Origin of the sequence: Enterococcus lactis, from assembly GCF_015751045.1 — a bacterium.
In the GTDB taxonomy this organism is placed as follows: domain Bacteria; phylum Bacillota; class Bacilli; order Lactobacillales; family Enterococcaceae; genus Enterococcus_B; species Enterococcus_B lactis.
On record NZ_BNJW01000013.1, the window covers coordinates 1 to 57671 of the forward strand.

Below are 57671 nucleotides of genomic sequence, written 5' to 3' on the forward strand. Positions count from 1 at the left end.
AATATGATTCTATCATTGTCAGTTCGTCTATGGTAAGATGTTTGTAGGTCATTTATGGTTACACTCCTTTGTTTTCTTTCGTCGGAAATACAATTTGAGTGTACCATAAATGCCTTTTTATTTTTCTAACTTAATTTTACAATTCGCGAAAATATAAAAAATAAAGAGGTTGTGACAAAAAGCGTGTCACAACCTCTTCTTCCAAATAAACGGTGTGTAAAAGCTTGCATCTGCGGTAATAAGTCCAGCCAAATCAAAAACATGGGAAACTATTTTTGCTTGGCTGTTTTTTATTACTTGATGCAGGACAGCTTTTTCACAATCTCTTCTTTAAACGGTGTTTAAAATTTAGTACTTTTTATTATCTTGTCTTATTCCGCCTGTCATTCCTCGATAATCCGACAATATAACTGACTCGTAATGACATAAAGCAAAAGATAGATAAGGATCAATAAGCCACTGACAAGATAAGCCAACCAATAATCGGCAGTTTTGATATACTGAGTGAAAACATTGATTGCAAATACTGCATGAGTGATTCCTAATATCATGGGTGGAAAAAAGGTAAGTGCGTTTTGCTCGAAAATCATCCTTCTAATTCTTCTTTGTGGTATCCCCAGTTTAGTCAATAGGTGATAATTTTCTTTTTCTTCCTCTGCTTCTGCTAATTGTCGAACGGTCAGAATACTGCCAGTAGCAATAATGACGATCATTCCGACAAACAGTGTGACAAAAATATTGATACCAATCCGCCGGTTGACTGCACGCAATTTTGAATAGCTGGAGGAGAAGTTCAACCGAGAACCTTCTTGACTAAATTGAGCTTCCTTCATTTTGTCATCTGGCAGTTTCTTTGTACTAATTTCTCCTTGCAGACGCCCATTTACGATATCATAAGAATAATAAATAGCATTGAGCCACTTTATCGACATTTCACTGCTCAGTCGTTCATCTATCTTTTCATTATTCCCACCTGACACATCCACATTGACTACTTGATAATCTACACCTTTTGCTTTTTCAAAAACGTTATCATCCACGACTAGCACAGGACTTAGATATACCATCGTTTCGTCACCTAATACACTTGGAAGCATTTGTTGAATCTTCAACTCTTGATTATCTGGCAATCCAATACTAGAACCATATAATGAAATATTCCGGAAAAGAGTTTGCATTTGATCAAGCAAAACAGTATAGTTAGGAGATTTCAAAGAAACGTTTGGCAAATCCGGATTAACTTTTCTGAAGGCTTGATATTCTGTTTCTGTGATCAGATTAGCAGTTTGAAACATAGGTTCTTCGAGATCTGGTCTGTAGATACTACCTATGACTTTATAATGCAAGGTGATTTCTTTAGTTATCTTCTGTCCTTCCTCTGCCAGAATAGGCTTGATTTTTTTTTCTGTCTCGACATCAAACTGATAGTCCATCGGGGAGGATACTTTCTCCTGATACGATAAAATAGTAGAAATACTAGCCGTACCGCCAATCGTCATTAAAGAAATTCCAAGAATGACTGTAATTAGAGAATTCGTCCGCCAGCTTTTGAGCAGGTGCACTTGTGTATTACCTATTATTAAAAAATTGATCCCATAGTAATAGAGCTTCCATTTACTCAATATGATCAAAAAGAGCCGAAATGTATAGCAGAAAAACAAATAAGTACCAATCACACAAATGAAAAAGATCAGAAAAGGCAAAAAGAGAATGAATGTCTCAAGGTAATGATGACTGATCATCCATGAAGTGATTTCTCTAAAATGACTAGCCCCAAAATATCCGCTCGTTAAAAGCAATAACCCAATGACAGCGAGTAATCGATGCCTTGTTCTGAAACGCATCGTTGAACTATCTGCTTGTTCTTTTTCTCCAAAACTTCGAATCATCGGGTAGCGCCAGATTTTCCATATCGAATACACAGATACTGCTAAAAGGATGATGAAAAAAGCAAATAAAGTATCTGCGACTGATGGAATGGAGATAAAAAACGGACTATTAAGATCCATATCCATCATTCGAACCAAAATCATGGAAAAGAGTTTGGAGAAAATAATGCCGAGCAATATCCCAAAGATACAGGCAAATAACCCAATTATCATGATTTCCAACACATATATACCTGAAATTTGTAGTTTGTTCATACCAAAAAGTTGATAGATACCTATTTCTTTTTGTCTTCTATTCAAAAAAAATCGGTTGGCACTGAATACGAAAAAAAGTAAAACGACAGTAATGATCAGTCCGCCAAAACTCAATCCACCATCTATCGAAGTATCTGGACTTGCTCTTCTAACTAAAGATTGATCATAAGTCATTGCGCTGAATGAATAATAAATCATCACGGATAAAGTCAAACTGAAAAAATAAACAAGATACCCTCGGGATTGCCGAAAAAAGCTTTTGACGGCTAGTTTATACAGCATTCATTTTTCCTCCTCCACCAATCGTCGCCTGCATGTCGATTACTTTTTCAAAGAATTCTCTTCTTGTCCCTCTTCTCACAACTTCTGAAAAAATCACGCCGTCTTTAATAAATAAAATTCTGTCACAGTAGCTCGCTGTATATGGGTCATGGGTGACTAACAAGATTGTCGCTTTTTCTTTTTGATTCATAGTCTGTAAATAATTCAACAATTCTGTGGCCGACTTCGAATCTAGAGATCCAGTTGGTTCATCTGCAAAGATTACTTGTGGCTGAACAACAAGGGCTCTAGCGGCTGCAATTCGTTGTCGCTGACCGACAGAAAGCTCATCTGGATATCGTTTTAGCAGTTCTTCTATATTCAACAATTGAGCTACGTGTCTTACTCTCTTTTCCATCTCTTCCTTAGTCATCCGTTCAACTGCTAGGGGCAATAGGATATTGTCTTTTGCATTTAAAGTATCGATCAAATTGAATTCTTGAAAAATGAATCCTAGTTTTTTTCGGCGAAAGTCACTGAGCTCACTATTTTTCATTTTTGTGATTTCTTTTCCTTGAATCAAGACACTACCCATCGTAGGCAAATTGATCGTGGATAAAATATTCATCAACGTCGTCTTGCCTGCACCACTTGGACCCATGATCCCAACAAATTCGCCTTCTTCTACTGTGAATGAGATATTATCTAAAGCTTTGACGGGAGAAAGTTTGCTACCGTAGCTTTTACTGAGATGTTTCACTTCGATCATCTTTTCCAATTCTTCTTCTCCTCTTTCATTTCTGTTTATTTGCATAGTAGCATATCTACGAACAATTTGCTCTTATGTTTTTGTCACTTTTTCTTAGCCTAAATAAAAAAATTTTATTCAATTATTTTATTCAGCTAAATTAAATATGCAAAAAACAAATCCATCAACTACAAGTTTTCACTTTTTTTCACAATAAAATATACACTACATATAGTATAGAAATCCAATTATACAGCGGATTGAATACTATATATAGCCGATAATTAGTTGCTCCTTCCTAAATTTTGTTTTATGATAGACAAGAACAATTTAGCAGGAGTTGAAGATAATGAAAGTAAATTATGAAGAGAAAACAGTCGTTACTCAGCAACCAGAGGCACACCAGATGAAAGTTATCAAACGAGATGGCCGCCATGTTGATTTCGATGAACAAAAGATCAACGAAGCACTAATCAAAGCTGAAAAGAAAATTCACGGCTCATTATCCCCACTTACTTACGAAAAAATCCAAATGATTGCAGACTTGGTTGTCCAAGAAATCAAAAGCCGGTTTGCTGAAAATGTCAAGATCTATGAGATTCAAAACATCGTGGAACATATCTTATTAGAAAAAAACGAATATGAATTAGCAGAAGAGTATATCAATTACCGTACAAAACGGGATTTTGCTCGCAGTAAAGCGACAGATATCAACTTTTCGATTGAAAAACTAATCAACAAAGACCAGACTGTCGTGAATGAAAATGCAAATAAAGACAGTAATGTTTTCAATACACAGCGTGATCTAACAGCCGGCATTGTCGGAAAATCGATCGGACTGAAAATGTTGCCGCCACATATAGCAAATGCCCATCAAAAAGGTGATATCCATTACCATGATTTGGATTATCATCCTTACACACCGATGACAAATTGCTGCTTGATTGATTTCAAAGGTATGCTGAACAACGGTTTCAAAATTGGAAATGCGGAAGTGGAATCACCTAAATCTATCCAGACAGCGACAGCACAAATCTCACAGATCATTGCTAATGTTGCGTCAAGTCAATATGGCGGCTGTTCTGCCGACCGAACAGATGAATTGCTGGCTCCTTTTGCAGAATTGAACTATAAAAAACATCTAAAAGACGCGGAAGAATGGATCGATTCGCCAGAACGCCAAAAAGAATATGCAAAAGCAAAAACCAAAAAAGATATCTTCGATGCTATGCAAAGTTTGGAATATGAAATCAATACCTTATTTACTTCAAATGGGCAAACCCCTTTCACTTCATTAGGGTTTGGTTTGGGGGAAAACTGGTTTGAAAGAGAAATCCAAAAAGCGATTTTACAGATCCGAATCAATGGATTAGGGAGTGAAAAGCGAACAGCTATCTTCCCTAAACTGATCTTCACTTTAAAAAAAGGTGTAAACTTAAACCCTGAAGATCCTAATTACGACATCAAACAACTAGCATTGGAATGTGCAACGAAACGAATGTATCCTGATATTCTGAATTACGACAAAATCGTCGAATTAACTGGAAGTTTCAAAGTACCTATGGGCTGTCGTTCATTCTTGCAAGGATGGAAAGACGAAAATGGTCAAGAAGTAAATGTCGGACGAATGAATTTAGGTGTGGTTACATTGAATTTACCAAGAATCGCGATCGAATCAAAAGGAGATCAGAACAAATTCTGGCAGCTATTGTCTGACCGTTTAGAAATCATGAAAGATGCGCTTCTCTATCGTGTAGAACGTTGTAAAGAAGCCATTCCAGCAAATGCGCCAATCTTATACATGTATGGTGCTTTCGGAAAACGTCTTTCACGTACCGATTCTGTCAATGAATTATTCAAAAACCGTCGAGCTACTGTATCATTAGGCTACATTGGATTATATGAAGTTGCTTCAGCTTTCTTTGGTGGCGAATGGGAAACAAACCCAGAGGCAAAAGCTTTCACACTTGACATCGTCAAAGAATTAAAAGCCAATGCGGATGCATGGGGTGATGAATACGGTTATCATTTCAGCGTCTATTCAACACCAAGTGAAAGTCTGACTGATCGTTTCTGTCGTTTAGATACAGAAAAATTTGGTATCATCGAAAATATCACAGATAAAGAATATTATACAAACAGTTTCCACTATGATGTGCGTAAAAACCCAACGCCATTTGAAAAATTGGAATTTGAGAAGGATTATCCAAAATATTGTTCAGGTGGATTCATCCACTACTGTGAATACCCTATGCTCCAACAAAACCCGAAAGCCTTAGAAGCTGTGTGGGATTTTGCATATGATAAAATCGGGTATCTTGGTACGAATACGCCAATTGACCATTGCTATCAATGTGGTTTTGAAGGTGATTTCAAACCAACAGAACGAGGCTTCGAATGTCCAGAATGTGGAAATCATGACCCAAAAACATGTGATGTAGTCAAACGTACTTGTGGTTATTTAGGAAATCCACAAGCTCGTCCGATGGTACATGGTCGCCACAAAGAAATTTCCTCACGTGTGAAACACATGAAATGAGGTTGTGAAAAAGCTGTCCTGCATCAAGTAATAAGAACAACTAAACAAAAATAGCTCCTCATATTTTTCGTTTAGTTGGGCTTATTACCGCAGATGCAAGCTTTTGAACACCGTTTAAGAAAGAGGTTGTGAAATCAGCGCCCTGACCTGAGTATTAGAGAAACAAAATGGAAAAATGGCTCCTCCTATTTTACCGTTTTTTGAGCTAATACCGAAGGTCAGCTGATTGAACACCGTTTATTCAGAATAAGAGGCTGCGACAAGTCTTTTTTCACCACCCTCTTTCGATGGCTTTGTATCTTTGAACATCCTCTATCAAAATAAGAACAAGCTTTCTTGTACAATGGATTTAGGTCAGGTTGTTCTTATTTATGTGGTCGAGTAGATTTTATCTTCAATAGCTATATCTTTGAACCTTAAATGAAAGAAGTTTTTTTATGAGAAATCCAAAACCAAAAGAATGGTTAGCAAAAGACTACAGTCAAAACTATATTGCTGACTACAAACCGTTTAATTTTGTCGATGGTGAAGGTGTCCGTAACAGTCTTTACGTTAGCGGGTGCTTATTCGCCTGCGAAGGTTGCTTCAACAAAGCGGCGCAAAATTTTCGATATGGCAAACCATTCACACCTGAATTAGAAGAACAAATCATCGCTGACTTGCGCAACGATTACGTACAAGGACTGACTTTATTGGGCGGCGAGCCTTTTTTGAATACAGATGTTTGTTTGCAAGTCGTACGACGTATCCGAAAAGAGTTCGGTACGACAAAAGATATCTGGTCATGGACAGGCTATACCTTTGATGAATTGCTACAAGATTCAGAAGATAAATTAGAACTCCTTTCGCAAATCGATATCCTTGTTGACGGACGCTTTGAATTGAGCAAACGTGACCTAAAACTACAATTTCGCGGAAGCAGCAACCAGCGAATCATTGATGTCCAAAAATCTTTAGAATCCAACCAAGTTATGATTTGGGAAAAATGTACGGATGCAACAGAAACCTATGAACAAATCAAAAAACAAGACTTGATATAAAAACAGCTTTGAGAGAGAAAACGGATTTCCATTTTCAACTCTCAAAGCTGTTTTTATATTTCTTGATTTCCCCATAACGGAAGGACGATATTTTCATAGGTCATCGGGTCAAGATTCGTCAAGGTGATTCCTAACAATCGGATCCCTTTTTCTACTCCCAAGATTTCCTCCCATATAAGACTTGCTTGATAAAAGAGCGCTTCTTTTTTATAGATGTATTCTGGCAATGTCACTCTTTTGGTCACAGTAGAATAATCCGTGTACCTGACCTTCAAAACCACTGTTTTCCCATGTTTTTGGACTCTTCTCAGTGCTTCTTCTACTTTTTCAGCTAGTTGGCGCAACTGAGCCAGCACGGCTTCCTCCGTTTGCAATGGCTGTCCATACGTATGCTCTTTTCCCACAGATTTTCGCTCTCTTGTAACATTTACTGGAGAATCATGGATTCCTCTCACTTTACGATAAAGAGAATAGCCCATTTTTCCAAAATTTCGAATCAACATCATTTCTGTGCATTCATATAGGTCTTTTCCTGTATAAATCCCTAACTCATGCATTCTAGGTACAGTTTTCTTCCCTACTCCATGAAATTTTTCAATTGGCAAAGCTTTTAAAAATGGCACAGCATCTTGAGGTGCAACTACTGTGATCCCTCTAGGTTTTTGATAGTCTGATGCTAATTTGGCCAAAAACTTATTGTAACTTACTCCCGCAGAACATGTTAGCTGGACTCTTTCCCAAATATCTGCCTGGATCATTCGGGCGATTTTGATGGCTGACTTGCAATTGATTTTGTTTTCGGTCACATCAAGATACGCTTCATCGATACTAACTGGTTCTACAATGTCTGTATAATGATAGAATACTTCCCGTACTTGTTTGGAAATCTCGCTGTATTTATGATGGTCGCCAGGCTTAAAGATGGCTTGCGGGCAAAGTTCATACGCTTTTTGTGCACTCATTGCTGAATGAATTCCGAATTTTCTTGCTTCATAATTTGCCGTAGTCACTACTCCACGCCCACCAGTGTCACTGGGATGTCTAGCAATTACTAATGGGTGCCCACGAAACTCAGGATGATCTCGTTCTTCAACAGAAGCGAAAAAAGCATCCATATCGATATGAATGATTTTTCTTGATGTATCATTATGTAAAGGAAATTGCAGCTCCATCATCCTCACCTCTTAGCCATTATACAGGAACGTTCGTTCGCATTCAAGAGATTTGAGAAGTTAGTAGCTGTTTTCCACATTGCCGCTTGATTGTATACTACTTATACTATTTCAGTCTAATTCGTGATATTGACGGTAAACTTCTTGTTTTTTCAGTCCATTTTTAAGCGCTACTGCTTTGATAGCAGCATTTGGCTTTTCGCCTGATGCAATCTTTGCTTCTACTTGTTCTTTTAAGGATCCCTGCTCTTCATCCACTTCTGTCCCTGTCGTTTCAAACAAATTTCCTTCTACAAGCAGACAACATTCCCCCTTTACTGGATGTTCTTCGATATATGCAAGTAGTTCTTCTGTACTTCCTCTAAGGTATTCTTCATGGATCTTTGTCAATTCTCGACACAAAACGACTTGGCGATTACCAAAAATGTCTAAGAAATTCGTCAACGTAGCTGTGATCCGATAAGGTGACTCATAGAAAATCAGCGTAGCTGTTTGTTCTTTTAGCTTTTCCAATGTTTCTTTCTGTTCTTTTTTCTTGCGTGGAAGGAAGCCATAAAATAAAAATGGTTGAGGCACTAGCCCTGAAGCAATCAAAGCCGTCATCCCAGCTGTAGGTCCTGGGATAGATATCACAGAAATCCCTTCTTTTATGCAGGCTAAAACTAGCTCATGTCCAGGATCGCTGATGGAAGGCATTCCTGCGTCACTGACTTGAGCAATCGTTTTTCCTTCTTTTAACAAAGCAATCAATTGAGGGACACGTTCTTTATAATTATGTTCATGTAAACTTTTTTGGGGTGTATGAATCTCGAAGTGATTCAATAATTTTTGTGTATTACGCGTATCTTCGCTTGCGATAAGGTCTGCTTCTTGTAGCATACGAACACTTCTGTAGCTCATATCTTCTAGATTTCCGATTGGCGTCGGTACAAGATATAAATTCCCGTATACTGGATTTCCTTTGAAACTTTTTTGATTATACATCTGTCACAATCTCCTTAATAAAAAAACTGGAGCAGTCTTTCTCCGCTCCAGTCTCCTCTTGTTATTGATCATCGACCGCTTTCGCGATAGATCACTTCTAGACAAAACGCACAAGGCTCGTCATTGTCCCGTCTTGATCCATATAAATCGTAGCAGACATGGAAGCCTTCTTCATAAATTTTTTCAAGATTCATACGAGACTTGGAAAGTTCTTGCTTCACATTTTCAGCTGGAGCTTGTGCAACTTGGTTCAATTCCCGAAGATGTTCTCGCAAACGTTGATTTTCCATCTCCAAAGTCGTATTTTTTTCTACGATTTCATGCAAAGCATGCTTCATTTCAACAAGTTCTGTTAATGTATTTCTCAACTCTGATTCTAACTGATTCAATCCGTCGTATAATGATCTCTTATCCATTTATCTCACCTACTTGGATAAATTCTTTCAATTCATCCCATTCATATTCGACAGGATTTTCCCGTCCAGTCAGCCGAATACTAACGATACGGCTAAGCAGATTCAACCCTACGACTTTCCCTTTACCATCAGGTGTAACAATTACTTTTCCAAAGTCAGGGAGTTCTTTTTTTGCTGTCTCGTATTCTTCGCTCTCATATTGTAGACAGCACATCAAGCGTCCGCATAAACCGGAAATTTTTGTTGGGTTCAAAGATAAGCTTTGATCTTTTGCCATTTTGATCGATACGGGCACGAAATCGCCTAAAAAAGAAGAACAGCATAATGGACGCCCACATGGACCAATTCCGCCTATTATCTTCGCTTCATCGCGTACACCAATTTGTCGAAGCTCAATACGAGTACGAAATACAGCGGCTAGATCCTTTACCAATTCTCTAAAGTCGATTCGCCCGTCCGCCGTAAAAGAAAAAATCAGTTTGTTTCGATCAAATGTATATTCAGCTTTGATTATTTTCATTTCCAGCTCACGCAACTGCACTTTTTCTTTTGCGATTTGCAATGCATCACGCGCATCTTCTTTATTTTTTTTGTCTTTTTCTAGTTCAGCTTTTGATGCTTTATGCAAGATTGGACGAATAGCTTCAGGAAGGTCATTGGGATCAATCTCTTTTTTAGGAAGGACAACAGTAGCAATATGTAAGGATTGCTGAGATTCGACTAATACCTTGTCATTATAAATATATTCAGAGTCTCCTGGTGCAAAATAATAGATATGACCTGCATCTCTATATCGGACACCTACTACTTCTACCATTTCCATCCTCCTTGATTCTCGTCCTCTGCGGCAAGCTAAAAAATCGTCTGCAAAACGAACTGTTCCGCAACAGCTTGAAAACCGACATTGCTACGTAGTTTCTGCTCTGCGATCAATATTCGTTCAATTATCTGGTTTATCTGTTTCACTTTGCCATATTCGCCTTTCGCTACTGCTTGACGCTGTGCTTCCTGATAATAAAACATCAGGACAGATAATCCTGTAAACTGCTGTGTTTTTTCTTTAAATGATTTCACTAATTTTTTTTGGACATAGATAAAGGCTTGAGTGTCTTGCTTTTGCAAGTAAACGAACCATTGATAAATCAAGTCCTTAGCATCATTAAACCATTCATCTTGAGAGATTTCAACTGCTTTTCCTAAACTGTTTGTTAAGAAAGCCAAAAGTTTTGATTTTTCTAATGGAATCTGCTCTTCTTGCAATCGATGGATCAATGCTTCTTTTGAAAGTTCTTGAAAATGCAGCACTTGACAACGGGATTGAATAGTAGGGAGAATCCTTCCTACTGCGTCTGTCTCTAATACCGCTAAAAAATCTCCCGGTGGTTCTTCCAAAAATTTCAACAGACTGTTTGCCGCACTGCTATTCATTTTTTCAGCTTCTTTAATCAAAAAAACCTTTTTTCTTGATTCATATCCGCTGCGACTGAATTCCGTCTGCAAACGTCTGATCTGGTCAACTTTGATTGTTTGTCCGTCCGGTTCGATAACCAGAACATCTGGATGTTCTTTCTTTTCGATCCGCTGACAATTGTTGCATTTTCCGCAAGGCTGATTGTCTTCCATTTGGGTACAGAACAGGTGCTGTGCGAGCCACACACCTACTTCATGTTTTCCTGTTCCTTTTTCTCCTTCAAAAAGATAAGCATGAGCGAGACGCCCATGCTCAAAACTCCGTTGAAGCTGCTGATACACGATCGGTTGCATTTGAGCCAAGTTTATTTCTTGATTCATAGCTCAGCTCCTCCTAAAATTGATGGAATCCTTCAACAGGTAAGACGAAGACTGTTGCACCGCCTACTTCTACTTCTACTGGATAAGGGACGCCCCCATCCATCGAGATATCCAATGTAACAGGTGTAGATACAAATTGTTTTCTTGATTCACACGTTTTTTTGATGATTTCCAATGCTTCTTCTACTCGATCATCTTCAATACCCACGATAAACGTGCTGTTTCCAGCCTTAAGGAAGCCGCCTGTCGATGATAATTTTGTGGCACGGATATTTGCATCAATCAATTCATTTGATAAACGGTTGCTGTCTTTGTCTTGGATAATCGCTAAAATAATTTTCATAAACGTTCACCTTCCTAGTTTTCAAAAAATTGCGGATATTGTTCAATAATTGTATGATAACTTGTTTGCAGCACTTCTTCAAAGCTTTTTCTTGCATCAACTTTGTGGATTCTTTTCGGATTCTCTTCTGCCAGCTTTAAGTAAGCATGTCGTACACGCTGGTGGAATTCCAAACCTTCCGAATCTAAACGGTCGATTTGGTTTTGTCTGTTTTTCTTGATTCTTCTTAATCCGGTGTCTGAATCTACGTCAAGATAAAGGGTAAAATCTGGCGTAGTACCTTCTGTAGCAAACTCATTCAACCGAGCAATCTCGGTAACGCCGATGCGTCGGCCTGCACCTTGATAAGCAAGAGAACTGTCGACAAATCTGTCGCATAAAACGATTTTCCCTTTTGCCAGAGCAGGCAAGACCTTTTCGACTAGATGCTGTCTTCTTGCCGCCGCATAAAGTAGTGCTTCCGTGCGTTCATCCATCCGATCATTTTTTGGATCCAGGATCACCGCTCGAATCTCTTCAGCAATCGGGATGCCTCCCGGTTCTCTTGTTTGAATGATTTCTGTTTTTGCTACTTCTTTCAAAAGAGGGAAAAGTTCATTCAAGATGCTGGTTTTTCCTGCACCATCAGGCCCCTCGATTGTAATAAATAGTCCGTTCACATTGTTGCCCCCATCTCTTATGCTGCTTCTATATTGTATCTGAAAAAACATTTAATTAGAAATTTATAACTCGCGTCTTCCTTCGACAGCTTTCAATAACGTGACTTCATCTGCGTACTCGATATCAGAGCCTACAGACAACCCATGTGCTAAACGTGTTACTTTGATACCGGCTGGTTTAATTAGACGTGAGAGATACATTGCTGTTGCTTCTCCTTCTGTTGTCGCATTTGTTGCGATGATCACTTCTTTTACATCTGCATCATGCAGCCGCTGCAGCAGCGAAGAAATATTGATATCTTCTGGACCTGTCCCTTCCATCGGTGATAACACACCATGGAGTACATGATAAAGTCCGTGATATTCCCGCATTTTTTCCATCGCCATTACATCTTTCGGCTCTTCGACCACTAGGATAATGCTGCGATCACGTGAAGGGTTTCTACATATTTCGCAAGGATCTTCTTCTGTGATGTTTCCGCAGATACTGCAAAAGTGTAAATCTCGTTTTACACTTAACAAAGATTTAGCAAATTCATTCACTACTTCATCTTTCATATCGATTGTATAAAACGCGAGTCTTGTCGCTGTTTTCTGGCCGATTCCTGGAAGTTTCATATAGCTGTCGATCAGTTTCGCAATTGGTTCTGGATATTGCATATTCATTACTCCTTCAGTTTAAAACTAAAATCCTGGTAACCCTTTTGCGTATTTCCCTAATTTTTTCTCAGTTTCCACATCAATTTGTGTGATTGCGTCATTGACTGCCATTACGACAAGATCTTGAAGCATCTCAATATCATCAGGATCAACGACTTCTTCATTGATTTGGATATCCTTCATGCGGCGATCACCTGTAAATACGGCTTTGACCAATTCATTAGTGGCTTTACCTGTAAATTCTGTTTTATTTAGCAGGTCTTGTGCTTCCGCCATTTCTTTTTGCATTTTTTGTACTTGTTTCATCATGCCTTGCATATTGCCCATTCCACGCATCATAATTATCTACTCCTTTTTTCTTAATCATCTACTACTGTAACAGCTTCGGAACCAAAAAGTTCCTCTGCTTTTACTACAAGTGTTTCTTCTGGTACTTCCTGTTCTTGAGGGAGTAATTCGATTTCTCCTTCTGATTCTTCAGAAGCAAAAGAATTTTCTGTTCCCTCTTCTTGTGCTTGCGTCAAATAATTTTTTCGAAGTTCTGGCCAACTTTCTCTTGTGATATAAACCGGATCAGGCGCATAGTCTTTGATCATTCGGCTTAAATTATTGTGTACCGAAAGCTGCAGTTCTTCGTCGTTTGCTGCTCTTTGACAAACAATCTCATAATCAAATGCAATCACTAATCCTGTAGGGCCAGCTGCAACTGGTTTACTTGCTTTAAGCATTGCCCGCTGAGTGACAGAGAGGCTCATCAGCAAATCTTCCCATACTTCTTTTACTTGGTTCAGATGCTGTCTTGTCGCTTCCCGCAGAACTTTATATACCCGTTCCGTCGGTACCCGATACGTACTTGTTTGTTTTTTATGATTCGTCTGCTGTACTGGCTGTACTTTTGTATTCGCAGTTCCTGTGTTACTGCGAAGTTCTTTGATTTCGTTTCTCAGTTCCTTGATCTCTTGTTGCAGCTGTTTTACGATCTGATCATCTGCTGATGCCATTTTTGCTGAAGGAACAGAAGCAGACGGTAGCTGTGCGAGTTTGACTGTAGCGACTTCCAAATAAATAGCGGCACTATTAGTAAATCGGATTTCATTTTGTGTATCGCTCAAAATCTTTATCATTGAAAATAGCTGATCCGCTGAAACAGTTTGTGCCAATTCTGTAAATGTACTTCTGATCGTACTTGATTGTTCCTCAACTAGATTGGGCGCTTGCTGATACATCAGCAGATCACGGCAGTATTGTAACATGTCCTCTAGAAAGCGACGTGATTCTTTGCCAGCTGCGAGAATTTGATTCAACGCTTCCAATGCTTCTGGTACTTCTTTTTTCACGCAAGCACTCAAGTAGCTGTCCATCATTTCGTCTGTCAAGCTGCCTGTTACTTGCATGGCATCATCTAAAGTAATCGTTCCTTCACTAAATGAGATTGCCTGATCGAGAATACTCAATGCATCCCGCATCCCGCCTTCTGCGGAACGGGCAATCACATTCAATGCAGCTGGTTCATAGCTGATAGTCGATTCTTTTAAGATAAATTCAAGATGTTCGACAATATCTGCCGTATTGATCCGTTTAAAATCAAATCGTTGGGTTCGTGAAATGATCGTAGCTGGTATTTTGTGAGGTTCGGTCGTTGCTAAGATGAATATGACACTTTCTTTTGGCTCTTCCAATGTTTTCAACAAGGCATTGAAAGCTCCTGTTGAAAGCATATGTACCTCATCAATAATGTACACTTTGTACGCTGCCTTTGTAGGCGCATAATTTGCCCGATCACGGATAAATCGGATTTCTTCGACTCCATTATTGCTGGCAGCATCGATTTCGATCACATCTTCTTGCGTACCAGCAGTGATTGATCGACACATTTTGCATTCGTTGCATGGTTCACCGTCTTTACTGTTCGGACAGTTGATTGCTTTTGCGAAAATCTTTGCTGCACTTGTCTTTCCGGTTCCTCTGGGTCCTGTAAACAAATAGGCATGTGAGGTTTTGTGGGAAACAATAGCATTTTTTAGTGTCTGTGTCACAGCTTTTTGTCCAACGATGTCTTCGAAACGCTGCGAACGCCAGACTCGATAAAGTGCTTGATATGCCATAAGGATCCCCCTTTTTTAAAAAATTCACTATCTCTTATTATACGTGATATTGGGGAAAAAAACTACTATCCTTCTCGGCTTTTTCAGGTATTTAATCAATACGCAAGTTTCCATTTCAATTCCGTCTCTAGTCCGAGAAGTTTCACTTCTTCCTATGGTATAATAAATAAACAATAATTGTTTGGCATTAGCTGAATCAGAGGAGGAATTTTTTATGGGTCTTATCAAAGCAGCAACAAGTATGGTCGGCGGCGGTCTGGCAGATCAATGGCTAGAAGTCATCGAACCAGACAATATGAGTGATACAACGGTTATGACGAAAGGTGTCAAAGTTCGCAAAGATGACAAACGTGGCTCCAATCGTAAAGGAACAGAAGATGTTTTAACAGACGGAACAGTCGTCCATGTCTATCCAAACATGATGATGCTTTTGGTCGATGGTGGAAAAATCATCGATTATACCGCTGAGGAAGGGTATTACACCATTAAAAATGACGCAGCTCCTTCCATGTTCAACGGAACACTGAAAGAAGCAATTGCTGAAACATTTGACCGATTTAAATTTGGTGGCGTTACACCGCAGAAACAACAAGTTTTTTATATCAACCTCCAAGAAATAAAGGGAATCAAATTCGGTACGAGTGCGCCATTGAACTACTTTGATAATTTCTATAACGCAGAATTATTCTTACGGGCACATGGTACTTATTCTATTCATGTCGTTGACCCGATTTTATTTTATACAAACGCAATTCCTAAAAACAAAACACAAGTAGAAATCAATGATATCAACGAGCAATACTTAGCAGAATTCCTAACAGCATTGCAATCAGCAATCAATCAGATGTCTGCGGATGGACAACGGATTTCTTATGTACCATCTAAGAGTCTGGAGTTAAGCAAATACATGGATACTGCACTGGATGATTCTTGGCGCGAGTTGCGAGGGATGGAGATCGTCTCTGTCGCTGTGGCCAGCATTTCTTACACAGATGATTCTGTGAAACTAATCAATATGCGTAACGAAGGGGCGATGCTAGGTGATCCTAGTGTGCGTGAAGGATACGTGCAAGGTTCCATTGCCCGTGGAATGGAAGCAGCCGGAAAAAATGAAGCCGGAGCAATGACTGGCTTTATGGGCGTAGGTATGGGAATGAATGCAAATGGCTCTTACCTTTCCCAAGCGGCTCAAAACAACCAAGAACAAATCAAGCAACAAGCTGAAAAACAAAATCAACAAGCCGCACAAGGGAATGCAGATACTTGGACGTGTCCAGTCTGTGGGACAGAAAATTCCGGAAAATTCTGTTCCAACTGTGGCGCTGCCAAACCAGTAGAAAACGCTCAGCCTAAGCTACAGATGCGTTGCAGCGAATGTAACGAAATTGTGGATCTTTCCAACGGTATCCCTAAATTCTGTCCAAACTGCGGCAAACCGTTTAAAGGAATCCCCGTTGATTAATTTATTGAGAAAGGTGTGCAGCTGATGGATGTTCTGACACATAAATGTCCTAATTGCGGCGGTCCGTTGACTTTTGATCCTAAAGACCAAAAATTTCATTGCGAATACTGCCTGAATATCTATACCGAAGAAGAAGTCAGCCAATATGAGCAGAAGCAAAAAGAAGCGCGTATGGCTGGCGAAGAGAACAAAGAAGAACCTTCGCCTACAGAAGATTTTACTTTTACAGCCCAAGAACAGCTTACCGACATGAGTGAAGCCGAGCGCAAAGCGTTTGACGAGGCAGGCGGTTTTTCAGATACAGCGGACGAAGCTGCAGGTAATACTGTAGCGATGGATCTTTTCCTTTGTCCCAACTGTGGTGCAGAGATTGTGACCGATGCGACCACTGCTGCGACTTATTGTTACTACTGCCATAATCCCGTCGTACTATCGGGACGTTTAAGCGGAGAATTCTTGCCAAACAAAGTACTTCCTTTTGCTGTCGAGAAAGAAGAAGCAATCAATAGATTTCTCGCTTGGACCAAGAAAAAATGGTTTGTTCCAAAAGCTTTTTTCAATAAAGACCAAATCGATAAGCTGACGGGTGTATATTTCCCTTATTGGGCTACAGATGCTGAAGTAGATGGCACAATGCAGGCAAACGGCACCGTTATCCGCATTTGGCGAATAGGTGACATCGAATACACAGAAACGAAGCAATTTGCTGTTTCAAGAGCAGGCAAGCTTTCTTTTAAAGAACTAGTAAAAAATGCCTTATCAAAAAATACGCAACAAAAGATGGTCGAAGGTGTGCAACCTTTCCCGTTAGATAAAGCAATTGATTTTAAAAGCCAGTATTTAGCCGGGTTCCAAGCAGAAAAAAGAGATATCGAATACGAGGCAATCAAATCGCAAATCCAATCTGAATTAAAAGACTATTCAGAGAAGCTGTTAAAAGATACTGCCAATGGGTATACAACATTGACAGGAGTCCGAACCTCTGCTTCAATCACAAATGAAGTAAATAATTACGTATTGTTGCCGGTATGGCTCGTTACTTATCGAAGCAATGACTCAAGTAAAAAAGTCTACTACTATGCAATGAATGGACAAACAGGAAAAGTCAGCGGTGTCCTGCCGATTAGCCAGAAAAAATTAGGACTGACTGCTCTTGGGATTTTCGTTGGATTAGCGATCCTCTTTCTGATCGGAGGTTACTTGATATGATGAAAAAATTCTTTTTGTTCTTTCTTTTGCTAGTAAGTGTTAGTTGGCCAGTGGCTACTCATGCGGATACAGCGACGGTAAATGACGAGGCTGGGTTGTTCACTACAGATCAAATCCAATCTTTGGAACAACAGGCAGAAAAGCTGAATGAAAAAATCAAAGGACGAGTCTTGATCGTCACAACTACTTCTAATTCAGAAGAACCAAGAGACTTTGCCGATAATTACTTAAGAAAGGCAGTCGGAAATGATCAAAATGGCTCAGTTTTGCTATTGGATATGGGACAGCGTGAAATCTACATTTCGACTTCTGGTAATATGATCGATTATTTGACTGACAGTAGAATCGATTCGATCTTAGATGATGTTTATGATCAGATGACGAATGCTGCCTACTACGATGCTGCAAAAGCGTACTTGTCTAAATCAGCCACATATGTGGAAGACGGAGTTCCAGGAGGACATTATCGTGTAGATGAAGAAACTGGCAAAATCACACGCTATAAAGTTTTGACGACAGTGGAAATCATCATTGCTGTTGTTTTGGCTCTTATCCTTAGTCTTGTCTTTTATTTTGTGACTGTTTCGCGTTATCAATTGAAATCAGGCATCTACAAATATCCGTTCCGAGAAAAATCCAGTATCAAATTAACTGAAAAAACCGATCGTCTGACAAATTCTTTTGTCACGACAAGAAGAATCCCCAAAAGCCCACCTCCTGGAAGCGGCGGTGGCGGAAGTACTACCCACTCTAGCGGTGGCGGAACTTTTGGCGGTGGCGGAAGAAGTTTCTAAAAATAGCTAAATGAATGTTCGCAAAAAGGGCTGTGACACGATTTTTGTCACAGCCCTTTTGTTGCGAATAAACGGTGTTCAAAAGCTTGCATCCGCGGTAATAAGTCCAGCCAAGTTAAAAACATTAGGAGCTGTTTTTACTTGGCTGTTCTTATTACTTGATGCAGAACAGCTTTTTTACAATCTCTTGGTAAACGGTGTTCAATCAGCTGACCCTCGGTATTAGCTCAAAACGCTGATTTCACAACCTCTTATTCACGGTGTTCCAGAAGTAGCTTCTTCGGAAATAAGCCGAAATTTGTCAAAAAATTTGAGTAACAATTTTCGGAAATTCCTTCTTATTTCTTGAAGCTGACCACTTCTGTCACAACCTCTTTGTTCATCAAAAGATAATATTGTCTTCTAACAAGTCCATATTCAAAATAACGATATGATGATCTTTCACTGTGATAATACCATCTTTTTTCAACTGCTTTAAAATTCTGTTCACACTGCTAGCAGTTGAAATACCACAAAATTTGGCGATTTCTTCATTTGTGATCGAAAAATCGATCAGCATCCCCTCTTCTGTTCGCACACCGAATAAATCATATAATTCGTAAAGTTGCGTACAAACAGCTCCCAGTTTTCCATTTAACAGCATTTGTTGCATTTTTTTCATCGAATAAAGCAAGCGATAGCGGTAATACTCTTTTACATAGTGTTGCAGCTTTGGATCTTGGTTGATATTTTGCCAAAATCGCACACGATTGATTCGATAAAACTCTGCATATTCTGATTCAACTCGAATATTATACGGCGAATCGATGAATTGTGAATATTCGTCTTTTAAAAGAGAGACGATTTCAAGATCTTTGATATAGCGAAGGTTAAATTCTCTCCCATCATTTGAAATAACACTTGCTTTTACCGTTCCCTCTTTCAAGATATACGTATGGGAATCTTCCATCCCTTCGAATGTCAAATATTTATGATATCCTTTGCGTATTATCGGAAAATCATTTTTATCCAAATATTCCTTTAAGACTCTACTATCCAATGATGCTCCCCCATCCAAACTTTCATCTAAAAAGATCATACAGTACTTTAAAACTTTTTAAAGTCCAAAGGTATTTTACTAATGATATTAACATTTGTTAAGTACCTTTTTCTATCACTTATGCGATTTTTTTCCTTTTTTTTATTCGTTATACTGCAGAAGTAAAATTTTTTAAGAATAGAGGGAAAAAACATGAATTACTGGATGAACACAATCATTAATCGATTAGAAACAGCGTATCAAACAAGATTTGACATGAAAGCTTCTTTAGTCTTTTTAAATGATGCGTATCAAAACTCGATCGAATTGATCAAAGCAGTGGATGAGAATCCAACAAACGAATGCGAAGAATTTTTAAACCTGTTTATGTCTACACGGGATTTATTTATTCGCCAACTTGTTGATCGCTATCCATCCAATTATCACGATGTAGAAGTCCAAATACAAAAATTAAAAGCATATTCAGCTTAAGGGGAATGTATAACATACATGGAAAAGAAATTATTTAATAAATATTTTATCGGAATCACATTGATCAATTTTATTGTCTACCTAATTTATTATCTGTTGATGGTCATCATGGCAGTCATTGCGCAAGACACATTACACGCCAGCTTGAGCCAAGCAGGTTTTGCTTCTGGAATATATATCATCGGAACATTGCTGGCACGCTTATTCATGGGGAAACAGTTAGAACTATTTGGTCGGAAGTTTACCTTAAGAGGCGGCGCGATTTTCTATCTTCTGACAACATTAGCTTATCTTTATACACCAACTATCGGGGCATTGTATTTAGTTCGATTCTTGAATGGATTTGGTTACGGTACAGTTTCTACAGCTACAAATGCTATCGTTACTGCATATATCCCTGCATCTAAAAAAGGGGAAGGCATCAATTATTACGGATTAAGTACTAGTTTAGCTGCCGCTGTTGGACCATTTTTAGGAATGATTTTGCTGAACATGACTGACTTTCGTTTCATTATTTGGTTTTCAATTGTACTGGTCTTCTTTGTTACGATTGCCTGCCTTGTCTTTCCTGTAAAAAATATTCCATTATCTGAAGAACAAAAAACATCTCTTCGTTCATGGAATATCAATAGTTTTATTGAAAAGAAAGCACTTTTCATTACAGGAATCGCCTTTTTGATGGGTCTTTCTTATTCAAGTGTTTTATCATTTTTATCTTCTTATACAAAAGTAATCCACTTAGTTGCTGCTGGGTCATTTTTCTTCGTCGTATATGCTTTGGTCATCACATTTACACGTCCATTGACTGGAAGGATTTTCGATGTCAAAGGAGAACAATACGTGATGTATCCTAGCTATTTATTCTTAACAGCAGGATTATTTTTACTGAGTGTAACGACGAATAGTGTGACATTGCTTATTTCTGGAGCATTAGTCGGCTTAGGTTATGGTACGTTCATGTCAAATGGACAAGCTGTCTGTTTGAAGATCGTAAAAGAACACCGCATCAGTATTGCTTTGTCTACCTACTTTATTGGTTTAGACCTAGGCTTAGGGGTTGGTCCTTATTTGATGGGGATGCTAAAATCTCTTACTTCATTTAGAGGATTGTATGTGATTGCCGGAGTCATTCCATTGATATGTACAGCGCTCTATCTTGCTAATGGACGAAAACATAGTCATGAAGCAGAAGGCGAATTGATTGAATCATTGAAAGATGAAATTTGATCTTGATGAATAGATAAAAAAACCGTTCAGATCTGAAAATGATCTGAGCGGTTTTTTGATAAAAACAACTGATGCTTTATTCCATTTTTCGTTCGTCTGGTACGATTCCTTGACTTAACAACCACTTGTGGAAGAACCATTCTGCCACACCGATCAATAGAGCAGGAATCAAGACTTTCATCCAAATATCGACTGTATCATTCATAAAGTATAGATAGAGCCACAAGATAACTGCAGCTGAACCAGCATCTGCGATCGTCGCTGCGATGTTCCCTACTTTACGTAAGATCAACAGATCCCCTAGCACATAGATCATCACTACGATAATTACTCCAACAATCGTTGAATCCATAAAGCTAACACCGTATAAACCGGTCAGCACGACCCACAGAATTGCCCAGATCATGATTGCCTTCACTACCAACGCCTTCACATGTTTCATTTTCTGCACTCCTTTCTCCTGGAGAAAAAAGTAAGATTATCTAACAAGATAACCTTTTCATTATTATACCATCGGCTAAGAGAAGCGAGCAAAGATAAGGTCCTATCTAAGAAAATGAAAAAATGGGAAAACACCTTAGAATATTCACGCAATAATTCATCCATACAGACATTCGATATGGTGTTCCTTTACTTTCTCATACTGTTCTTTTGCCAGTTCGTTACTTGTCACCAGATAATCGATTTCATGAAAAGCAATGGCTTGATGCATGAATTTATGTGCGATTTTTTGCTGTGTAACTAAAACGGCAAGCCGGTCTGCTTGTTTTCTATTTTTAGGTAAATGGTTTTTTACTAGAAATAAGTCCTCATCATTCAATCGAACTTTTTTTCCAAGCTATTAAGATGGGAGAAACAACAGTTAAAAAAAGAAGACCACTTAAGGATACTACAGAAATAAGTCCTATGGTTTGGATCAAAAATCCATAAATAATATAACCTAAAGAGACAAAAATATTAGACAAATAATTAATTGTACTAATCGCTTGAACCTTCTCTTCTTCTGGGAATTGGGCCAAAAAATGCTTCATGGAAATGATAGTAAAAATTGCTGTTATTGCTGTAAATAAACTATATATTACAAAAAAATTATTCAAATAAGATTCATAAAACATAAGAATAATGAAAAAAAGTAAGAAAAAACCTGAAATCAACAGACTAGATATTCTTAGCACAAATACATCATTCTTTTCTTGATAAATTCCCAATGCAATAAAAGAAAAAATCCCTTCGATTACTGTGATAATAGTCATAGATAAGCCAATCACTACCGAAGACGATAAATCAATTTGATCAAAACTGTAAATCATTATGACGTCTTTATTTGATAAGAATACCATGCTAGAAACAATCAAGATAAGTAGAAGTGGAGCCAATTGCTTTTGACTTCTTAAGTCGCCTAATTTATTTCTGTAAATTTCTAAAAAACTTACTTTGTCAGTCAATTTATTTTCTTTCGGGCGAATAGTCATAGAAAAACAGAAACAACTTGTTGTTATAAAAGTGACCGATATAAAAACAATTGTTCTTTCTATGGACCAGATACTATAGATGATTCCTCCAATTAAAGGAGATAAAATTTTCATTATTAGAACCATCATTTGAGTGGAAGTCGCTGATATTTCAATCATATCTTTATCCTCAAATATTTCTGATAATATCGGTATACAACCACCTAAATAGAAGACCTCAAAAATTCCAAGGCCAACAAGCAAAACGACAGGCACTATAATTGAAGTTATTTCCATTGAACTGTACAAAAAATAGATTATTATGCCTAAAAATCCTACAGCGACACTAGAAATTCCCATAATGTACCTTTTGTCATATTTTTCATTAATGAATCCGGATATCGGAGAAAATACAATATTAAAAATACTAGAAGCTGCTACTGCTACAGAGAATATGAGCGCTGATCCTGTTTCTCTTAAAACATCTAGCACTAAAATAAATTGCAGAACTTGACTACTCATAAATAGAATCATTGTTGCTAGAGAATTTTTTAGGTAATTTTTTTCTTTCTTAATATTAATTATTTTTACCTTCACTTTGTTTCCTTCCATCTTCTTCCCTCCTAATATTCAGCTATTATGGATCTTATTCTTCTTTTGGATCAATCAGTTTTTCACACTAAATGGCTACGTGTATTGCTTAATATAAAAATAAATAACACAACATTTTTTTGATAAATAGTTTAAACTTCGTTTTTATCCAACAAAAATCATAACATACTCAAATTATATTTACTATATAACTTATAAAAATAACAAATAAAAAAACAAACGAACATCCATTACTATGATGAATTCGCTGACAACACTTAATTGCTATAAACTTGAATACAAAAAACAGAATCCTCTTAAAGAGAATCTCGTTAAATATCGATACCTCAATTTGAATCTATCAATGGATCGAAAACAATCAGTTCTTCTGCGATCAATTGATCAAACCTCATAAAAAAACTCTCCCCCCACAAAAAAATGTTAACGTTTTCTTGAAGCTGAGGTCAGTATAGTATCGCTGGCTGCACCGTTCAATATTATGAATGAACAGAGGAAAAAGACCCATCATTCGCGTGTATAAGTCATTAAAATGAACGATTCAGCTCACAAACAATCGCAAGTCTATAACAAAACAAAAAGCCTTCCTTGAAAGGAAAGCTTAGCTTCTAATTTTAGGTAAATGGATTTTTACTTCGAAATCCCCCCTCTTCATTTCGTTAATATAAGGTGTTTTTATCAAGTGGATAATTAAAACTATATATTAGTTTTTTCATTGTTTTGTGCATTATGATGTAAAAAAAATATAAAGTTCTTGTCTTATAGCAAGTGCTTGATTCATTGAACCTTGTCTATTCAGGGTAGTAGTTATGCCTACAAGAGCAGAATTTTGAATGATTGGTGCTCCTATAGAACCATCTGAAATAGTAATATCGTGAAATAACAATTCTGGTGTATTAATTACTACAGTCTCGTTTCCCCACATTGTCTGTCCAAACAGATTACCAGTATAGCTCACAATATTAGATTGAGCAATTCCTTCCACTGGCACCGCATAATTTAAACGGCCAGATACTTCTTCTAATGAACTATTCATGGTTATATATCCCATATCATAACGAGAATCACCTTTATTTGTTCAACCTTGCATTGAACTGAATCTGTATCCTCCATTTTGTCCAGATGAAGGATCATCTGTAAGTGTTCCTCTTCCATCTTGACTAGCAATCCATATTAAACTCGACATTGCCCATCCATTAAACTGGTCTTGAGAGTATACCATACTCCCCGCGGTAACGAATCTATTTCCATCAATCAGAGCTCCTGTGCCTTGTTTCGTATAGATCGATATGCCATCAAAAAAGTATGTTTCCAAATAACCACATTGTTTATACGGCGATAAGTTAGTGTCAGCTTTAATTCTGTTATCTGCTTGTATAAGTTTACTAGGTAATTTGGGGCTCTTTTTTATTCCATCTTCTGTAAGAAATCCTTTGAAGAATATATGAGAATTCCCTGTAGATTCACGCATATATTTAGTAAAATCTTCTGATCGTTCAGTAGGATTATTCCCTTTTGGTATATAATGGATATTACTTTCATAAGATACTTTTTTGTTTAATTCATTTTCAGTAGACATCGCATATATATTTTTTGATAAAACAAATATCAGTACAACTGTAAAAATACACAGCACAAAATTAAATTTCTTCATTTGCTCTCCTTTGATATAATTATTCTAATTTCTTTACTTTTTTATTAACTCTATTCCCATCGCATTTGAAGTCGTTCCAGAATCTAGCTTACTGCGTATAACGAATATACGCTCATCATCTCTCTTATCCAATGTGTAGGCCCATTGATTATCTTCACAATATATCGTCAACCCATCATTTACTTTTATGCCTGTGAAAGCACCATTAAACTGGTGTTTATCATACGAAATGTCTATTGAATGTTTATCAATGTTGATTGTCCACATTGATTCATCTCCCGTATATACCCATTCTCCACAAAAAAAAGTTAGCTGCTCCCATTCTTCCTTTGATAATTCTAGTTCTTTTTTCTTCGGTTGACTAGCGGGAGAAGAACAAGCCGTACATAATAATATTGTTACTAGAATAAGAGAAGAAATTTTTTTATACTTCACTCCTAACACCCCTAATGCTATTTATAGATAATGCCAAGAAAATAATCCTGAATCTTGTTTGAATACCACCCCATGAGTACTAATCAAATGACTGGAAGGGTCCAGTAGATCATATCCATAGCTTGAATTACTCCATGGATTCCATACGGAAATCGTTTTATAAAAATCAAAGTTAGCGTACCCTCTAACAACAAACGCATGCCTATCCTTCCCTCTAGTTTGTTTTAGCGCAGATACCCAATATGGCCGATTCGCATTAATTTCAAGCATCGTTCCTTCTGCTGTAGCTGTCCCCCATCTATTTGAAATACTATGAAATCCATAAGAATTAGCGTAGCTAATACATTGGATATTTGAGGCAGATTCATCTGCTAAATTGGATGAACTTGGATACAAAGTTGTCATCATCTGTCGTGCAGTAGGAAAACTTTTCCTAGTTTGATAACGGATAATAGCTGTAGTAGCGTATGCTGCACACCATGAAGTTTTCCCTTGATTTTCAAGAAAATCCAAGTTTAGATACTTTTGTCCATATGCTTTGGATAACCTATCAATAGTTTGACTATCCGTAGATAAGCTAAAAATAAATTTGTTCTCGCACTCGTTTGTCAATGTACGAAAATTGAAATTACTTAATTTTAATTCGCTAGGACTGATAAAGCATCCAGAGACAAACGAAACCGCTAACAAAAACACTCGCTTAGAATAATTCTCTAAGTAACGTAAATCCACCATTTTAATTATTTTCCCTAATTTTTTCCAAGATCAACTCAATATCTTTTCTTAATTGTGCTATTTGTCGTCGCGTATCATCATTATTTTTTTGAAGTATTTTCAGAGCGTAAAGACAAAATACTAAAAATAAGCCTAGAAGTATCATGCTATATATAGGGATAAACAACTATGCATCCTCCTCAAAAATAGTTTTATTATTTTCTAAAAATTCAGAAATAGCTTTTGCAGTGTAAACACCATCTAATCTATCAACTAAAACACCTTTAGAAATCATTAATAATGAGGGTACTACAGTTAAATCAAGCTTTTTAGCTACTTCCTCTAAGCTCTTTTCATCTTCGTTTCGAGCTATATCAGTTCTATAGTAGCTGGCTTTTACTCCTACACTTTTTAATATGTTTCGAAGGGTAGGTTCAATTTCTTGGCATTGAATGCAAGTCGGTCTACCTACATATAATAAAAAAGTATCAGAACCATCAAACTTTGATTTTAACATTTCTGTCTTTATCACAGGTAGAATATTATTCATACCAAATCTGCCTGTTTGAAAAAAATCAACGAGAATGCTACTACAAAGAGACATAGAAACTATATAATTATTCTGCTAGTTTTAATCGACTTTTTCACATCTCATCAATCCAATCAAAGTTTAAAACAAGCCACTACGAAACTCATCGTCCCAGTGCCTAAAGCTGCAAAACCTCCAATACAAGCAGCACAAATAACTTGTATAGCTGGGCACGGAGCAACACAAGCTCCTGCAATGATAGTCGCAACGTATTTACTAATACCAAGAACAACAACAATACAAGCAATTTTAGCAGCAACACCTCTACTCTGAGGTAACAAAACTCCTTGCTTTTATACATTTTGCATGTCCTTTTTAATTTGCTCGTTAGATAAAAACTCTTCATTAAGTAAATCAGATTTCATCAATTTACCGTTTACATAAGATTCAATTTGAATTTTATTGTTCAACCCTCGACTAATAATAGTTTCTTGATATCCTTCATTTTCTCCATTCTGACTGTAAGTAACCGTCAAATTACTAAATAAATTATAATCATCACCTACTATGGGCACCGTGATCGTATAAAAATCCTTTGAATTTTCTGTAACTTGTAGAACTTTTGCGTTTGTTAAATCCAACGAGCTTTTTGGTACATGAATAATCATATTTCTATTGCGTAATTCATTTGAAATCTTGACTTCATATCATTAGTTACTATTGTACTTACTAACTTTGTAGTTTCCGTAATATCAAACAACTTCGTGAATATATCTAATTTTTCATCCGTAAAATCTGAAATCATTTTTTCATTTGTTGTCTTAGAATTAACTACTTTGCTTGCAGAAACATTTAGAACTGGGATAAATAATCGATCGACAATCTATCCACCACCCAAATAACAACCTATCCCCGATTTTCAATATTAAATACACACCTCCCGTGTTTTTATTTTATCTACTATGTTATTATGATTAAAAATACGTATTATTTTCATTTTGTGATTAATTTGCGCATAACAATTATAAAAGAACGGAGCGGTGATATGGATAGCGGGGAATTGCTTAAGAAATTGCGTGTAGAAAGAGGTATCTCTCAAAAAAATTTAGCTCACAATATAACAACAAGAAATACATTATCTAGATATGAAACTGGAAAAAATAGCATACCTTTTGTTATTTTATTGGAATTTCTTGATAAATTGAATATAACCATGGATGAATTTGTCTTATATCTAGAATTTGATAGCATACGAAAAAAAAATAAAAAGATAAAAGATTTTATTAAAGCTACTAGAGAGAATAGAGGATCACGGAAGTATACTTTAGAAATCATTCGAAAAAAAGCAAATACTACACGAGACATTGTTGATATTCGCAACTATTTAATCATAAAAACTTTTGATTGGTATACTCTGCCCATAGAAAAACGTAAGCTGAATAAAAATGATAAAGAACACCTGGATCACTTTGCCAATTATTTAGAAAAAGTAAATGAGTGGGGAAGATTTGAAATGATCAGTTTTAGCTCATTACTATTTCTTTTTGATACAAACTATATTTCCCAAAGGCTTACAGAAATCGAACGCAAAATTGAAAAATACAACGATTTTGAAATATTCCATCCGATATTATCCAGTCTTTATAATAATGCTTTTCTTTTAATGTTAGAACGCAAAAATATTCACTTTTCTAAACAATACTTACAAAAATTTGAAGCTACTCATCATAGATTATTGTTTGCAAAAGATACTCAGATATCCATTCAATTTTATAAGGCATTAATCTGTCATATAGAAGGAGATAGCATCAAAGGACGAAAACGAATAATGAAAATTTTACAAGGACTAGAATTATTAGAGATGGATAGTTTAATCCATGAATTTAAATTTGGTTTAATAAAATTCGAAAAAATTTACTGTATCCCACCCATTTTTGAGTAACGATATCCATCTATTCATTATGGTCAAAAACGAAAAAAACAGACTATCCCTATCGGATAGTCTGTTAAACGTTGAGTTATCAGCGTTTTTATTATTCCGCAGCGTTTGCGTCTTTGAGACCGTATTTTTTGTTGAAACGGTCCACACGTCCGTCTGCTTGTGTGAATTTTTGACGTCCAGTGTAGAATGGATGTGAGTCAGAAGTTACTTCGACACGGATGACTGGGTATGTATTACCGTCTTCCCATTCAACTGTTTCTTGTGAAGTTTTTGTTGAACCTGACAAGAATTTGAAACCAGTTGTTGAATCCATGAATACTACTGGGTGGTAATCTGGATGGATGTTTTCTTTCATGATTTTTTCGCTCCTTTGCCCTGCTCCATTTGCTGAACCAGAGTTGATTTGTCGATTTACAACATTAACATCTTAACATGTTTCAGTCAAGGTTGCAATTATCTTTTCAGATTTCTGGTCGGATTTTTTTTACCAAAGGAGACATCTTGAAATTCTTTGAAAAATTGCTGATTGTTTTTTGTTTTACGCAAAAAGCGGATCAGTTGTTCCGTATATTCTAATGAATCTCCAGTCATATTTTTTCGAAGTTTCCAAATTTCTTCTAGTTCTTCACTTGGCATCAATAATTCTTCTTTTCGGGTACCTGATTTTTTGATATCGATGGCTGGGAAGATCCGACGTTCGGATAACTCGCGTGAAAGTTGTAATTCTAGATTTCCAGTTCCTTTGAATTCTTCATAGATCACGTCATCCATGCGGCTTCCTGTATCGACTAAAGCGGTCGCTAAAATCGTCAAACTGCCACCTTCTTCGATGTTTCTTGCCGCCCCGAAAAATTTCTTAGGTTTATACAATGCGGCTGGGTCAATCCCGCCACTCAATGTACGTCCGCTTGGTGGAACGACTAAGTTATAGGCCCGAGCAAGTCTAGTAATACTATCCATCAAGATAACGACATCTCGTTTATCTTCGACCAAACGCATGGCGCGTTCCAATACTAATTCAGAAACTCGAGTATGGTTTTGCGGCTGCAGATCAAATGTAGAAGATACCACGTCGCCTTTCACGCTTCGTTCTAAATCCGTTACTTCTTCCGGACGTTCATCAATCAGTAGAACGATCAATTCTACTTCCGGATAGTTTTCGGTGATACCATTTGCGATTTCTTTTAATACAGAAGTTTTCCCTGCTTTTGGTGGTGCGACGATCAATCCACGCTGACCAAAACCGATTGGAGAGAAGATATCGATCATTCGGGTAGATAGTCTTTGCGGTGTTGTTTCCAGTTGTAGCTGTCTTTGCGGATAAAGAGGTGTTAAGGCTGGAAAATGCGGACGTTCTTTTGCTTCTTCCGGATCTTTTCCATTAACGCTTTCCACGTGCATCAAACCATAATAACGTTCCGATTCTTTAGGTGGACGGGCTTTTCCTGCCACTTTGTCCCCATTTCTCAAACTGAATCGTCTGATTTGTGAGGCAGAAATATAGATATCTTCTGCACTTGGTCCATAGTTAATTGGCCGTAAAAAACCGTAACCATCTTGACCAACGATATCTAATATCCCTTCCATATAATAAAATCCTTGTTTCTCAGCTTGTGCACGAATCACAGCTAGAGATAATTCCTTTTTGTTCATCTTACTGTAATAAGGAATTTTAAATTCTTTGGCATAACTATAAACTTCTTTTAACGTTTTGTTCTCTAGTTCTGCCATTGTCAAATAATCGCTCATTCAGCTCCCACTTCCTCTATCATTTCGATTGATGCCCCTAAGGCTGTTAGTTTCTCGATAATATGATCATAACCGCGTAAGATATAATCTACGTTATAAATCGTCGTTGTTCCTTCTGCTAATAGTCCGGCAATCACTAAACAAGCACCTGCCCGAAGATCGGAAGCCACGACTTCTGTCCCGTGAAGTTTATTTGGACCATTCACGATGATCATATTTCCTTCCACGGTAATATCAGCGCCCATTCGAGCTAATTCAGGCACGTGATTCACCCGTTTCGCATAGATCGTATCGATGATTTCTGAAGTGCCTGCGGTCATCAATAGCAACGCAGTGAGTGGTTGCTGCAGATCTGTGGCAAATCCTGGATAAGGATAGGTCATGATATTTGCGGCTTTTAATTCTTTTGAGGGGTAAACTTCGATTTCATCTTCGCTGATTTTCATATGGACGCCAATTTCCTGCAATTTTGCTATAAAACTTTCCAAATGTTCAAAAATCACATTTTTCACTTTGATACCTTTTCCTGCTGCAGCTGCTAATGCCAGATAGGTTCCTGCTTCGATACGGTCAGGAATCATGAAATGACGACAGCCATGTAATGCTTCGACTCCTTCGATACGGATCACATCTGTACCCGCTCCTCGAACTTTTGCCCCCATATTATTCAGTAAAGTTGCCACGTCGATGATTTCCGGTTCTCGTGCAGCGTTTTCAATTACTGTCTGTCCCTTTGCTTTTACAGCAGCTAACATCACATTGATTGTAGCTCCGACTGAAACCACGTCCATAAAAATCCGATTGCCATGCAACTCTTCATTTTTTGTCCGTAAATACATGGCACCATGTTCATTTGTCACTTCAGCACCTAGAGCTTCAAATCCTTTGACGTGTAAATCAATCGGTCTAGGACCTAAATAACAGCCTCCAGGCAGGCCTACTACCGCTTCGCCAAATTTACCAAGCAGTGTTCCCATAAAATAATAAGACGCACGCAAACTATTGATTTTTCCGTGCGGCATCGGAACCGATACGATTTCCCGCGGGTCAATTTCTAATATGTTGTTGGAAAAATGGACCGTTGCGCCCATGATCTCTAATATTTCAATTAATGAATGAACATCTTGTATGTCCGGCACACCTTCCAAAATCACTGGGGAATCAGCTAAGATTGCAGCTGGAATCAATGCGACTGCACTATTTTTTGCACCGCTGATCGTTACTTCACCAGCTAAAGGTTGGTTTCCTTTGATTACGATTTTTTTCATCTGTTTCCACCTTGTTTATTAATCTTTTTTCATGGATATGCTTGTATTTTATCATAGATAAAAAAAAGAAACGAGCATGGTCTGCCGTTTTAAGTAAAAAAGAATGGAGAACGACTTCAAAAGTCGTTCTCCATTCCTATACATCGTATCTGTTATGTGGATGCTTACGCTTTGTTAGCTGAACCAAACCAGTCGATATGAGCTTTCGCATCTTCAACGATTGCTGCTTTACCTGGAGCTAATAATTTACGAGGGTCGAATCCTTTACCTTCTTTATCTTTACCAGCTTCGATATATTTACGAGTAGCTGCAGCAAATGATAATTGGAATTCAGTGTTAACATTTACTTTTGAGATACCCATTGAGATAGCTTTTTCGATTTGATCTTGAGGAATACCTGATCCGCCATGTAATACTAAAGGCATGTCTGGACCTACAGCATCAGCAATTGCTTGTAAGTGGTCAAATGCTAATCCTTTCCAGTTTTCTGGATATTGACCGTGGATGTTACCGATACCGCAAGCTAAGTAGTCGATACCTGTAGCAACCATTTGTTTGCATTCTTCGATGTCAGCTAATTCGCCGTTACCGATGATTCCGTCTTCTTCTCCGCCGATTGAACCAACTTCACATTCAACTGAGATACCTTTTGCGTGTGCTTTTTCAACAACGTCTTTAGCTAATTTCAAGTTTTCTTCGAATGGTAGATGTGAACCATCGAACATTACTGAAGTGTAGCCTAGTTCGATACATTCCAAAGCAGCTTCGTAGTCACCATGGTCTAAGTGGATAGCAACTGGAACAGTGATGTTCATTGCTTCAACTAAATCAGTGATCAAATCTTTACAGATTTTGTAACCACCCATGTATTTAGCTGCACCCATTGATGTTTGGATAAGTACTGGTGCTTGTTTTGCTTCAGCCGCTTCAAGAATTGCTTGAGTCCATTCCAAGTTGTTTGTGTTGAACCCGCCGACAGCGTAACCGCCTTTACGAGCAGCTTTTAAAAATTCAGCTCCTGATACTACTGGCATAATAAAATTCCTCCTAAGTTTTGTAAAACTAAATTTGTTAAGACAATTCTTAACCAACGACCCTATTTTACCAAACATTTCGGTAGTTTTCTACTAAAATCAATGAAAATGAAAATTTTCAAGAAGTTTTTTGCAAAAAATAAAATGCTTAATCGCTCTTTACTCAAAAAAAGTCTTTTACTTCCTATCTTTTTTCCTATTAATAATAACAAATCAGAAAAAGAGAAAAGTGACAAGAAAATTGCTTATCCCTTTCTCTTGCTGCTTTTCTCTTTCTATCAAGCTAAAAAATTATTTTGTTTCATGATCTGCTAATGATGCTCCGACAAATGCTTTGATTAATTTTTGCGGACGATTTGGACGAGAAATCAATTCTGGGTGGAATTGGCATCCCACAAAGAATTTCTTCTCTGGCAGTTCTACGATTTCTACTAAACGGTTATCTGGTGAGACACCTGAAAAGACTAACCCTTGTTCTTCAAACATTTGACGATATTTGTTGTTGAACTCATAGCGGTGACGGTGACGTTCTTGCACAACATCAGCTCCATCATATGCTTCAGCCGTCTTCGTTCCTTTTTTGATTTTACATGGGTATAATCCAAGGCGTAAAGTTCCACCCAAATTCTCGATGTTTTCTTGGTCAGCCATTAAATCAATAATGTTGTTTGCTGTATCTGGATTCGTTTCAGCTGATGCCGCATCTTCCAACCCAACGACGTTACGTGCAAATTCGACACAAGCCATCTGCATACCAAGACAAATCCCTAAAAACGGAACGTCATTTTCGCGAGCATAACGAATCGCTTCGATTTTCCCTTCTACTCCGCGATCGCCGAAACCGCCAGGAACTAAGATTCCATCTGCATCTTTCAAACGTTCTTCTACATTTTCTCTCGTTAATTCTTGTGCTTTGATCCAATCGATCTCGATGTCTGAGTTATAGGCGAAACCAGAATGTTTCAATGCTTCAACTACTGAGATATATGCATCTGGTAACTCGACGTATTTACCGACAAGTGCGATCCGTACTTTTTTCTTCAAGTTCAAGACACGTTCTTCTAATTCTTTCCATTCTGTCATGTCTGCTTCTGGTGTATCTAGTTTCAAATGATCGCAAACGATTTGATCCATTCCTTGTGCTTGTAAAACTAACGGGATGGAGTAAAGTGTATCTACATCTGGCGACTCGATGACTGCTTCTGGCTCGACATCACAAAATTGTGCCAATTTGTTTTTCACGCTTTGAGAAACAGGTTGCTCTGTACGTACCACCAAAATATTCGGTTGGATACCTAAACCGCGTAGCTCTTTTACACTGTGCTGTGTTGGTTTAGTTTTCATTTCTCCAGCAGCTTTCAAGTAAGGGATCAACGTTGTATGGATATACATAACATTATCTGTACCGACATCTGCTTTCATTTGACGAAGTGCTTCAAGGAATGGCAAAGATTCTATATCTCCTACCGTTCCTCCTACTTCTGTAATGATCACATCTGAATCAGTCATTTTAGCTGCTCGCATGATTTTTTCTTTGATCTCATTTGTAATATGAGGAATAACTTGAACTGTTGCTCCCAAGTATTCGCCCTTACGTTCTTTACGCAAAACTTCAGAATAGATTTTTCCTGTCGTCACGTTGGAGTATTTGTTCAAATTGATGTCAATAAAACGTTCGTAGTGGCCCAGATCCAAATCTGTTTCAGCACCATCATCTGTTACGAATACTTCTCCGTGCTGATATGGGCTCATCGTCCCTGGATCCACATTGATGTATGGATCAAATTTTTGGATAGTTACTTTTAAGCCGCGGTTTTTCAATAAGCGTCCTAAAGAAGCTGCAACAATCCCTTTTCCGATTGATGAAACGACACCGCCGGTCACAAAAATATATTTTGTCATAAGTTCAAAAACTCCTTTTTAATTTATGTGCAGGAAAAGTCTCAGAAAATAAACAAAGCTCCCTATTCTTCAATAAGAATAGGGAGCCGAAATTTCTGTAAACTTCTGACCCTTTAAAAGGGTGCCCAAGGTGTATAATACAAGCTGACTGAGGGAAAGTCAAGTACTCAAATGAAGACTATCCGCTTACAATTTTTCTTTTTCGGTATCCTTTGAGAAATTATTTCTTAAGTCCTTTATGAGTGCAAAAAAATTTAACCCACATAATAGGCTTGAGATAAACATGGCTAACGTTAAACTTAAGCAAGTCAGGAAATCTTTACTGAAAAATTTTAAGTGAAACAATAGATAAAAAAATAAGGAGGGCGACAAACGTCGTGCCCCCCTTATTTCTAAATAAACGGTGTTCAATCAGCTGACCCTCGGTATTAGCTCAAAAAACGGCAAAATATGAGGAACTATTTTGCCGTTTGTTTCTCTAATACTCAGGTCAAAACGCTGATTTCACAACCTCTAATTCACGTTATTCCTGTTTTAATAAAGTTCTAGATATTGTTCTCTTTCCCACTCGGAAACAGTTTGTCTGAATGCCGCCCATTCGAGACGTTTTGCTTCAACAAAATTTGAGAAGATATGTTGTCCTAATGCATCAATCATTACATTATCCTTACGTAATTCCTTGATAGCATTATGGATAGTTGAAGGTAAGTCTTGGATATGTGCAGCTTCTCTTTCTTCCTCATCCATGACATAAATGTTACGGTCAACAGCGGCTGGCGGTGTGATCTGATTACGGATACCGTCTAGTCCTGCTTGCAACAACACTGCCATTGCCAAGTATGGGTTTGCAGATGGATCAACTGAACGCAATTCCAAACGTGTGGACAATCCGCGAGATTCTGGTACACGTACTAATGGCGAACGATTACGACCGCTCCACGCGACATAAACAGGCGCTTCATAACCTGGAACGAGACGTTTATAAGAATTGACTGTTGGATTGCAAACGGCTGTATAGGCACGAGCATGTTTCAGCAACCCGCCTAAGAAATGATACGCTGTTTCACTTAGTTCCAATTCACCGTCTTTATCATAGAAGACATTACCTTCATCATTGAACAAAGACATATTGCAATGCATACCAGAACCATTGATTCCAAATAACGGTTTCGGCATGAAAGTTGCGTGAAGTCCGTGCTTGCGTGCAATCGTTTTGACAACGAGCTTGAAGGTTTGGATATTATCACAAGCATCTACCACATCTGCATATTTAAAGTCAATTTCATGCTGTCCTGGCGCTACTTCATGATGTGAAGCTTCCACTTCAAAGCCTAAGCTTTCTAATTCCAACACGATGTCACGGCGGCAATTTTCACCTAAATCTGTTGGTGCAAAATCAAAATAACCACCTTTATCATTCAAGGTCGTTGTAATCCCACCGTCTTCGTCTAATTTAAATAAGAAGAATTCTGGTTCAGGTCCTAAATTGAAAGAGGTAAAACCAAGGTCGCGCATGTCTTTCAATGCTCGTTTCAAATTCCCACGAGGATCGCCGGCAAACGGTGTCCCATCTGGATTATAGATATCACAAATTAAACGAGCAACTTTTCCATGAGCACTTTCCCATGGGAAGATCATCCAAGTGGAGAGATCTGGATACAAATACATATCGCTTTCTTCAATTCGAACAAATCCTTCAATCGAAGAACCGTCAAACATCATTTTGTTTTCTAACACTTTGTCGATCTGGCTCACTGGAACTTCTACATTTTTAATCGTACCTAAGATGTCTGTGAACATCAATCGTAAAAATCGTACGTTTTCTTCCTCAATGATTCGTTTGATCTCTTCACCTGTTATCTGTTTCTTTACCATGGTATCCCTCTTCCTTTTTTAATTTATTCAGTCAAAGAATTGTCTTTGCAATCCTTGCGACTGATAATGACCTGTTTTGCTTAACCCACCTTGCGCCAAAATCTCATCACGAAAAATTTGTCGAACGTCATGATCTGTCAACGGCTTCTTGCTTTTTGCTTCTTGTTTTTTCGCCTGTGCCATTTCGTATACACGTTTGATCCCAGCCATGTTTAACCCGTCTGAAAGATAATCTTTGATCTCAAGCAGCATATCGATATCATTCAACGAATACATGCGGCGATTTCCTTCACTTCGTTCCGGATGAACTAAATCTTGTTCTTCATAGTAACGTATTTGCCGAGCAGATAAATCAGTCAGCTTCATAACTGTACCAATTGGAAATACGGACATAGATCGGCGCAATTCCTTTTCTCCCATCAGACGTCCCCTTTCGTTTTATAAGTTGGCTAAAGTGTACCAATTAAAAAAAATATTGTCAACTGCATATGTTAGGTTTTCTAACATGAGACCTCTGTTTTTTTATAAAATAACAAAAAAGGCATCTAGTTGATTTTCGTACCAGATACCTTTTACTTTTATTGTACTATGCTATTCTTTCCCAGTGATTTTTATTGTAAAAAAACAAAATTTTATTTGCTTTTTCTTAACCATTTTGAATCATTTTTTGCAAAGCCTCTCACTTCATACTCGTTTGATTCTTCCATGTAGGCTTCGTCCAAAACCATCGTTTGTCTTCTTAACTCACTTAATTTCTGTCCTTCATTGCTTGGCACAGACAGTGTATAAGGTGTCATCAGTTCCATCAGTTGACGCTTGATTGCTTCGATCAATGCCGTCTTCCCTTCTTTCGTTTGAGCAGAAATCAATACATTAGGGAATAATGTGGGTGTAAACATCGCTGGATCAATCTGGTCTGCCTTATTGTAAACAGTCAGTATCGGCATTTCTTTCATATTCAATTCATCCATCAATTTTAGTACAGTCTGCTCTTGTAAAATGCGATCTGGAGAACTGGCATCGACTACATGCAACAAAAGATCCATATTCTGACTTTCTTCTAGTGTAGAATGGAAAGCATCGATCAGTTGCGTAGGCAGATCTTGGATGAACCCGACGGTATCTGTTACTGTAATCTCAAATCCTTCAGCAAAACGCCATCTTTTAGTCAATGGATCTAACGTTGCAAACAACTGGTCTTTTGAATAAGTATCCGCTTGTGTCAATAAATTCAAGATGGTTGATTTCCCAGCATTCGTGTAGCCTATAAGACCAATCTGAAAAATCTCACTGTTTTTTCTTTTTTGACGGTTGCGCTCTCGATGGGCTTCTACTTCTTTCAATTCTTTCTTAACAGCAAAAATTTTATTCCGTATATGTCGGCGGTCTGTTTCTAACTTTGTTTCACCTGGTCCTCTTGTTCCAATCCCACCACCAAGACGAGACAATGTTTTCCCTTGCCCCACTAAACGAGGCAGAAGATATTCTAACTGAGCAAGTTCAACTTGCAGCTTTCCTTCTTTCGAACGAGCACGCATCGCAAAAATATCTAGGATCAGCTGTACTCGATCAATCACCGGAAGGCCAACAGCATCCGTAATCAGTTGACTCTGTCTCGGAGTCAGTTCATGATTAAAGATGATCAAATCCGCTTCATGCGCATCTGCTTGTTGAACTAATTCTTGTAATTTCCCTTTCCCGATAATCGTTTGCCGATCTACTTGTGGTCTTTTCTGTGTAATTGTGAATACAACTTCTCCTGATGCGGTGTTCGTCAGCTGAACTAGCTCTTCCATTGACTCTGAAAAGTAACGCTGGTTTGCTTCGGTTTCTACCCCTACGATGATTACTTTTTCTTCCATTTTATTCCGCCTCCAGCCATTTTTTGATTGTTTGCTCAATCTGACTTTTTTGATTTGGCTCACTTATAAGATCAAACCACTGTGCATCCAAACGGTTACGAAACCACGTTAACTGACGTTTCGCGTATCTTCTCGAATGTAGTTTGACTTGTTCTGTTGCTTCTTCCAATGTTTCTTTCCCTTCAAAATAAGGGAAAAATTCTTTATATCCAATCCCTTGACTGGCTTGGACTTCTCCAAGCTCATATACCTTACGTGCTTCTGCTACCAAGCCTTCTGCTAGCATCAAATCGACTCTGTGATTGATTCGATCATACAGGACATCACGCTTCGTATCTAACCCAATCATGAGGTAATCATATAATCGCTTTGGCTCTTCTTTAGGTGCCGTGATACTATGCCCGGTCGTCTCCAAAACTTCCAGAGCTCTTATCACTTTGCGTTGATTGTTCCAGTGGATTTTCTCAGCAGCTGCCGGGTCTTTTTCTTTCAACTGATTCCATAACGCTTGGGAACCAATTGTCTCGGCTAACGTTTCATACTTTTTTCTAATCTCAGGATTCGCTTCTTCTGTCGCCCCTAACTGGTAATCGTATAGAAGGGATTGGATATACAGACCCGTGCCACCAGCTATGATAGGTAGATGCTCTCGATTCGCAATCTCAGTAATCAATTGTCGACCTGAATGCTGAAAATCAGCGGCTGAGTAACATTGAGTAGGTTCGATCACATCAATCAAATGATGCGGAACATCATTCATCTCTTCTTCTTTGATTTTTGCTGTACCGATATCCAGATTTTTATAGATTTGCAATGAATCACCGCTGATGATCTCTCCACCAAATAGTTGTGCGAGTTCCACACTTAGCGCTGTTTTACCGACTGCTGTCGGACCGACGATCACTAATACTTTTTCCATATTTTACCTACTTTTCGTTGTTTGTTTCCACCGAAGAGCTTTCTCCGGAAAATCAGTTATTATTCCATCTATTTTGAGTTCTTGACATTTGGCCATTTCTTCTTCATCGTTGATCGTCCATGCACGAATTGCTTTTGGAAAATCAGCTGCTTGGCCTGGATGTTCGAACAACCAAGTATTTTTTGGATGTACTCCTTCTATATAAGGGGTTTCTGCTGCTAGTTGGATCTTTTTATCAGAAGTACTCATCAATAAGTCCAACTGTATCTCTGGTTCCAATAACGCGATTTTTTCCAAAGAAGCCAAATGAAAGCTGCAATATGCATGTTGAAAAGGCCACTCTCTGCTTTTTAATGTTTCGGCTAATTTTTCTTCGATACCGGGATATTCATACTGATCAGTTTTAATTTCAATCATTAGCATCCCTCGGTAATTTTTTTGGAGAAGCAGTCCTAAAACTTCTTTCAATTCAGGGACTTTAGCTGCTGGAAATTCTTTGCTGAATTTGCCTCCTGCATTCAATTTTTTGAGTTCTTCCAATGTTTTTTCTCGAATCAGCCCTTTACCGTTAGTCGTCCGATCCACTTCTTCGTCATGCATAACGATCAAATAACCATCTTTGCTTAGATGAACATCTAGTTCGATACCATCTGCACCTACTCGTACAGCTTCTGCAAATGCAGGAAGGGTATTTTCTGGGTGGGTACCGCTGCTTCCGCGATGAGCATAGATTTGTAACATCTTTCTTCACTCCGTTCAGTTCTATTGTATCATTAAGAAAAAAAGAAAGCATTGCCACGCTCTCATGTGCAACGGCAATACTTCAAAATATCAGCTCCAAACATCATCTTTCGAGAAGAAACCAATCGGCTGGCGCGTCATAGTCTTCAACTGTGCTTTTTTTTCATTGATCATTTCAGTCAAACTATCCGTAAAATTCTCTAAAATCACGCGTCCGCCTTTATAAGCATATCCACCAATCTTCATTGTTTCATCTGGAGATAAAATCACTTTTCGATGGGAGATGTTCTTAAACAGCTCATCTAAAATATAATTTGGCAGATAAAAACTATTCTGCGCTGAAAATGATTGGAGATACGCAAAATCGTCAATCGTGATATAACAATCATCGAATGCATCAAAGCTGACATATTCTTCCATCAGCGTCGTCCGTTTTTGCAAGATCTCGTTGATCTTTTTATTTAATTGGTTCAGCGTCTCGATTTCTTTGACTTTCAATTCCAATTCACGTCTACGCTGTTCTTTATTTTCTAAGTGACGCATTTGCAGTATCATGCCGATATAGACAACTACAGCACCCGTCAACACGCCGATAAGACCGGTAATACCAACTATCAATCTGTTGTTCCTCCTTGTTTTGCTTCTCTGCTTATCATACCATAAAGCAGGTTTATGCGACTAATTTGCCTAAGTTTTTTATTTGACCTTTTTTGACCAAAAATGTATACTACTTTTTAGGTATTAGAAACTAAATTATGGTACACTATTTCTAAACGAAACCAAGGAGGAACTCTATTATGAATTTAATTCCTACAGTCATTGAACAATCATCACGAGGCGAAAGAGCTTACGATATCTACTCACGTTTATTGAAAGACCGTATCATCATGTTAAGCGGCCAAGTAACTGATGATCTTGCTAATTCGATCATCGCCCAATTGCTTTTCTTAGATGCTCAAGATTCTGAAAAAGATATCTATCTTTATATCAATTCTCCTGGTGGTTCAGTTACAGCAGGTATGGCTATCTACGACACAATGAACTTTGTCAAAGCAGATGTCCAAACAATCGTTATGGGTATGGCTGCTTCAATGGGAAGCTTCTTGCTGACAGCTGGTACAAAAGGGAAACGATTTGCTTTACCAAATGCTGAGATCATGATCCATCAACCTCTTGGCGGCGCTCAAGGTCAAGCAACTGAAATCGAAATTGCGGCACGTCATATTTTACAAACACGCGAACGCTTAAACAAAATTTTAGCTGAACGCACTGGCCAACCGCTTGAAGTGATTGAAAAAGATACAGACCGTGACAACTATATGACAGCTGAACAAGCAAAAGCATATGGATTGATTGATGAAGTCATGGAAAACAGTTCTTCATTAAATTAATCTGTTTCAAAGGAAGCTTTTTAAGCTCTCTTATCTAAACCAAAAAAAGGATGGCCAGCTCAAACTGACCATCCTTTTTTTATTTTTATGGATGCTACTGCCTATCTTTGCTCCTTGAATTTTCCTTGCGCATGCATCCGACCTATTTCGACATAATGCTGGATGTTTTCTTTGTTTTTTTGGATTTCTTCTTTTGTCAAAGGCCGGATCACTTTAGCTGGACGACCAAAAGCCAAGACATTAGGAGGAATAACTTTTCCTTCTGTTACTAATGATCCAGCACCAATCAAACTATTCTCACCAATAACCGCATGATTCAATATCGTGGTTCCCATCCCGATCAGCGCCCCTTTTTCGATTGTACAGCCGTGTAGCATGCACTGATGTCCTACCGTCACATTCTCCGCAATATCTACAGGTGCATCATGATCGACATGGACGATTGTACCATCTTGGATATTCGTTCTTTGTCCTACTTTTATCCAATTACTGTCCCCGCGTAAAACTGCTTGATACCAGATCGTCACATCTTCTGACAATGTCACGTCGCCAATCACTGTAGCATTTGATGCTATAAACCGTTCCATCTCTATTTTCTCCTTTCGTTTTTTTGTAGAAACTAATCCTATTGAATAAATGTATCATAGCATATATTTATTTTATAAGAAAAAACAGGTAAAACCTGCTCAGTCCAGATGCCTATTTGCGCTATCTGGTAAACTGACGTTTTACCTGTTTATTGTACCTCTATCTTTTCTTCTATTACTTTCTTCAAAACTAATTCGTACACTTCGATTTGTGCTGCCAAGCGTTCGATTTGAAACTCATTTTCAAAAAAATCAGCTGAATCAAATGGTTTTGTCTGACAGACGTGCGTTAAACGATCAATTTCTCTTTTGGCTTCAGTGATTTTTTCATTTAAAAACTGTTCCATCTCCGTGCCCTCACTTTTTTTGATAACCTTACTTTACCATTATCAAGAAAGGAGAACAAAAAATAAGTTTCAAACTGTTTTATCCTTCTATGATTTATCCTGCTTCCTCAGCAAATTGGCTGTTATACAGTTTTTCATAAAATCCGCCTTGTGCCAATAAACTCTCATGTGTTCCTTTTTCAATGATCTGACCTTGGTCCATCACTAGAATCAGATCTGCATCGCGTATCGTCGATAAACGGTGAGCAATGACAAAACTTGTCCGCCCCTCCATCACGCGATCCATCGCTTTTTGAATCAATGCTTCTAAACGAGTGTCTACTGAACTTGTCGCTTCATCCAAAATCAAAATTTTAGGATCTGAAACCACTGCTCGGGCAATCGTCAGCAACTGTTTTTGTCCTAAAGACACATTGTCTCCCTCAGCATTGATGGCCATCTCATATCCATCTGGCATTGTCCGGATAAAATGGTCTACGTTTGCTGTTTTTGCAGCATCTACTACTTCATAATCTGTCGCATCAAGCTTTCCAAAACGGATATTATCGGCAATCGTTCCTTGATAGAGCCATGCATCTTGTAAGACCATACCAAACAAGGAACGGACATCACTGCGGCTCATTGATTTGGTATCAATCCCGTCGATCCTGATAGCTCCTTTGTCTACGTCGTAAAAACGCATCAATAGATTGATCAAGGTCGTCTTGCCGGCACCAGTCGGACCGACGACAGCCACGGTTTGACCTGCTTTCACTTCAAAGTTCAAATCTTGGATCAATGGTTTCTTCGGATCATACGCAAAATCGACATGATCGAATGTCACATCTCCTAAAATCGTTTCTGGCAGTAAAACATCTACTTTGTTTTCTTTTTCTTCTGGCTCATCTAAAATCTCGAATACACGTTTTGTTGCCGCTGATGCACTTTGCAAAACAGAAGACAATTGTGTCACGTTCCCCATCGGCTGGCTGATTTGCCAAATATATTGGATGAACGCCTGAAGTTGACCAACAACGATTGCTCCAGTAATAACATAGAAACTTCCTAGAACAGCCATACCAATATAAGTAGCATAGGCAGTTAGTTGGACTAATGGCATCATCAACCCAGAAATGAACGCTGCGCGGAACCCAAAGTATTTCAAGCTGTGATTTACTTTTTTGAATCCTTCCAATGTTTCTTTTTCGCGTCCGTATACTTTCAATACACTGAAACCTGTCATATTTTCTTGAACGTAGCCGTTTAGCTCACCAAGCGAATTCTGCATGCTTTGAAAATATTTCTGCGAAGCATTGATCACTCGTTTGGAGATCCAGATCGATGTTGGAATCATGATCATAGAGATCAGCGCCATCATCGGCTGGATATAAAACATCATTGCTGCAGCCAACGTAATTCCCAATATCGCATTTACGATACCAATAAAAGCTTGTTGTAAAGCACCGCTGACTGCATCTACATCATTCGTCACACGAGACAAAATATTTCCTTGCTGGTTTTTATCGAAATAAGAAACCGGAAGACGATTGATTTTTTCTTCTATATCTCTTCGCAAATCATGCATGGCACTTTGAACGACATTTGTCATCAAAACACCAGAAAGCAATTGCGAAATACAATACCCTATTCCGACAACTGTGATCCAAATAAGACATTTGAATATATAAGAAAAATTGATTGATTCGCCATTGGCAATATTACGGCTGATTTCTGTAGTGGGAAGTCCTGTAACATATGGCAAAGCCACGTTGAAAGCCACTGTCAGAACTGTAAATAGGATCACTAGAAGAAAAGTCCCACGATACGTTCTGATATATCGAGCTAAACGTTTTAAGGAAGAAAAGGTTTTTTTCATGCTAGTTCCTCCTTTGATAATTGAGAAGCGGCAATATCATAATAAATCGGGCATTTTTCCAACAACTCCCGATGTGTCCCCATACCGACGACTTCTCCTTCATTTAATACGATGATCTTATCTGCATGCATGATCGTTCCCACACGTTGTGCTACGATCAATACAGTAGATTCTGTTGTTTCTTTTTTCAGACGAGCACGTAACTTCGCATCCGTTTGATAATCTAATGCAGAAAAGCTGTCATCAAAAATATAGATTTCCGGACGGCGTATGATGGCTCTGGCTATTGCCAATCGTTGTTTTTGTCCGCCTGAAAAATTGGAACCACCTTCTGATAAATGTTCGTCAAATCCATCTGGTTTTCGAGAAATGAATTCTGAAGCTTGAGCAATCTCAGCTGCACGTTCCATTTCTTCTTGTGTGGCATCTTCTTTCCCGTATCGCAAATTATCGGCAATCGTTCCAGTAAATAGCAGCGCTTTTTGCGGAATAAACCCAATCTTGTCTCGCAACTTGCTTAACCGATAATCTCTCACGTCTACTCCGTCGACCAAGATCTTTCCTTCACTCACATCATAAAAGCGAGGAATCAATTGAATCAACGTAGATTTTCCGCTACCGGTACTTCCAATAAAAGCAACGGTTTCTCCTGGAGAGGCTGTAAAACTGACATTTCGAATCACTGGCTCTTGCGAATGGCCTGGATAAGCAAATGTTACATTTTGAAATTCGATATACCCTTTAGTCTTCGTATCCGATATACCATTTGGATCTTCTACAATCGAAGGTTTGGCATCTAGTGCCTCTTGGATACGTCCAGCTGAAACGGCTGCTCTTGGATACATCATGAACACACTGGCAAATAACATGAATGAGAATAAGGCATGGAATATATACTCGATAAATGCAATCAAATCTCCTACCCGAAGTTCGCCAGCATCGATTTGCACTGCCCCGCTCCAAATGATCAATACCATCACGATATTAAATAAGAAATAAAAACCTGGTTGTGCAACAGCCATCAAACGGAACAAGCTTTTCGAACTAGCAGCATAATTCTCATTGACTACAGCAAAGCGTTTTTCTTCAAACTTTTCATTGACGAATGCACGAATCACACGCAATCCTGAAAGGTTTTCCCGCAAGATACTATTGATTTTATCTAAGTTTTTTTGTTGTTTTTTAGATAACGGCTCAGACACCTTAGCAATCGCTACGACCGCCAATAATAGCAAAGGCAATGCGCCTACTACATACAAGCTGAGTGTCACACTTGTACGCATGACCATGTACAAACTGACAACGAACATCATCGGCGCCATGAAACCGATACGTAAAATATTTTGCAGGAACAACATGATCTGATAAGCATCATTTGTTGTACGAGTGATCAAGGAAGATACGCCTAAATTTTCGTACTCCTGATGCGAATAGCTTTGGATCTTTTCGAACAAGTCATCTCGAATATCTGCTACGATATTGGTCGTGATCCTCGAACCAAAATAACCTAACAAGATATTCAAAATAATACCGATTACGGTAATAACGATCATAAATATCCCTTGCTGTTTCACATAATCAAAATCATCATTGCGGATTCCTACATCAATCATACGCGCTAAAATCGTAGGAAGTCCTAATTCAATCAAAATAAAACCGAATACGCATATAAAATTGAAAAACAAGAATTTCTTATAACGCATGGTATAATGCCACATTAGTTTCACTTTCTCATCTCCTTTTAATCTTTTGTTACATTTTCATTACTAAAAATGATAGCACAACGAACCTATTAATAGAACACTTCTCTCATAAAAAAGTCATTATGATTATAGTAAAATGATAAACGTTGATTTTTTCTTTCAATCTAGTTGATTTCTATACTTATTTGCTGTTTTATGCTAGAATAACAATTAATTGTTGTATATTTTTTATACAGAAGGTACGGTTGAAAAAATATCCGAACAGATGAGCAAAAACGAGGCTTGTCTCTTTGACTCGAATCCAGTATTCTAGTCAAAGCATATGAAAAACTAGGTGGCTTGTCCCCTCGTTTTGTGTTGTCTAAAAAAATCAACTAGCTAAATCACTGCTTTACGCAGATAAAGGAGACAAAACAATGATCTATAAAGTTTATTATCAAGAAACAAAAGTACGTAACCCTAAACGGGAAGAAACAAAATCTCTTTACATTGAGGCAAAAAGCGATGTAGACGCTCGCCAACGTGTGGAAGAAAATACCCCATACAATATTGAATTCGTTCAACTTCTAGAAGGAAGTCATCTAGAATACGAAAAAGAAAATGCTGATTTCTCATTAGTGGAGTTTTAATATGAAACTTTCCATCAAAAATAATGAGACAGGCGTCTTTGCTATTGGTGGATTAGGTGAAATCGGGAAAAATACGTATGGGGTACAATTCCAAGATGAAATCATTTTGATTGATGCCGGGATCAAGTTCCCGGAAGACGATCTACTTGGAATTGACTATGTCATTCCCGACTACAGCTACATCATACAAAACTTGCACAAAGTAAAAGCCCTAGTGATTACTCACGGACATGAAGACCACATCGGCGGAATACCCTACTTGCTAAAACAAGCAAATATTCCTATCTATGCTGGTCCTCTCGCATTAGCGTTGATCACGAACAAATTAGATGAGCATGGCTTGCTTCGAGAGGCAGAGCTTCATGAAATCAATGAAGATACGATTATTCGTTTTAGAAAAACTTCTGTCAGCTTTTTCAGAACGACTCATAGTATCCCAGACGCATTAGGGATCGTGGTAAAAACACCTTCTGGTAATATCGTAGCGACTGGAGACTTCAAGTTTGATTTCACTCCCGTCGGCGAACCAGCAAACTTGCATAAAATGGCTCGTATCGGGGAAGAAGGTGTCTTGTGCCTTTTATCTGATAGTACAAATGCTGAGATTCCAACATTTACTAAATCAGAAAAAACGATTGGTCATTCTATCTTGAAGATCTTTTCAAAAATCGAAGGTCGTATTATTTTTGCCAGCTTTGCTTCTAATATCTTCCGTTTGCAGCAAGCAGCAGATGCCGCTGTGGCGACTGGTCGTAAAATCGCTGTTTTCGGACGTAGCATGGAAAATGCCATTGTCAATGGCCAACGTTTAGGATATATCAAAGTTCCAGACGGCACATTTGTAGATGCACATGAAATCAATCGCTTGCCTGCTAACGAAACGATGATCCTATGTACAGGTTCTCAAGGGGAAGCGATGGCCGCTTTGAGCCGTATTGCAAATGGTACCCACCGTCAAATCCAAATCCAGCCAGACGATACAGTGATCTTTTCAAGTTCACCTATCCCTGGTAATACAACAAGTGTCAATCATTTGATCAACTTGCTGTCTGAAGCTGGCGCAGAAGTAATCCATGGAAAAATCAATAACATCCATACTTCCGGTCACGGTGGACAAGAAGAACAAAAATTGATGCTTCGCTTGATGAAACCAAAATATTTTATCCCTGTCCATGGAGAATTCCGCATGCTGAAAGTCCATGCTTCTCTAGCACAAGATGTAGGTGTTCCTGCAGAAAACTGCTTCATCATGGAAAATGGCGATGTTTTAGCGTTAACTAGCGATTCTGCACGTCCAGCTGGGCATTTTGTGGCTGGAGATGTGTATATCGATGGTAGCGGGATCGGCGATATCGGTAATGTCGTTTTACGTGACCGTCACTTGCTTTCAGAAGAAGGTCTTGTATTAGCTGTTGCAACAGTAGATATCAAGAAAAAAGAAATCTTGGCTGGTCCAGATATTCTCTCTCGTGGATTTGTCTACATGCGAGAATCAGGAGAAATGATCAATGAAGCTCAGCGAATCTTATTCCATGCTTTAAGAGAATGTTTAAATGGACCTGACTGTTCAGAATATAAATTGAAAGAAGCGATGACTGGCGCACTTCAGCCATTCTTATTCGAACGTACAGAAAGACATCCAATGATTTTACCGATGGTCATGACACCAGATGAAGAATAAGTAAGAGGGTGTGAAATTAGTGCCCTGACCTGAGTATAAGAGAAACCAAACGGAAAACAGGACAAGTTGTTTTTATTTGGCTGTTCTTATTGCTTGATACAGGGCAGCTTTTTCACAACCTCTTAAAATTTATTTACTTTTTCATACAAAAAATACCTGCCACAAGAGAAATTTCCTCTTGTGGCAGGTATTTTTGTTACTCGCTTTGTTCTCTCGTAAAAATTGATGCCTACCATCAATTTGATTTACAGATAAAATTAAGCTTTTACAACGTTTGCAGCTTGTGGGCCACGGTCTGATTCTTCAACGTCAAAAGTCACTGCTTGACCTTCTTCTAATGTTTTGAATCCGTCACCTTGGATAGCAGAGAAGTGTACGAATACGTCGCTTCCATCTTCACGTGAGATAAATCCAAATCCTTTTTCAGCGTTGAACCATTTTACTGTTCCGTTTTCCATAATAATATCCTCCTCGTGCCAAAAGCACTTATTTAAATTGTAACATTGCTCGTGTACGATAGAGGTGCAACAGATGTTTCAACTTCTATTCCCAAACAAAATTACAATATAATTGTACACTTGCTTCATTTTTTTTGCAAGAAAGCAACTTACTTCTCTTCCATTAATCCTTCTTCTCTCAAACTAAAATATCGTTTACGTCCGATGATCAAATGATCCAGTACAGTGATACCCATCATTTCTCCGCACTTTTGTATCCTTTTAGTAAAATTCATATCCTGTTGTGATGGAATAACATTACCAGAAGGATGATTATGTGCTAAAACGATTCTTGCCGCGCAGTAACGTACGGCATAATGGAATATTTCTCTAGGATGAGCGACTGACTGATTCAGCGAACCGATGAACACTGTCTTTTTTAAGATCACTTGATTCTTCGTGTCCAAATAAATACAAATCAAATGTTCCTGTTTGTGATCTTTCATTTCCAGAATCAATTGTTGTGCCAGTTCATAGCTAGTACGAATGGCGGGAGATGCTCTTTCTTGGTCCGTCTGAATGCGGCGGCCTAACTCGATCAAGGCTTTGATTTCGATTGCTTTCACACGTCCTATCCCTCGAATCTCTTCTAACTCATGCAAAGTAGCCTGTCGTAAAGAAGCCAATCCTCCAAACGTTTTTAACAGATTGCCGGCAATCGACATCACACTATGAGGGTGCTGACCAGTACGCAGTAAAATTGCTAAAAGCTCCTGATCCGATAAAGCTTCAGCTCCATAAATTTCCATACGTTCCCTTGGTAAAGAGCTAGTTGGTACTTCTTTGATCAATCGTTTTTCCAAAAAAACATCTCCTTTCTATCTTTTCTAAAATAAGATACGAAAAGAGATGGATTTTTATTTTATCAATGCAGGGATTTCATGCAAAGAAGAAACGACCCCAGCCGTTTTTTTGATCAATTCTTGGGAAGGCGGAAGCAAATCTGGAACCATGACTACAGGGATCTCAGCCGCAGAAGCTGCTAAAATACCATTTTGTGAATCTTCTAAAATCAATGTTTCTTTCTTAGCTGTACCTAATTTCTGATTGGCTAATAAAAAAATTTCCGGATCTGGTTTTGCTCGTTGGACATTCTCTGCGGAAACAATCGTCTCAAATCGTTCAAACAGATTGTTCTTCTTCAATAAAAGTTCAATGACAGCTCGTTGGTTACTGGAAGCGACAACTTTGGGAATCTGATGTTCTTCTAAAAAAGAGAGGAGTTCCAACACACCTGGCTTCATTTGTACGGCTCCTTTTGAAAAGCGCTCAAGCGTTTCCTGATATGAATCGTCTATGAATTTTTGTACGCTTGTTTTACCGAATTCCGCAAAAATCATATGATAATTCGCCCACACTTCTTCATCGGAAACACCTAAGAATTTTAAATACAGGTCTTTATCATAAGGAAAACCCATCCTATCTGCTACTACTTGTGAAGCCTCGTAATATACTAACTCTGTGTCAAACAATAAACCATCCATATCAAAAATCACTGCATTATACTTCATGGTCTCCTCCTAATTGTATTAATAAATGACGAACTTCTGAAATGAAATAAAGCGAACCGGTCACAACTAATACATCTTCATTTGTCATCTTTTCCAATATATCTGCTAATCCGAATTGCCACAATGAAACGATTGATACTCTCTCACTTGCTAAATCTGATACTTCACTTAATTCGATAGCTTTTGGATGTTCAAAGGTCGTCAAATAAATATGGACATTTGGTACTTGTTGCAGTCGTTCTAGCATTTCTCTAACATTTTTAGTTCGTAAGGCGGAAAACAAAATGTTGATTTGATATCCTTTGAATTCTTTTTTCAAATTCTCAACAAGCCGGTTCATTGCATGCGTATTATGGGCACCATCTAAAACAACTAATGGCTCGTTACTCAAACGCTCCATTCTTCCTGGCCATCGAGATTTCTTCAACCCCTTCAAAACATCTTTTTCTCGAAAAGGCAGCTTTTCCAATTGACAGTAAACAAAATACAATTCGATGGCTACTCCTGCATTTTCAGCTTGATGTTGTCCTAAAAGCGGCGTGGTTAGTTGAGGGATTTTCCCTGCTTCATTAAAGAATTCAAATACTTCTCCCCAAGTCTCATCAGGATGCAGATAGTTTATTTTATAATTTTCCCCGTATACATAAAGCATCGCATTTTTTTCTTTAGCTGTTTGTTTGATGACATTAAAAGCTTCTGGGCCGATGTTTCCTGTGACAACTGGAACGCCTTGTTTGATGATTCCTGCTTTTTGCGCAGCGATTTCTTCAATCGTCTCTCCAAGTATCTCGGTATGATCAAGCCCAATCGTTGTTATTCCAGTTAGCATCGGTACAGCTACATTGGTAGAATCCAATAAGCCACCTAAGCCCACTTCAATAATCGCTACGTCTACTTTCTTCATCAAAAAATAATCAAATGCCATTGCTGTTAATGTCTCAAATTCAGTGATACCAGCTACTGCTTCAAATTGATCAAGTTGTTTGATCAGCGGCTGATATTTTTTTACAAGCTGGATCAAGTCATTGTCTGGGATACTTTTGCCATTGATTGCAATCCGTTCATTGAACGTTTCGATATAAGGTGAAGTAAACGTTCCAACTATCAGACCAGCTTCTTCTAATAGGCTTCTCAAATAGGCTACAGTAGACCCTTTTCCGTTTGTTCCAGCGATATGGATCGTTTTTACTTTCCTCTCCGGATGACCTACCACTTCTAATAAAGCTTCGACTCGGTCAAGACCAGGACGTGAACCAAATGGTAATCGACTATGGATCCATTCTATTGCTTCTTCAATCGTCATCAACAATTCCCCCATTTCTCTTTTATTATAACAAATAGAAGACATAAGAAAAATAAAAGGACGATAGAGAGAAAAATCTGCTCCGGATACATGATAAATCGCTCTTTTTTCTAAGTAATCAGAGTAGACTAAAAAAGAGGATGCGACAATAATCATGTCACATCCCCTTATTCGGAATAAGTGGTGTTCCCCGCTTTTATTGAATAGTACGCAAACTTTCGATTCGTTCTTTGACAGCCGTTTGCTTCTCTAAATAATCTTTTTCTTTTGCACGTTCTGCCTCTACTACTTCTTCCGGCGCATTAGAAACAAACCGTTCATTAGAAAGTTTTCCTTGGACACGTTTCACTTCGCTTGTCCATTTTTCCAGTTCTTTTTCTAATCGTTTGATTTCCTCTTCGATATTGATTAATCCTGCTAACGGCAAGAAGATTTCTGCACCTGTCAGAACAGCTGACATCGCTAGATCTGGTGCAGTGATCTCACTTGATATCGTCAACTCTTCTGGGTTGCAGAAGCGTTCGATGTAGCTTGTATTTTCAACTAAAAATTGATCGATTTTAGCATCGTTTGTTTTGATTAATAATGTGATTGGTTTAGACAATGGTGTATTCACTTCTGAACGAATATTTCGAACGGCTCGAATCAATTCCTTCAATACTTCCATTCCTTTAGAAGCAGTTTCATCGTCAAACTCTGGACGTACCACAGGATATTCTGCTACTACTAGAGAATTTCCTTGATGAGGAATATGTTCCCATATTTCTTCTGTGACGAATGGCATGATTGGATGCAACAAACGCAAAATCTGATCCAAGGTATGGACTAGGATACTACGTGTTGTTTGTTTTGAAACAGCATCATCTCCATAAAGTACTTCTTTGCTCATTTCGATATACCAGTCACAAAAATCATCCCAGATAAAGTTATACAGTTGTCTACCGGCTTCACCAAATTCAAATCGATCAAATAATTCAGTTACACGTGCGACTGTTTCGTTCAAACGTGTAAGAATCCAACGGTCAGCCACTGATTTTTCTCCAGATAAATCGATCTCTTCTACGGTCATACCTTCGATATTCATGATAACGAAACGTGAAGCATTCCAGATTTTATTGATAAAGTTCCATGAAGCATCCATTTTTTCATAGCTGAAGCGAACATCTTGCCCTGGTGCAGAACCATTCGATAAGAACCAACGAAGAGCATCTGCTCCATACTTTTCGATTACTTCCATCGGATCGATCCCATTACCTAATGATTTACTCATCTTCCGCCCTTGTTCGTCACGAATCAATCCATGGATCAAGACATTCTCAAATGGTCGTTCGCCAGTAAATTCCAAACTTTGGAAGATCATTCGGCTTACCCAGAAGAAAATGATGTCATAACCAGTTACTAAGGTGCTAGTAGGGAAGTACCGCTTATAATCTTCGCTTTCCGTGTCTGGCCAGCCCATCGTTGAAAAAGGCCACAATGCTGAACTAAACCAAGTGTCTAAAACATCCGGATCTTGGACCCAGTTTTCACTATCAGCTGGTACTTCCATCCCTACATACATTTCACCTGTTTCTTTGTGATACCATGCAGGGATTTGATGTCCCCACCATAATTGTCGTGAAATTACCCAGTCATGGACATTTTCCATCCAACGTAAAAATGTTTGATTGAATCTTGGAGGGAAGAATTCCACTGCTTGATCTGTTTCTTGGTTATCAATGGCTTTTTTTGCTAACGGCGCCATTTTTACAAACCATTGAGTAGACAATCGAGGTTCGACAACGACACCTGTCCGCTCGGAATGTCCCACACTATGGACCATCGTATCGATTTTGATCAATCGGCCGATTTCTTTTAGATCTTGCACGATTGCTTTACGAGCAGCGAAACGATCCATTCCAGCATATTTTCCTGCTAGTTCATTCATCGTGCCATCATCATCCATCACATTCACTCGTGGGAGATCATGACGATTACCTACCTCAAAGTCGTTTGGATCATGTGCTGGAGTGATTTTTACTACACCTGTCCCAAACTCCATATCTACATATTCATCTGCAATGATTGGGATTTCTTTATTGACTAAAGGTAGAATCACTTTTTTGCCGATCAGCGCTTGATAACGCTCGTCTTCTGGGTGAACAGCAATCGCCGTATCTCCCAACATCGTTTCTGGCCGGGTCGTCGCAATTTCTACTACGCCTGATCCATCTGCCAGTTCATAGCTCATATGGTAAAAGGCGCCTTCGATGTCTTTATGAATAACTTCGATATCAGATAGAGCTGTTCGTGCTTGAGGGTCCCAATTGATGATGTATTCACCGCGATAGATCAACCCTTTTTCATATAAGGTAACAAAAACTTTACGTACTGCTTCAGATAATCCGTCATCTAATGTAAAACGTTCTCTGCTGTAATCTAAAGATAAGCCCATTTTAGCCCACTGTTCACGGATATGGTTTGCATACTCTTCTTTCCATTCCCACACTTGATCGATGAACTTTTCACGACCTAGATCATAGCGAGAAATGCCTTGCTCTCTAAGCTTTGCTTCTACCTTTGCTTGTGTCGCGATTCCTGCATGGTCCATACCAGGCAACCATAAAGTATCGTATCCTTGCATTCTCTTTTGACGAATCAGCATATCTTGCAAGGTCGTATCCCAAGCATGCCCTAAATGAAGTTTTCCAGTAACATTTGGGGGTGGGATCACGATTGAATAAGGTTTTGCTTTTTTATCTCCGCTCGGTTTAAACAAATCTTGTTCTAACCAATGCTGATAACGTCCAGCTTCAACTTCTTGCGGGTTATATTTTGTTGATAGGTTATTTTCTTCCGTCATGCTGTTTTCCTCCTTTAAACTAAAAAACGTCCTAAAATACTTTCGTATTTTAGGACGTATGATTTACGCGGTACCACCTAAATTGCAATAATCAATCATTATTGCCTCTCCAGTGAGTTAACGATCACGACTCGTCTATCTCTACTCCATTCAAGACAGAAACTCCCAAGCTACCTTCACTGGTTGTCATTGAGAACCTTTCAGCAGATAGTTCTCTCTCTAAGAATGAATGTGCCAGTTACTCCTCTTGTTCAGCGTTATGCTTCATTCTACAATGGTTTTTTTTTTTAGTCAACAAGTGGTCGTGAAAAAACCACTTCATTTAGTATTAAAAAATTTTTGAAAGAATTACAATGGATCCTCGCAAGATCAATAAGCCTACTCAAATTTTCCTAAGAAAAAACTTCTGAGTAATTCTCATCAAAGTAAATAAGCGTCTGTAACTCGGTTGTCAAATCAATGTATTGAACATTGACATAAGCTGGGACAGTTACTCGGTCAGGTGCAAAGTTAAGGATAGCGGTTACATTCCCTTTGACAATTTCATCAATAGCAGATTGTGAATATTTACTTGGTACCGTAGAGATTGCTACTGTCACATTTTTTGCTTTGGCTATCTCCGCGAAACGATCAATCGGATAGATCATCTCTCCATCAATGACTCGATTGATCAGTGCTGGATCATTATCAAAGACGCACACGATATTTAGATTTTCATTTCTTCTAAAATTGTTGTGTTTCAATGCTTTGCCAAGATTTCCGTATCCGACTAATGCGATTCGTTTTTCTTCTTTAGTATTAAGGATATTATTGAATACATCGATAAGGAAAGGGACATCATAGCCATATCCGCTTCTGCCTAGCTCGCCTAATTGCGAGAAGTCTCTGCGGATCGTTGCAGAAGGAATTTGGGTGATTTCGCTGAACTCATTTGATTTGATTCTACTTATGCCTGAGTCATCTAGCATCTTTAAATAGCGTAAATATAAAGGTAACCTTTTCGCAGTTGCTTTTGGCAGTGTATCTGTTTTTTCTCGCATAACGACTCTCCTTGTTAATAATTTCACATATTTAGTGTAACATGTTTCTAACCCGGGAGCAAGGTTACAGGTAGGAAGGAAAAGGGTGTGAGACAAATAAAACGACCCAAAAATTAACTATTTGGGTCGCTATTTCATGGAAAATTCTCTTTTTTATCATTTATCAGCTAATCTTCGACATTAGTTCAAAAACGGTAAAATATATGGAGCTATTTTTCCGTTTTGTTTCTCTAATACTCAGGTAAAAACACTGATTTCACAACCTATAGCAATTCTGAAAATTCTTCAGTTTTTTCATTAGAAGATTCTGCTTGTATCTCTTCCACCTTCAAGCCAGCTAGTGCTCGTTGGATCATTTCATCTATTGCTAAACGCTCTTCATATTGATGGACCTTTTCCAGTTGAGGGCGTGTTTTTGGCTGTGGAGGAGCAAAAATCGTACAGCAGTCTTCAAAAGGCTGGATAGAAAGATTAAATGTATCGATCTGTTCTGCTACTTCAATGATTTCAAGTTTATCCATTGTCGCTACAGGCCGAATGATTGGCGTATTCGTTACTTCATTGATAGCCACCATACTTTGCAAGGTTTGTGAAGCCACTTGACCTAATGATTCGCCATTCAAAATAACTAGACCATGACGAATACGGCGAATTTCATCGGTCAACCGCAACATCATTCGACGAGTGATCGTCATCCAATATCCTTGTGGCACTGATTTTTTGATTTCTTCTTGAATCTCGGTAAATGGCACTTCAATAAAATGGATTGTTCCTACATAAGGTGCTAGTTTCGCTGTTAAGTCTTTTGCTTTTTGCAGTGCTTGTTCACTTGTATACGGCGGACTAGCAAAATGAACAGCTTCGATTTCCACTCCCCGCTTCATTGCAAAATATCCTGCAACAGGAGAATCAATCCCGCCAGAAAGCATGAGCATTCCTTTTCCGCTTGTTCCTACAGGCAACCCGCCAGCTCCTTTGATCGTTTCATACGACAGATAAGCGCCGTCACGACGAATCTCTACACGTAATGGAATATCGGGCTGACGCATTTGAACTTGGATATGAGGGAAAATATCAAAAACAGCATTGCCTAATGTTTGATTCAATTCATTACTTGTCAATTCAAATTGGTGATCGCTTCTTTTAGCGATAATTTTAAATGTTTCTTTCCCTGTATAAATTTCTTTCATGATGTCTTGAACAGCTTGTTTCAAAACTTCGACATCTTTTTCTACCCGAATACTCGGAGAAAAATTTTGGATCCCAAATATTTTTGCTAGTTTTGGAATAACTAGCTGACTGTCTGCACCATTCAACAAAAGATGCATCCGGTCGCGATCAGCATGGATTTTGATTTCTGGAAATTCTTTCAAAGCTTGTCTGACATTTTGTGCTAGTTGCATGATAAAGCTTTTTCGATTCTTTCCTTTTGTCGAAAGCTCTCCATAACGGACCATAATTTCACTATATTTCACAAGAACACTCCTCTTTTAATTGATTGCAGAAAATTTCTTATAAAGCTGCTTGAAAATAATCATAAATTGCTCCACTTCTGCTAATGAATTATTTTCATCTAGGCTGATTCGAATAGCAGATGTAGCCAAATCATTTGGTACATGCATCGCATGCAATGTACTGCTTGCCATATGTTTACGTGAGGAGCAGGCACTAGTAGTAGAAACAAATATTTGTTTTTCCTCTAATGCATGGACGAGAACTTCACCACGAATTCCTTTTAGAGCAAAACATAAAATATGCGGCGCATAGTCGGTTCCTTCTGAAAAGATCGTCACTTTATCATACGACTTCAGCGCATGGATCAAAGCTTCTTTTAAGCGTTGTGTCTGCTCAGGTTTTTGTTCCTTTATCTCTAATGATAAACGTAAAGCTTTAGCCATAGCCACAATACCTGGAACATTTTCTGTCCCACTTCGTTGATTTCTTTCCTGTCCTCCACCTGTCAGTAATGGTGCTAAACGACGACCCTTTTTCCAATAAATGAAACCCGTTCCCCGTGGACCATGGAATTTATGGGCTGAAAATGTTGCAAAATCCACTCTCCCTGTCAACCATTGCGAGAATGGTACTTTTCCGATTGCCTGAACAGCATCTACATGGAAATGAATTTTAGGGAAATCATCCAAAAGATCACTGATTTCTTGGATGGGCTGAATCGATCCTACTTCATTATTCACAGCCATAACAGAGACCAAAACTGTCTCTTTTCTTATTAATTTTTTCAATTCGTCAACACGTACAAAACCGCGTTTATCTACTGGGGCGATACTTACTTCGATTCCTAATTCTTTTAATTGTTCGGCCGTCTCACTGACTGCCGGATGTTCGATTCCTGAAATGATCATATGATTCCCATACTCTCTTTTTTCAATCATCGTTCCTTTTAATACCCAATTATCTCCTTCTGTTCCTCCTGAAGTAAAAAAGATTTCTTCTGGTTCTGCATGGATCAAATCAGCGATCTGCTTTCTTGCTTGCTGCAACAACCGATTAGCTTGATTGCCCAAATCATGAAGACT

At 38.3% G+C, this 57671-nt stretch carries 57 protein-coding genes and 1 other annotated feature (1 of these 58 running past the window's edge); of the genes, 12 read left to right on the forward strand and 45 right to left on the reverse strand.

Annotated elements, in window-relative coordinates; all coding sequences use genetic code 11:
- Window positions 1–383 precede the first annotated feature (383 nt).
- Window positions 384–2426 carry an ABC transporter permease gene (locus KFO35_RS08170; RefSeq protein WP_002315427.1) on the reverse strand — a complete coding sequence of 681 codons (2043 nt, stop codon included), beginning with the start codon at window positions 2424–2426 and terminating at the stop codon, window positions 384–386.
- Window positions 2416–3183, reverse strand: coding sequence for an ABC transporter ATP-binding protein (locus KFO35_RS08175; RefSeq protein ID WP_002310242.1), 768 nt, complete (start codon window positions 3181–3183; stop codon window positions 2416–2418). The genes KFO35_RS08170 and KFO35_RS08175 overlap by 11 nt, the downstream gene beginning before the upstream one ends.
- A 319-nt stretch (window positions 3184–3502) precedes the next feature.
- Here KFO35_RS08175 and nrdD point away from each other — a divergent pair, with 319 nt between their 5' ends.
- Both nrdD and nrdG read left to right on the forward strand, forming a co-directional pair.
- Window positions 3503–5692 carry an anaerobic ribonucleoside-triphosphate reductase gene (nrdD, locus tag KFO35_RS08180; protein ID WP_002292349.1) on the forward strand — a complete coding sequence of 730 codons (2190 nt, stop codon included), beginning with the start codon at window positions 3503–3505 and terminating at the stop codon, window positions 5690–5692.
- 437 nt (window positions 5693–6129) lie between these two features.
- Window positions 6130–6732, forward strand: a complete 603-nt coding sequence (nrdG, locus tag KFO35_RS08185) for an anaerobic ribonucleoside-triphosphate reductase activating protein (RefSeq protein WP_002292348.1) — start codon at window positions 6130–6132, stop codon at window positions 6730–6732.
- A gap of 53 nt (window positions 6733–6785) precedes the next feature.
- On the opposite strand, the gene dinB is transcribed toward nrdG, so the two are convergent.
- The 10 genes from dinB to dnaX form a co-directional block, all read right to left on the reverse strand.
- Window positions 6786–7907, reverse strand: coding sequence for a DNA polymerase IV (gene dinB, locus KFO35_RS08190; protein ID WP_002310241.1), 1122 nt, complete (start codon window positions 7905–7907; stop codon window positions 6786–6788).
- A gap of 108 nt (window positions 7908–8015) precedes the next feature.
- Window positions 8016–8888, reverse strand: a complete 873-nt coding sequence (gene rsmI, locus KFO35_RS08195; protein WP_002315428.1) for a 16S rRNA (cytidine(1402)-2'-O)-methyltransferase — start codon at window positions 8886–8888, stop codon at window positions 8016–8018.
- 68 nt (window positions 8889–8956) lie between these two features.
- Window positions 8957–9304: a DNA replication initiation control protein YabA gene (locus tag KFO35_RS08200; RefSeq protein WP_002288076.1), complete on the reverse strand. Its 348-nt coding sequence runs from the start codon at window positions 9302–9304 to the stop codon at window positions 8957–8959.
- Complete coding sequence (locus tag KFO35_RS08205; protein ID WP_002292343.1) at window positions 9297–10121, reverse strand: PSP1 domain-containing protein; 825 nt, start codon at window positions 10119–10121, stop codon at window positions 9297–9299. The genes KFO35_RS08200 and KFO35_RS08205 overlap by 8 nt, the downstream gene beginning before the upstream one ends.
- Window positions 10122–10156: 35 nt before the next feature.
- A complete protein-coding gene (gene holB, locus KFO35_RS08210) occupies window positions 10157–11095 on the reverse strand; it encodes a DNA polymerase III subunit delta' (RefSeq protein ID WP_002292342.1) in 939 nt (312 codons plus the stop codon).
- A gap of 13 nt (window positions 11096–11108) precedes the next feature.
- Window positions 11109–11438 (reverse strand): cyclic di-AMP receptor DarA, encoded by a 330-nt coding sequence (gene darA / locus KFO35_RS08215; protein WP_002292340.1) that lies wholly within the window; start codon window positions 11436–11438, stop codon window positions 11109–11111.
- 14 nt (window positions 11439–11452) lie between these two features.
- Window positions 11453–12097, reverse strand: coding sequence for a dTMP kinase (gene tmk, locus KFO35_RS08220; protein WP_167513742.1), 645 nt, complete (start codon window positions 12095–12097; stop codon window positions 11453–11455).
- Between the two features lie 63 nt (window positions 12098–12160).
- A complete protein-coding gene (gene recR, locus KFO35_RS08225) occupies window positions 12161–12757 on the reverse strand; it encodes a recombination mediator RecR (RefSeq protein WP_002292338.1) in 597 nt (198 codons plus the stop codon).
- Window positions 12758–12781: 24 nt separating this feature from the next.
- A complete protein-coding gene (locus KFO35_RS08230) occupies window positions 12782–13096 on the reverse strand; it encodes a YbaB/EbfC family nucleoid-associated protein (protein ID WP_002315430.1) in 315 nt (104 codons plus the stop codon).
- A gap of 20 nt (window positions 13097–13116) precedes the next feature.
- Window positions 13117–14862 carry a DNA polymerase III subunit gamma/tau gene (gene dnaX / locus KFO35_RS08235; RefSeq protein ID WP_002315431.1) on the reverse strand — a complete coding sequence of 582 codons (1746 nt, stop codon included), beginning with the start codon at window positions 14860–14862 and terminating at the stop codon, window positions 13117–13119.
- A 214-nt stretch (window positions 14863–15076) separates the two neighbouring features.
- Here dnaX and KFO35_RS08240 point away from each other — a divergent pair, with 214 nt between their 5' ends.
- The 3 genes from KFO35_RS08240 to KFO35_RS08250 are packed head-to-tail and all read left to right on the forward strand — an operon-like array spanning window position 15077 to window position 18327.
- On the forward strand, window positions 15077–16324 hold the full coding sequence (locus KFO35_RS08240; protein ID WP_002315432.1) for an SPFH domain-containing protein: 1248 nt from the start codon (window positions 15077–15079) through the stop codon (window positions 16322–16324).
- 24 nt (window positions 16325–16348) lie between these two features.
- On the forward strand, window positions 16349–17533 hold the full coding sequence (locus tag KFO35_RS08245) for a TFIIB-type zinc ribbon-containing protein (RefSeq protein ID WP_002315433.1): 1185 nt from the start codon (window positions 16349–16351) through the stop codon (window positions 17531–17533).
- On the forward strand, window positions 17530–18327 hold the full coding sequence (locus KFO35_RS08250) for a TPM domain-containing protein (RefSeq protein ID WP_002315434.1): 798 nt from the start codon (window positions 17530–17532) through the stop codon (window positions 18325–18327). Before KFO35_RS08245 ends, KFO35_RS08250 begins: the two co-directional genes overlap by 4 nt.
- A 382-nt stretch (window positions 18328–18709) precedes the next feature.
- On the opposite strand, the gene KFO35_RS08255 is transcribed toward KFO35_RS08250, so the two are convergent.
- Entirely contained in the window at window positions 18710–19366 is a 657-nt protein-coding gene (locus KFO35_RS08255) for a Crp/Fnr family transcriptional regulator (RefSeq protein WP_002289231.1), read from the reverse strand.
- A gap of 192 nt (window positions 19367–19558) precedes the next feature.
- Between KFO35_RS08255 and KFO35_RS08260 the strand changes: the two genes are divergently transcribed.
- Both KFO35_RS08260 and KFO35_RS08265 read left to right on the forward strand, forming a co-directional pair.
- Window positions 19559–19837, forward strand: coding sequence for a hypothetical protein (locus KFO35_RS08260; protein WP_002289230.1), 279 nt, complete (start codon window positions 19559–19561; stop codon window positions 19835–19837).
- An 18-nt stretch (window positions 19838–19855) separates the two neighbouring features.
- A complete protein-coding gene (locus tag KFO35_RS08265) occupies window positions 19856–21064 on the forward strand; it encodes an MFS transporter (RefSeq protein ID WP_156272243.1) in 1209 nt (402 codons plus the stop codon).
- Between the two features lie 76 nt (window positions 21065–21140).
- Here KFO35_RS08265 and KFO35_RS08270 read toward each other — a convergent pair whose 3' ends face one another.
- The 9 genes from KFO35_RS08270 to KFO35_RS08310 form a co-directional block, all read right to left on the reverse strand.
- Window positions 21141–21506, reverse strand: a complete 366-nt coding sequence (locus KFO35_RS08270; RefSeq protein WP_002289228.1) for a DUF2512 family protein — start codon at window positions 21504–21506, stop codon at window positions 21141–21143.
- A gap of 156 nt (window positions 21507–21662) precedes the next feature.
- The gene (locus KFO35_RS08275; protein ID WP_002315437.1) at window positions 21663–21884 is read right to left on the reverse strand and encodes a DeoR/GlpR family DNA-binding transcription regulator; all 222 of its coding nucleotides are present in this window, start codon (window positions 21882–21884) and stop codon (window positions 21663–21665) included.
- Complete coding sequence (locus KFO35_RS08280; RefSeq protein WP_002315438.1) at window positions 21877–23127, reverse strand: MFS transporter; 1251 nt, start codon at window positions 23125–23127, stop codon at window positions 21877–21879. Before KFO35_RS08280 ends, KFO35_RS08275 begins: the two co-directional genes overlap by 8 nt.
- Window positions 23128–23851: 724 nt before the next feature.
- Window positions 23852–24160 (reverse strand): hypothetical protein, encoded by a 309-nt coding sequence (locus KFO35_RS08285; protein ID WP_130624781.1) that lies wholly within the window; start codon window positions 24158–24160, stop codon window positions 23852–23854.
- A 42-nt stretch (window positions 24161–24202) separates the two neighbouring features.
- A complete protein-coding gene (locus KFO35_RS08290) occupies window positions 24203–24778 on the reverse strand; it encodes a hypothetical protein (protein WP_002315440.1) in 576 nt (191 codons plus the stop codon).
- Between the two features lie 33 nt (window positions 24779–24811).
- Window positions 24812–25213, reverse strand: coding sequence for a hypothetical protein (locus tag KFO35_RS14170; RefSeq protein ID WP_002320697.1), 402 nt, complete (start codon window positions 25211–25213; stop codon window positions 24812–24814).
- Between the two features lie 21 nt (window positions 25214–25234).
- The gene (locus KFO35_RS08300; protein WP_002315441.1) at window positions 25235–25948 is read right to left on the reverse strand and encodes a C47 family peptidase; all 714 of its coding nucleotides are present in this window, start codon (window positions 25946–25948) and stop codon (window positions 25235–25237) included.
- A 166-nt stretch (window positions 25949–26114) separates the two neighbouring features.
- Window positions 26115–26477 carry a thioredoxin family protein gene (locus KFO35_RS08305; RefSeq protein WP_002328995.1) on the reverse strand — a complete coding sequence of 121 codons (363 nt, stop codon included), beginning with the start codon at window positions 26475–26477 and terminating at the stop codon, window positions 26115–26117.
- Between the two features lie 332 nt (window positions 26478–26809).
- Window positions 26810–27124, reverse strand: a complete 315-nt coding sequence (locus KFO35_RS08310) for a hypothetical protein (RefSeq protein ID WP_024636481.1) — start codon at window positions 27122–27124, stop codon at window positions 26810–26812.
- A gap of 377 nt (window positions 27125–27501) precedes the next feature.
- Here KFO35_RS08310 and KFO35_RS08315 point away from each other — a divergent pair, with 377 nt between their 5' ends.
- The gene (locus KFO35_RS08315) at window positions 27502–28398 is read left to right on the forward strand and encodes a helix-turn-helix domain-containing protein (protein ID WP_070704036.1); all 897 of its coding nucleotides are present in this window, start codon (window positions 27502–27504) and stop codon (window positions 28396–28398) included.
- Between the two features lie 91 nt (window positions 28399–28489).
- Here the strand turns inward: KFO35_RS08315 and KFO35_RS08320 are convergent, their stop codons facing one another.
- The 4 genes from KFO35_RS08320 to KFO35_RS08335 all read right to left on the reverse strand — a co-directional run bounded on the left by KFO35_RS08320 (window position 28490) and on the right by KFO35_RS08335 (window position 32449).
- Window positions 28490–28753 (reverse strand): type B 50S ribosomal protein L31, encoded by a 264-nt coding sequence (locus tag KFO35_RS08320; protein ID WP_002290330.1) that lies wholly within the window; start codon window positions 28751–28753, stop codon window positions 28490–28492.
- Between the two features lie 98 nt (window positions 28754–28851).
- Window positions 28852–30147 carry a transcription termination factor Rho gene (gene rho / locus KFO35_RS08325; RefSeq protein ID WP_002290332.1) on the reverse strand — a complete coding sequence of 432 codons (1296 nt, stop codon included), beginning with the start codon at window positions 30145–30147 and terminating at the stop codon, window positions 28852–28854.
- Complete coding sequence (murA, locus tag KFO35_RS08330) at window positions 30144–31415, reverse strand: UDP-N-acetylglucosamine 1-carboxyvinyltransferase (protein WP_070769984.1); 1272 nt, start codon at window positions 31413–31415, stop codon at window positions 30144–30146. The genes rho and murA overlap by 4 nt, the downstream gene beginning before the upstream one ends.
- A gap of 164 nt (window positions 31416–31579) precedes the next feature.
- Window positions 31580–32449: a class II fructose-bisphosphate aldolase gene (locus tag KFO35_RS08335; protein ID WP_002290335.1), complete on the reverse strand. Its 870-nt coding sequence runs from the start codon at window positions 32447–32449 to the stop codon at window positions 31580–31582.
- A gap of 102 nt (window positions 32450–32551) precedes the next feature.
- On the opposite strand from KFO35_RS08335, the gene KFO35_RS14405 reads away from it, so the two are divergent.
- A complete protein-coding gene (locus KFO35_RS14405) occupies window positions 32552–32764 on the forward strand; it encodes a hypothetical protein (protein ID WP_080000618.1) in 213 nt (70 codons plus the stop codon).
- On the opposite strand, the gene pyrG is transcribed toward KFO35_RS14405, so the two are convergent.
- The 7 genes from pyrG to KFO35_RS08370 form a co-directional block, all read right to left on the reverse strand.
- Window positions 32741–34351, reverse strand: coding sequence for a CTP synthase (pyrG, locus tag KFO35_RS08340; protein ID WP_002310226.1), 1611 nt, complete (start codon window positions 34349–34351; stop codon window positions 32741–32743). The genes KFO35_RS14405 and pyrG overlap by 24 nt on opposite strands.
- 534 nt (window positions 34352–34885) lie before the next feature.
- On the reverse strand, window positions 34886–36226 hold the full coding sequence (glnA, locus tag KFO35_RS08345; protein ID WP_002287001.1) for a type I glutamate--ammonia ligase: 1341 nt from the start codon (window positions 36224–36226) through the stop codon (window positions 34886–34888).
- Between the two features lie 27 nt (window positions 36227–36253).
- Window positions 36254–36646, reverse strand: a complete 393-nt coding sequence (locus KFO35_RS08350) for a MerR family transcriptional regulator (protein WP_002290339.1) — start codon at window positions 36644–36646, stop codon at window positions 36254–36256.
- A 212-nt stretch (window positions 36647–36858) separates the two neighbouring features.
- Window positions 36859–38088: a GTPase HflX gene (gene hflX, locus KFO35_RS08355; RefSeq protein WP_002290340.1), complete on the reverse strand. Its 1230-nt coding sequence runs from the start codon at window positions 38086–38088 to the stop codon at window positions 36859–36861.
- Between the two features lies 1 nt (window position 38089).
- Entirely contained in the window at window positions 38090–39007 is a 918-nt protein-coding gene (gene miaA, locus KFO35_RS08360; protein WP_002315448.1) for a tRNA (adenosine(37)-N6)-dimethylallyltransferase MiaA, read from the reverse strand.
- A 3-nt stretch (window positions 39008–39010) separates the two neighbouring features.
- Window positions 39011–39748: a glycerophosphodiester phosphodiesterase gene (locus KFO35_RS08365; protein ID WP_002315449.1), complete on the reverse strand. Its 738-nt coding sequence runs from the start codon at window positions 39746–39748 to the stop codon at window positions 39011–39013.
- A gap of 90 nt (window positions 39749–39838) precedes the next feature.
- Window positions 39839–40366 carry a CAP domain-containing protein gene (locus tag KFO35_RS08370; protein ID WP_002289403.1) on the reverse strand — a complete coding sequence of 176 codons (528 nt, stop codon included), beginning with the start codon at window positions 40364–40366 and terminating at the stop codon, window positions 39839–39841.
- Between the two features lie 179 nt (window positions 40367–40545).
- On the opposite strand from KFO35_RS08370, the gene clpP reads away from it, so the two are divergent.
- Window positions 40546–41139 carry an ATP-dependent Clp endopeptidase proteolytic subunit ClpP gene (gene clpP, locus KFO35_RS08375; protein ID WP_002289402.1) on the forward strand — a complete coding sequence of 198 codons (594 nt, stop codon included), beginning with the start codon at window positions 40546–40548 and terminating at the stop codon, window positions 41137–41139.
- Between the two features lie 101 nt (window positions 41140–41240).
- Here clpP and KFO35_RS08380 read toward each other — a convergent pair whose 3' ends face one another.
- The 4 genes from KFO35_RS08380 to efrA form a co-directional block, all read right to left on the reverse strand.
- Complete coding sequence (locus KFO35_RS08380) at window positions 41241–41726, reverse strand: gamma carbonic anhydrase family protein (RefSeq protein WP_002310223.1); 486 nt, start codon at window positions 41724–41726, stop codon at window positions 41241–41243.
- 149 nt (window positions 41727–41875) lie between these two features.
- Complete coding sequence (locus KFO35_RS08385; protein ID WP_002315450.1) at window positions 41876–42073, reverse strand: hypothetical protein; 198 nt, start codon at window positions 42071–42073, stop codon at window positions 41876–41878.
- 94 nt (window positions 42074–42167) lie between these two features.
- Entirely contained in the window at window positions 42168–43928 is a 1761-nt protein-coding gene (gene efrB, locus KFO35_RS08390) for a multidrug efflux ABC transporter subunit EfrB (RefSeq protein WP_156272245.1), read from the reverse strand.
- Complete coding sequence (gene efrA / locus KFO35_RS08395) at window positions 43925–45655, reverse strand: multidrug efflux ABC transporter subunit EfrA (RefSeq protein WP_002314241.1); 1731 nt, start codon at window positions 45653–45655, stop codon at window positions 43925–43927. Before efrA ends, efrB begins: the two co-directional genes overlap by 4 nt.
- 392 nt (window positions 45656–46047) lie before the next feature.
- On the opposite strand from efrA, the gene KFO35_RS08400 reads away from it, so the two are divergent.
- Together KFO35_RS08400 and rnjA are read left to right on the forward strand one after the other, a co-directional pair.
- On the forward strand, window positions 46048–46260 hold the full coding sequence (locus KFO35_RS08400) for a DNA-directed RNA polymerase subunit epsilon (protein WP_002287947.1): 213 nt from the start codon (window positions 46048–46050) through the stop codon (window positions 46258–46260).
- 1 nt (window position 46261) lies between these two features.
- Window positions 46262–47941 (forward strand): ribonuclease J1, encoded by a 1680-nt coding sequence (rnjA, locus tag KFO35_RS08405; protein WP_002310218.1) that lies wholly within the window; start codon window positions 46262–46264, stop codon window positions 47939–47941.
- Between the two features lie 257 nt (window positions 47942–48198).
- On the opposite strand, the gene KFO35_RS08410 is transcribed toward rnjA, so the two are convergent.
- The 8 genes from KFO35_RS08410 to KFO35_RS08445 all read right to left on the reverse strand — a co-directional run.
- Window positions 48199–48399 (reverse strand): cold-shock protein, encoded by a 201-nt coding sequence (locus tag KFO35_RS08410; RefSeq protein ID WP_002294067.1) that lies wholly within the window; start codon window positions 48397–48399, stop codon window positions 48199–48201.
- Window positions 48400–48548: 149 nt separating this feature from the next.
- Window positions 48549–49241 carry a RadC family protein gene (gene radC, locus KFO35_RS08415; protein ID WP_002315453.1) on the reverse strand — a complete coding sequence of 231 codons (693 nt, stop codon included), beginning with the start codon at window positions 49239–49241 and terminating at the stop codon, window positions 48549–48551.
- Window positions 49242–49295: 54 nt separating this feature from the next.
- Entirely contained in the window at window positions 49296–49949 is a 654-nt protein-coding gene (locus tag KFO35_RS08420) for an HAD family hydrolase (RefSeq protein WP_002315454.1), read from the reverse strand.
- A complete protein-coding gene (locus KFO35_RS08425; RefSeq protein WP_024636474.1) occupies window positions 49939–51252 on the reverse strand; it encodes a bifunctional folylpolyglutamate synthase/dihydrofolate synthase in 1314 nt (437 codons plus the stop codon). The genes KFO35_RS08420 and KFO35_RS08425 overlap by 11 nt, the downstream gene beginning before the upstream one ends.
- A 196-nt stretch (window positions 51253–51448) precedes the next feature.
- Window positions 51449–54094: a valine--tRNA ligase gene (locus KFO35_RS08430; protein ID WP_156272247.1), complete on the reverse strand. Its 2646-nt coding sequence runs from the start codon at window positions 54092–54094 to the stop codon at window positions 51449–51451.
- Window positions 54095–54141: 47 nt separating this feature from the next.
- Window positions 54142–54358, reverse strand: a binding site (T-box leader).
- A 128-nt stretch (window positions 54359–54486) separates the two neighbouring features.
- Window positions 54487–55134: a redox-sensing transcriptional repressor Rex gene (locus KFO35_RS08435; protein WP_002287954.1), complete on the reverse strand. Its 648-nt coding sequence runs from the start codon at window positions 55132–55134 to the stop codon at window positions 54487–54489.
- Between the two features lie 263 nt (window positions 55135–55397).
- Window positions 55398–56609, reverse strand: a complete 1212-nt coding sequence (gene thiI, locus KFO35_RS08440; RefSeq protein ID WP_002315457.1) for a tRNA uracil 4-sulfurtransferase ThiI — start codon at window positions 56607–56609, stop codon at window positions 55398–55400.
- Window positions 56610–56624: 15 nt separating this feature from the next.
- A protein-coding gene (locus KFO35_RS08445; protein ID WP_002315458.1) for a cysteine desulfurase family protein crosses the window boundary here: on the reverse strand, window positions 56625–57671 show its 3' portion. It continues 96 nt past the right edge of the window; the window shows 1047 of its 1143 coding nt (coding positions 97–1143); its start codon lies off the right edge, out of view; its stop codon occupies window positions 56625–56627.

What these genes read in the sequence shown, in the direction of transcription:
- KFO35_RS08170 (WP_002315427.1), bottom strand. Translation starts at nt 2,426, where the DNA reads ATGCTGTATAAACTAGCCGTCAAAAGCTTTTTTCGGCAATCCCGAGGG.
- nrdD (WP_002292349.1), top strand. Translation starts at nt 3,503, where the DNA reads ATGAAAGTAAATTATGAAGAGAAAACAGTCGTTACTCAGCAACCAGAG.
- nrdG (WP_002292348.1), top strand. Translation starts at nt 6,130, where the DNA reads ATGAGAAATCCAAAACCAAAAGAATGGTTAGCAAAAGACTACAGTCAA.
- dinB (WP_002310241.1), bottom strand. Translation starts at nt 7,907, where the DNA reads ATGATGGAGCTGCAATTTCCTTTACATAATGATACATCAAGAAAAATC.
- rsmI (WP_002315428.1), bottom strand. Translation starts at nt 8,888, where the DNA reads ATGTATAATCAAAAAAGTTTCAAAGGAAATCCAGTATACGGGAATTTA.
- KFO35_RS08200 (WP_002288076.1), bottom strand. Translation starts at nt 9,304, where the DNA reads ATGGATAAGAGATCATTATACGACGGATTGAATCAGTTAGAATCAGAG.
- KFO35_RS08205 (WP_002292343.1), bottom strand. Translation starts at nt 10,121, where the DNA reads ATGGTAGAAGTAGTAGGTGTCCGATATAGAGATGCAGGTCATATCTAT.
- holB (WP_002292342.1), bottom strand. Translation starts at nt 11,095, where the DNA reads ATGAATCAAGAAATAAACTTGGCTCAAATGCAACCGATCGTGTATCAG.
- darA (WP_002292340.1), bottom strand. Translation starts at nt 11,438, where the DNA reads ATGAAAATTATTTTAGCGATTATCCAAGACAAAGACAGCAACCGTTTA.
- recR (WP_002292338.1), bottom strand. Translation starts at nt 12,757, where the DNA reads ATGCAATATCCAGAACCAATTGCGAAACTGATCGACAGCTATATGAAA.
- KFO35_RS08230 (WP_002315430.1), bottom strand. Translation starts at nt 13,096, where the DNA reads ATGATGCGTGGAATGGGCAATATGCAAGGCATGATGAAACAAGTACAA.
- dnaX (WP_002315431.1), bottom strand. Translation starts at nt 14,862, where the DNA reads ATGGCATATCAAGCACTTTATCGAGTCTGGCGTTCGCAGCGTTTCGAA.
- KFO35_RS08240 (WP_002315432.1), top strand. Translation starts at nt 15,077, where the DNA reads ATGGGTCTTATCAAAGCAGCAACAAGTATGGTCGGCGGCGGTCTGGCA.
- KFO35_RS08245 (WP_002315433.1), top strand. Translation starts at nt 16,349, where the DNA reads ATGGATGTTCTGACACATAAATGTCCTAATTGCGGCGGTCCGTTGACT.
- KFO35_RS08250 (WP_002315434.1), top strand. Translation starts at nt 17,530, where the DNA reads ATGATGAAAAAATTCTTTTTGTTCTTTCTTTTGCTAGTAAGTGTTAGT.
- KFO35_RS08260 (WP_002289230.1), top strand. Translation starts at nt 19,559, where the DNA reads ATGAATTACTGGATGAACACAATCATTAATCGATTAGAAACAGCGTAT.
- KFO35_RS08265 (WP_156272243.1), top strand. Translation starts at nt 19,856, where the DNA reads ATGGAAAAGAAATTATTTAATAAATATTTTATCGGAATCACATTGATC.
- KFO35_RS08270 (WP_002289228.1), bottom strand. Translation starts at nt 21,506, where the DNA reads ATGAAACATGTGAAGGCGTTGGTAGTGAAGGCAATCATGATCTGGGCA.
- KFO35_RS08280 (WP_002315438.1), bottom strand. Translation starts at nt 23,127, where the DNA reads ATGGAAGGAAACAAAGTGAAGGTAAAAATAATTAATATTAAGAAAGAA.
- KFO35_RS08285 (WP_130624781.1), bottom strand. Translation starts at nt 24,160, where the DNA reads ATGAATAGTTCATTAGAAGAAGTATCTGGCCGTTTAAATTATGCGGTG.
- KFO35_RS08290 (WP_002315440.1), bottom strand. Translation starts at nt 24,778, where the DNA reads ATGAAGAAATTTAATTTTGTGCTGTGTATTTTTACAGTTGTACTGATA.
- KFO35_RS08300 (WP_002315441.1), bottom strand. Translation starts at nt 25,948, where the DNA reads ATGGTGGATTTACGTTACTTAGAGAATTATTCTAAGCGAGTGTTTTTG.
- KFO35_RS08305 (WP_002328995.1), bottom strand. Translation starts at nt 26,477, where the DNA reads ATGAATAATATTCTACCTGTGATAAAGACAGAAATGTTAAAATCAAAG.
- KFO35_RS08310 (WP_024636481.1), bottom strand. Translation starts at nt 27,124, where the DNA reads ATGATTATTCATGTACCAAAAAGCTCGTTGGATTTAACAAACGCAAAA.
- KFO35_RS08315 (WP_070704036.1), top strand. Translation starts at nt 27,502, where the DNA reads ATGGATAGCGGGGAATTGCTTAAGAAATTGCGTGTAGAAAGAGGTATC.
- KFO35_RS08320 (WP_002290330.1), bottom strand. Translation starts at nt 28,753, where the DNA reads ATGAAAGAAAACATCCATCCAGATTACCACCCAGTAGTATTCATGGAT.
- rho (WP_002290332.1), bottom strand. Translation starts at nt 30,147, where the DNA reads ATGAGCGATTATTTGACAATGGCAGAACTAGAGAACAAAACGTTAAAA.
- murA (WP_070769984.1), bottom strand. Translation starts at nt 31,415, where the DNA reads ATGAAAAAAATCGTAATCAAAGGAAACCAACCTTTAGCTGGTGAAGTA.
- KFO35_RS08335 (WP_002290335.1), bottom strand. Translation starts at nt 32,449, where the DNA reads ATGCCAGTAGTATCAGGAGCTGAATTTTTAAAAGCTGCTCGTAAAGGC.
- KFO35_RS14405 (WP_080000618.1), top strand. Translation starts at nt 32,552, where the DNA reads ATGAAAATGAAAATTTTCAAGAAGTTTTTTGCAAAAAATAAAATGCTT.
- pyrG (WP_002310226.1), bottom strand. Translation starts at nt 34,351, where the DNA reads ATGACAAAATATATTTTTGTGACCGGCGGTGTCGTTTCATCAATCGGA.
- glnA (WP_002287001.1), bottom strand. Translation starts at nt 36,226, where the DNA reads ATGGTAAAGAAACAGATAACAGGTGAAGAGATCAAACGAATCATTGAG.
- KFO35_RS08350 (WP_002290339.1), bottom strand. Translation starts at nt 36,646, where the DNA reads ATGGGAGAAAAGGAATTGCGCCGATCTATGTCCGTATTTCCAATTGGT.
- hflX (WP_002290340.1), bottom strand. Translation starts at nt 38,088, where the DNA reads ATGGAAGAAAAAGTAATCATCGTAGGGGTAGAAACCGAAGCAAACCAG.
- miaA (WP_002315448.1), bottom strand. Translation starts at nt 39,007, where the DNA reads ATGGAAAAAGTATTAGTGATCGTCGGTCCGACAGCAGTCGGTAAAACA.
- KFO35_RS08365 (WP_002315449.1), bottom strand. Translation starts at nt 39,748, where the DNA reads ATGTTACAAATCTATGCTCATCGCGGAAGCAGCGGTACCCACCCAGAA.
- clpP (WP_002289402.1), top strand. Translation starts at nt 40,546, where the DNA reads ATGAATTTAATTCCTACAGTCATTGAACAATCATCACGAGGCGAAAGA.
- KFO35_RS08380 (WP_002310223.1), bottom strand. Translation starts at nt 41,726, where the DNA reads ATGGAACGGTTTATAGCATCAAATGCTACAGTGATTGGCGACGTGACA.
- KFO35_RS08385 (WP_002315450.1), bottom strand. Translation starts at nt 42,073, where the DNA reads ATGGAACAGTTTTTAAATGAAAAAATCACTGAAGCCAAAAGAGAAATT.
- efrB (WP_156272245.1), bottom strand. Translation starts at nt 43,928, where the DNA reads ATGAAAAAAACCTTTTCTTCCTTAAAACGTTTAGCTCGATATATCAGA.
- KFO35_RS08400 (WP_002287947.1), top strand. Translation starts at nt 46,048, where the DNA reads ATGATCTATAAAGTTTATTATCAAGAAACAAAAGTACGTAACCCTAAA.
- rnjA (WP_002310218.1), top strand. Translation starts at nt 46,262, where the DNA reads ATGAAACTTTCCATCAAAAATAATGAGACAGGCGTCTTTGCTATTGGT.
- KFO35_RS08410 (WP_002294067.1), bottom strand. Translation starts at nt 48,399, where the DNA reads ATGGAAAACGGAACAGTAAAATGGTTCAACGCTGAAAAAGGATTTGGA.
- KFO35_RS08420 (WP_002315454.1), bottom strand. Translation starts at nt 49,949, where the DNA reads ATGAAGTATAATGCAGTGATTTTTGATATGGATGGTTTATTGTTTGAC.
- KFO35_RS08425 (WP_024636474.1), bottom strand. Translation starts at nt 51,252, where the DNA reads ATGACGATTGAAGAAGCAATAGAATGGATCCATAGTCGATTACCATTT.
- KFO35_RS08430 (WP_156272247.1), bottom strand. Translation starts at nt 54,094, where the DNA reads ATGACGGAAGAAAATAACCTATCAACAAAATATAACCCGCAAGAAGTT.
- KFO35_RS08435 (WP_002287954.1), bottom strand. Translation starts at nt 55,134, where the DNA reads ATGCGAGAAAAAACAGATACACTGCCAAAAGCAACTGCGAAAAGGTTA.